This window comes from Micromonospora sp. NPDC005087 (assembly GCF_042872965.1).
GTDB lineage: Bacteria > Actinomycetota > Actinomycetes > Mycobacteriales > Micromonosporaceae > Micromonospora.
On sequence record NZ_JBIALB010000002.1, the window covers coordinates 55,969 to 112,487 of the forward strand.

Annotated in this window: 53 protein-coding genes (2 of these 53 only partly in view); 34 read left to right on the top strand and 19 right to left on the bottom strand. The window is 72.1% G+C overall.

Going from position 1 to position 56,519, the window contains the following annotated elements:
* The 6 genes from ACFYPS_RS05225 to ACFYPS_RS05250 form a co-directional block, all read right to left on the bottom strand.
* On the bottom strand, positions 1-1,010 hold the 5' portion of the coding sequence (locus tag ACFYPS_RS05225) for an NADPH:quinone reductase (RefSeq protein ID WP_354964388.1). Its footprint begins 1 nt before the window's first position; the window shows 1,010 of its 1,011 coding nt (coding positions 1-1,010); it begins with the start codon at positions 1,008-1,010; the stop codon is cut by the window's left edge — 2 of its three bases fall inside, at positions 1-2.
* Between the two features lie 159 nt (positions 1,011-1,169).
* Positions 1,170-1,826: an HAD family phosphatase gene (locus tag ACFYPS_RS05230; protein WP_354964389.1), complete on the bottom strand. Its 657-nt coding sequence runs from the start codon at positions 1,824-1,826 to the stop codon at positions 1,170-1,172.
* A gap of 31 nt (positions 1,827-1,857) precedes the next feature.
* A complete protein-coding gene (locus ACFYPS_RS05235; RefSeq protein ID WP_354964625.1) occupies positions 1,858-2,682 on the bottom strand; it encodes a hypothetical protein in 825 nt (274 codons plus the stop codon).
* A 187-nt stretch (positions 2,683-2,869) separates the two neighbouring features.
* Positions 2,870-3,583, bottom strand: coding sequence for an FKBP-type peptidyl-prolyl cis-trans isomerase (locus ACFYPS_RS05240; protein WP_354964626.1), 714 nt, complete (start codon positions 3,581-3,583; stop codon positions 2,870-2,872).
* A 111-nt stretch (positions 3,584-3,694) separates the two neighbouring features.
* On the bottom strand, positions 3,695-4,333 hold the full coding sequence (locus ACFYPS_RS05245; RefSeq protein ID WP_354964390.1) for a DUF4241 domain-containing protein: 639 nt from the start codon (positions 4,331-4,333) through the stop codon (positions 3,695-3,697).
* 73 nt (positions 4,334-4,406) lie between these two features.
* Positions 4,407-5,438 (bottom strand): Ku protein, encoded by a 1,032-nt coding sequence (locus tag ACFYPS_RS05250; RefSeq protein WP_354964391.1) that lies wholly within the window; start codon positions 5,436-5,438, stop codon positions 4,407-4,409.
* A gap of 85 nt (positions 5,439-5,523) precedes the next feature.
* On the opposite strand from ACFYPS_RS05250, the gene ligD (ACFYPS_RS05255) reads away from it, so the two are divergent.
* Genes ligD (ACFYPS_RS05255) through ACFYPS_RS05265 form a run of 3 tightly spaced genes read left to right on the top strand, consistent with a single transcriptional unit; the run spans position 5,524 to position 8,341 of the window.
* On the top strand, positions 5,524-6,465 hold the full coding sequence (gene ligD / locus ACFYPS_RS05255; protein ID WP_354964392.1) for a non-homologous end-joining DNA ligase: 942 nt from the start codon (positions 5,524-5,526) through the stop codon (positions 6,463-6,465).
* The gene (gene ligD / locus ACFYPS_RS05260) at positions 6,455-7,366 is read left to right on the top strand and encodes a non-homologous end-joining DNA ligase (protein ID WP_354964393.1); all 912 of its coding nucleotides are present in this window, start codon (positions 6,455-6,457) and stop codon (positions 7,364-7,366) included. The genes ligD (ACFYPS_RS05255) and ligD (ACFYPS_RS05260) overlap by 11 nt, the downstream gene beginning before the upstream one ends.
* 30 nt (positions 7,367-7,396) lie before the next feature.
* Positions 7,397-8,341 (top strand): inositol-3-phosphate synthase, encoded by a 945-nt coding sequence (locus tag ACFYPS_RS05265; protein ID WP_354964394.1) that lies wholly within the window; start codon positions 7,397-7,399, stop codon positions 8,339-8,341.
* A 328-nt stretch (positions 8,342-8,669) separates the two neighbouring features.
* Here ACFYPS_RS05265 and ACFYPS_RS05270 read toward each other — a convergent pair whose 3' ends face one another.
* Complete coding sequence (locus tag ACFYPS_RS05270) at positions 8,670-10,979, bottom strand: esterase-like activity of phytase family protein (RefSeq protein ID WP_354964395.1); 2,310 nt, start codon at positions 10,977-10,979, stop codon at positions 8,670-8,672.
* Positions 10,980-11,033: 54 nt separating this feature from the next.
* A complete protein-coding gene (locus ACFYPS_RS05275) occupies positions 11,034-12,083 on the bottom strand; it encodes a hypothetical protein (protein ID WP_387322870.1) in 1,050 nt (349 codons plus the stop codon).
* A 141-nt stretch (positions 12,084-12,224) separates the two neighbouring features.
* Between ACFYPS_RS05275 and ACFYPS_RS05280 the strand changes: the two genes are divergently transcribed.
* A complete protein-coding gene (locus ACFYPS_RS05280; RefSeq protein WP_354964397.1) occupies positions 12,225-12,977 on the top strand; it encodes a TIGR03089 family protein in 753 nt (250 codons plus the stop codon).
* Positions 12,978-13,004: 27 nt separating this feature from the next.
* Here ACFYPS_RS05280 and ACFYPS_RS05285 read toward each other — a convergent pair whose 3' ends face one another.
* Positions 13,005-13,490: a carboxymuconolactone decarboxylase family protein gene (locus ACFYPS_RS05285; RefSeq protein ID WP_354964398.1), complete on the bottom strand. Its 486-nt coding sequence runs from the start codon at positions 13,488-13,490 to the stop codon at positions 13,005-13,007.
* Between the two features lie 247 nt (positions 13,491-13,737).
* Between ACFYPS_RS05285 and ACFYPS_RS05290 the strand changes: the two genes are divergently transcribed.
* Both ACFYPS_RS05290 and ACFYPS_RS05295 read left to right on the top strand, forming a co-directional pair.
* The gene (locus tag ACFYPS_RS05290; RefSeq protein WP_354964399.1) at positions 13,738-14,694 is read left to right on the top strand and encodes a zinc metalloprotease; all 957 of its coding nucleotides are present in this window, start codon (positions 13,738-13,740) and stop codon (positions 14,692-14,694) included.
* A gap of 176 nt (positions 14,695-14,870) precedes the next feature.
* On the top strand, positions 14,871-15,590 hold the full coding sequence (locus ACFYPS_RS05295; protein ID WP_354964400.1) for a hypothetical protein: 720 nt from the start codon (positions 14,871-14,873) through the stop codon (positions 15,588-15,590).
* Positions 15,591-15,601: 11 nt separating this feature from the next.
* On the opposite strand, the gene ACFYPS_RS05300 is transcribed toward ACFYPS_RS05295, so the two are convergent.
* Complete coding sequence (locus ACFYPS_RS05300; protein WP_354964401.1) at positions 15,602-17,281, bottom strand: DNA repair helicase XPB; 1,680 nt, start codon at positions 17,279-17,281, stop codon at positions 15,602-15,604.
* A gap of 173 nt (positions 17,282-17,454) precedes the next feature.
* Between ACFYPS_RS05300 and ACFYPS_RS05305 the strand changes: the two genes are divergently transcribed.
* Positions 17,455-18,345, top strand: coding sequence for a L,D-transpeptidase family protein (locus tag ACFYPS_RS05305; protein ID WP_354964402.1), 891 nt, complete (start codon positions 17,455-17,457; stop codon positions 18,343-18,345).
* Between the two features lie 98 nt (positions 18,346-18,443).
* Complete coding sequence (locus ACFYPS_RS05310; RefSeq protein ID WP_354964403.1) at positions 18,444-18,680, top strand: hypothetical protein; 237 nt, start codon at positions 18,444-18,446, stop codon at positions 18,678-18,680.
* A 35-nt stretch (positions 18,681-18,715) separates the two neighbouring features.
* Here the strand turns inward: ACFYPS_RS05310 and ACFYPS_RS05315 are convergent, their stop codons facing one another.
* The gene (locus ACFYPS_RS05315) at positions 18,716-21,202 is read right to left on the bottom strand and encodes a helicase-associated domain-containing protein (RefSeq protein WP_387322874.1); all 2,487 of its coding nucleotides are present in this window, start codon (positions 21,200-21,202) and stop codon (positions 18,716-18,718) included.
* A gap of 83 nt (positions 21,203-21,285) precedes the next feature.
* Between ACFYPS_RS05315 and ACFYPS_RS05320 the strand changes: the two genes are divergently transcribed.
* Both ACFYPS_RS05320 and ACFYPS_RS05325 read left to right on the top strand, forming a co-directional pair.
* On the top strand, positions 21,286-21,909 hold the full coding sequence (locus ACFYPS_RS05320) for an HAD family hydrolase (RefSeq protein ID WP_354964405.1): 624 nt from the start codon (positions 21,286-21,288) through the stop codon (positions 21,907-21,909).
* Positions 21,910-21,936: 27 nt separating this feature from the next.
* Entirely contained in the window at positions 21,937-22,323 is a 387-nt protein-coding gene (locus ACFYPS_RS05325) for a cold-shock protein (protein WP_088986676.1), read from the top strand.
* On the opposite strand, the gene ACFYPS_RS05330 is transcribed toward ACFYPS_RS05325, so the two are convergent.
* Positions 22,284-23,132 carry a 1,4-dihydroxy-6-naphthoate synthase gene (locus ACFYPS_RS05330; RefSeq protein WP_387322876.1) on the bottom strand — a complete coding sequence of 283 codons (849 nt, stop codon included), beginning with the start codon at positions 23,130-23,132 and terminating at the stop codon, positions 22,284-22,286. The two genes, ACFYPS_RS05325 and ACFYPS_RS05330, sit on opposite strands and share 40 nt — an antisense overlap.
* A 477-nt stretch (positions 23,133-23,609) precedes the next feature.
* Between ACFYPS_RS05330 and ACFYPS_RS05335 the strand changes: the two genes are divergently transcribed.
* Positions 23,610-24,440: a GNAT family N-acetyltransferase gene (locus tag ACFYPS_RS05335; protein WP_354964407.1), complete on the top strand. Its 831-nt coding sequence runs from the start codon at positions 23,610-23,612 to the stop codon at positions 24,438-24,440.
* Between the two features lie 15 nt (positions 24,441-24,455).
* Here the strand turns inward: ACFYPS_RS05335 and ACFYPS_RS05340 are convergent, their stop codons facing one another.
* Positions 24,456-25,106: a futalosine hydrolase gene (locus tag ACFYPS_RS05340; RefSeq protein WP_354964408.1), complete on the bottom strand. Its 651-nt coding sequence runs from the start codon at positions 25,104-25,106 to the stop codon at positions 24,456-24,458.
* Positions 25,103-26,704, bottom strand: a complete 1,602-nt coding sequence (locus ACFYPS_RS05345; protein ID WP_354964409.1) for an MFS transporter — start codon at positions 26,702-26,704, stop codon at positions 25,103-25,105. Before ACFYPS_RS05345 ends, ACFYPS_RS05340 begins: the two co-directional genes overlap by 4 nt.
* A gap of 87 nt (positions 26,705-26,791) precedes the next feature.
* Between ACFYPS_RS05345 and ACFYPS_RS05350 the strand changes: the two genes are divergently transcribed.
* Positions 26,792-27,631 (top strand): DUF3027 domain-containing protein, encoded by an 840-nt coding sequence (locus tag ACFYPS_RS05350; protein ID WP_354964410.1) that lies wholly within the window; start codon positions 26,792-26,794, stop codon positions 27,629-27,631.
* A 35-nt stretch (positions 27,632-27,666) separates the two neighbouring features.
* On the opposite strand, the gene ACFYPS_RS05355 is transcribed toward ACFYPS_RS05350, so the two are convergent.
* Entirely contained in the window at positions 27,667-27,912 is a 246-nt protein-coding gene (locus ACFYPS_RS05355) for a DUF2530 domain-containing protein (protein WP_354964411.1), read from the bottom strand.
* Positions 27,913-28,000: 88 nt separating this feature from the next.
* On the opposite strand from ACFYPS_RS05355, the gene ACFYPS_RS05360 reads away from it, so the two are divergent.
* From ACFYPS_RS05360 to thpR, 5 genes are all read left to right on the top strand, one after another.
* Positions 28,001-29,479: an NCS2 family permease gene (locus ACFYPS_RS05360; RefSeq protein WP_354964627.1), complete on the top strand. Its 1,479-nt coding sequence runs from the start codon at positions 28,001-28,003 to the stop codon at positions 29,477-29,479.
* 117 nt (positions 29,480-29,596) lie between these two features.
* A complete protein-coding gene (locus tag ACFYPS_RS05365; protein WP_354964412.1) occupies positions 29,597-30,046 on the top strand; it encodes a MarR family transcriptional regulator in 450 nt (149 codons plus the stop codon).
* 72 nt (positions 30,047-30,118) lie between these two features.
* Entirely contained in the window at positions 30,119-31,402 is a 1,284-nt protein-coding gene (locus ACFYPS_RS05370) for an MFS transporter (protein WP_354964413.1), read from the top strand.
* Positions 31,403-31,549: 147 nt separating this feature from the next.
* Positions 31,550-32,059: a hypothetical protein gene (locus ACFYPS_RS05375; protein WP_354964414.1), complete on the top strand. Its 510-nt coding sequence runs from the start codon at positions 31,550-31,552 to the stop codon at positions 32,057-32,059.
* Between the two features lie 11 nt (positions 32,060-32,070).
* Positions 32,071-32,649 (top strand): RNA 2',3'-cyclic phosphodiesterase, encoded by a 579-nt coding sequence (gene thpR / locus ACFYPS_RS05380; protein ID WP_387322881.1) that lies wholly within the window; start codon positions 32,071-32,073, stop codon positions 32,647-32,649.
* Positions 32,650-32,733: 84 nt separating this feature from the next.
* Here the strand turns inward: thpR and sepH are convergent, their stop codons facing one another.
* From sepH to ACFYPS_RS05395, 3 genes are all read right to left on the bottom strand, one after another.
* A complete protein-coding gene (gene sepH / locus ACFYPS_RS05385) occupies positions 32,734-33,813 on the bottom strand; it encodes a septation protein SepH (RefSeq protein WP_387322883.1) in 1,080 nt (359 codons plus the stop codon).
* A 185-nt stretch (positions 33,814-33,998) separates the two neighbouring features.
* Entirely contained in the window at positions 33,999-35,126 is a 1,128-nt protein-coding gene (serC, locus tag ACFYPS_RS05390; protein WP_387322885.1) for a phosphoserine transaminase, read from the bottom strand.
* Between the two features lie 271 nt (positions 35,127-35,397).
* Positions 35,398-36,504: a citrate synthase 2 gene (locus tag ACFYPS_RS05395; RefSeq protein WP_387322887.1), complete on the bottom strand. Its 1,107-nt coding sequence runs from the start codon at positions 36,502-36,504 to the stop codon at positions 35,398-35,400.
* Between the two features lie 280 nt (positions 36,505-36,784).
* Between ACFYPS_RS05395 and pdxH the strand changes: the two genes are divergently transcribed.
* From pdxH to ACFYPS_RS05430, 7 genes are all read left to right on the top strand, one after another.
* Positions 36,785-37,414, top strand: coding sequence for a pyridoxamine 5'-phosphate oxidase (gene pdxH / locus ACFYPS_RS05400; protein ID WP_387323566.1), 630 nt, complete (start codon positions 36,785-36,787; stop codon positions 37,412-37,414).
* Complete coding sequence (locus ACFYPS_RS05405; protein ID WP_354964419.1) at positions 37,411-38,709, top strand: MFS transporter; 1,299 nt, start codon at positions 37,411-37,413, stop codon at positions 38,707-38,709. The genes pdxH and ACFYPS_RS05405 overlap by 4 nt, the downstream gene beginning before the upstream one ends.
* Positions 38,710-38,727: 18 nt before the next feature.
* Positions 38,728-39,657, top strand: coding sequence for an aldose 1-epimerase family protein (locus ACFYPS_RS05410; RefSeq protein ID WP_387322889.1), 930 nt, complete (start codon positions 38,728-38,730; stop codon positions 39,655-39,657).
* A 24-nt stretch (positions 39,658-39,681) separates the two neighbouring features.
* Positions 39,682-40,284 (top strand): nitroreductase family protein, encoded by a 603-nt coding sequence (locus ACFYPS_RS05415; protein ID WP_387322891.1) that lies wholly within the window; start codon positions 39,682-39,684, stop codon positions 40,282-40,284.
* A 188-nt stretch (positions 40,285-40,472) separates the two neighbouring features.
* Positions 40,473-40,778 (top strand): type II toxin-antitoxin system VapB family antitoxin, encoded by a 306-nt coding sequence (locus tag ACFYPS_RS05420; protein WP_007454850.1) that lies wholly within the window; start codon positions 40,473-40,475, stop codon positions 40,776-40,778.
* 44 nt (positions 40,779-40,822) lie between these two features.
* Positions 40,823-41,986 (top strand): acyl-CoA dehydrogenase family protein, encoded by a 1,164-nt coding sequence (locus ACFYPS_RS05425; protein WP_354964422.1) that lies wholly within the window; start codon positions 40,823-40,825, stop codon positions 41,984-41,986.
* A gap of 99 nt (positions 41,987-42,085) precedes the next feature.
* Positions 42,086-42,901, top strand: coding sequence for a DUF4230 domain-containing protein (locus ACFYPS_RS05430; protein WP_387322894.1), 816 nt, complete (start codon positions 42,086-42,088; stop codon positions 42,899-42,901).
* Positions 42,902-43,148: 247 nt separating this feature from the next.
* On the opposite strand, the gene ACFYPS_RS05435 is transcribed toward ACFYPS_RS05430, so the two are convergent.
* Positions 43,149-43,358, bottom strand: coding sequence for a PspC domain-containing protein (locus tag ACFYPS_RS05435; protein WP_354964424.1), 210 nt, complete (start codon positions 43,356-43,358; stop codon positions 43,149-43,151).
* Positions 43,359-43,929: 571 nt separating this feature from the next.
* Between ACFYPS_RS05435 and ACFYPS_RS05440 the strand changes: the two genes are divergently transcribed.
* The 10 genes from ACFYPS_RS05440 to ACFYPS_RS05485 form a co-directional block, all read left to right on the top strand.
* Positions 43,930-45,300 (top strand): L-serine ammonia-lyase, encoded by a 1,371-nt coding sequence (locus ACFYPS_RS05440; protein ID WP_354964425.1) that lies wholly within the window; start codon positions 43,930-43,932, stop codon positions 45,298-45,300.
* Positions 45,301-45,370: 70 nt separating this feature from the next.
* Positions 45,371-46,198 (top strand): ABC transporter permease, encoded by an 828-nt coding sequence (locus tag ACFYPS_RS05445; protein WP_387322897.1) that lies wholly within the window; start codon positions 45,371-45,373, stop codon positions 46,196-46,198.
* Between the two features lies 1 nt (position 46,199).
* Complete coding sequence (locus ACFYPS_RS05450; protein ID WP_074316275.1) at positions 46,200-46,946, top strand: ABC transporter ATP-binding protein; 747 nt, start codon at positions 46,200-46,202, stop codon at positions 46,944-46,946.
* A complete protein-coding gene (locus ACFYPS_RS05455; RefSeq protein WP_387322900.1) occupies positions 46,943-49,012 on the top strand; it encodes a DUF5941 domain-containing protein in 2,070 nt (689 codons plus the stop codon). The genes ACFYPS_RS05450 and ACFYPS_RS05455 overlap by 4 nt, the downstream gene beginning before the upstream one ends.
* Before the next feature lie 15 nt (positions 49,013-49,027).
* Entirely contained in the window at positions 49,028-51,238 is a 2,211-nt protein-coding gene (locus tag ACFYPS_RS05460; protein WP_387322902.1) for a CDP-glycerol glycerophosphotransferase family protein, read from the top strand.
* 74 nt (positions 51,239-51,312) lie between these two features.
* Positions 51,313-52,662, top strand: a complete 1,350-nt coding sequence (locus tag ACFYPS_RS05465) for an ABC transporter ATP-binding protein (protein ID WP_387322904.1) — start codon at positions 51,313-51,315, stop codon at positions 52,660-52,662.
* Between the two features lie 92 nt (positions 52,663-52,754).
* Positions 52,755-53,765 (top strand): hypothetical protein, encoded by a 1,011-nt coding sequence (locus tag ACFYPS_RS05470; RefSeq protein WP_387322906.1) that lies wholly within the window; start codon positions 52,755-52,757, stop codon positions 53,763-53,765.
* A gap of 62 nt (positions 53,766-53,827) precedes the next feature.
* A complete protein-coding gene (locus ACFYPS_RS05475) occupies positions 53,828-54,292 on the top strand; it encodes a DUF4442 domain-containing protein (RefSeq protein WP_354964429.1) in 465 nt (154 codons plus the stop codon).
* Between the two features lie 59 nt (positions 54,293-54,351).
* Positions 54,352-55,146, top strand: a complete 795-nt coding sequence (locus ACFYPS_RS05480; RefSeq protein ID WP_387322908.1) for an HAD family hydrolase — start codon at positions 54,352-54,354, stop codon at positions 55,144-55,146.
* Positions 55,143-56,519: the 5' portion of a glycoside hydrolase family 65 protein gene (locus tag ACFYPS_RS05485; protein WP_387322910.1), read on the top strand. It continues 996 nt past the right edge of the window; only the first 1,377 of its 2,373 coding nucleotides appear in the window; its start codon is at positions 55,143-55,145; its stop codon lies beyond the right edge, outside the window. Before ACFYPS_RS05480 ends, ACFYPS_RS05485 begins: the two co-directional genes overlap by 4 nt.

The window sequence follows — 56,519 nt, forward strand, 5'->3', positions numbered from 1 at the left end:
CAGGCGTCACTGGTGCTGATCAGCACCTTGCCCACGGCCGAGTTCTCCACCGCCTGGTGCGCCGCGGCCGTCTCGGCCAGGCGGTGGTAGTGCAGCGGCAGGCCGGCCTCCACACCGACCCGGATGCCGCCCTGGTCGGCCGCCGCGGCCACGTCCCGCACGGCATGGGCCTTGGCCACCGTCGGCTCCGTGTAGACCAGCACGAACTGCCACCGGGCGTTCCGCATCATCGACGGCCGGATCGGGACGCTCACCTCGGGCTCGTCGTCGGCATAGACGCAGACCGAGCCACCGTTCCGGAGCACCTGCACGTCCGTCGGGGCGTTGCGGGCCGGGGAGACCTCGACGATCGTGTGCACCCCGTCGGGAGCGATCTTGCGTACCTCCTCGACCACGTCCTGCTCCCGGTAGTTGATCACGACGGAGGCGCCGGCCGACGCCGCGAGCTGCGCCTTCTCCGCGCTGCTCACCGTGGTGATCACCGTGGCGTCGGCCCAACGGGCGAGCTGGATCGCCGCGTTGCCGACCGCGCCCGCCCCGCCCTGCACCAGCACGGTGTGGTCGGCCAGCGCGCCGGCCCGCAACGTGTCCGGCATGAACTCGCCGGCGGTCAGACAGCGGTGCGCGGTGAGGAACGGGATCCCCAGGCTCGCGCCCAGGTCGAACGAGGCGTCGCCGAGACGGACCACCTGCCGGACCGGCACCAGCGTGTACTCCGCCGAGGTGCCCCACGGCCGCTGCCAGGCCGCCTCCCAGATCCAGACCCGCTCGCCGATCAGGTCCGGGTCCACCCCGGCGCCGACGGCCTCCACCACGCCCGCCCCGTCCTGCCCGGGGATCTGCCAGCCGGCCGGCAGGGGGAACGACCGGCGGGCCTTCCAGTCCGTCGGGTTCACGCCGGAGACCGCCACCCGGACCAGGACCTCGCCCGCCCCCGGCTCCGGCACCGGCCGGTCGACCAACTGCAGCACCGAAGGATCACCGGTGCGCTCGTACACGATGGCTTTCATCCGTGGTCTCCTCACCCGTCCGGCGGGTGGCACCCGGGTCGAGCACCGCCGGCTGCGGTACCCCGCTCAGTCCCCGTCATGCCGGCCCCACCGGTCCCTGAAAACCGTATAACCGCACCCGAGGCGGGAGGGACCGGACAACGGGTGACGTGGCGTACATCAGTCAGCCAGCTGATCCACCAGTTCGGGGGTCAGCTCACCGATCGCGCCCAGCGTCACCGCGGCCAGCCGGGCGGCGTCCGGGTCCAGCGGGTACGAACCGTGCGGCACTGCCACCACCCGCATCCCCGCCGCCGCGGCCGAACGCACCCCGTTGGACGAATCCTCCACCGCCACGCAGCGGGCCGGGTCGACGCCCAGCCGCCCCGCGACGCTCAGGTACACGTCCGGCGCCGGTTTGCCCCGCTCGGTCTCCTCGGTGGACAGGGTGGTGGCGAACGCGTCGGTCAGACCCGTGGCGGCCAGTGCCGCCGCGATCAGCCGGGTCGGCGAGGAACTGGCCAACCCCATTTGCCACCGCGCGGCCAGCCGGCGCACCACCTGGTCGGCGTTGTCGATCAGCGGTACGTGCTCCCGGTAGCGCCGGGTCATCTCCTCGACCACCTCGTCGGCGACCTGTCCGGCGGTGCGCGCCACGCCCAGCTCACCGCTGAGATAGTGGGCCCACTCGCTGGTGCTCATGCCCATCAGCCGGCGCTGGGTGTCCGGCTGCCAGGCTCCGCCGTGCGTCGCCACGTACGCCCGCCGGACCTCCTCCCACACCGGTTCGGAATCCACGATCACGCCGTCCAGGTCGAAGACCACCGCATCCACCACGGCCCCATCCTGCCGGACCGGGGGCCGTCGGTCAGCCGGGCAGTGCGGGCAGCCCGATCGGGCTGTCGGCCGGAATCAGGGTGTGGCAGGCCCGGGCCATCGGCTCCAGAAGGTTGCGCAGCCGGTCCGTGTCGTCCGGGCCGAGCGCCCGCCACGGGTGCTCGGCGGCCCGGTCGGTGGCGTCCTCGACAGCCTGGAAAGCGGCCCGGCCGTGTTCCGTGGCCTCGCCGTCCGTGCTCAGCCAGCCCCGCCGCGCCAGCCGCTCGCGGGCAGCCCGCCACTGCTCCTCGGACCAGCCCCGGCCCAGCAGGTTCTGCGGCGACATGTCCACCGCGACCCGCCAGGCCAGCGTCTCCACCGGGTCCAGGCCGGCGGCGACCAGCGCGGCCACGTGCCCGTCTCCCCGGTGCTCGCGCAGCGTGGTGGCGGCCTGCCAGAGCCGGGACAGCGGGTACTCCCCGATCGGCAACGCCGCGTTGACCGCGCCGAGCACCCGGCCGGCGGTCTGCGTCGCCGACGCGGCCCGCTCCAGCAGATCGGCGGCCTCCGCCAGGTGCGCCTCTGGCAGCTCGTAGGTCAGCTCCGCGAGGGCCTGCACGGCACCGGTCAGCCGGGCCCGCAGGGCCTCCTGCGGGCTGGCCAACCGCCAGATCGCCGGCAGTGCCCGGCTCACCATCGGCGGCGCGAAGCTGAAGAAGGCGGCGATCACCGGGGCCGCGTCGGTGGCGCCCAGCGGCGCGGACCGGCCGGCGAAGTAACCCCGCCAGTAGCCGCGCAGCCCGACCGCCTCGTACGCCGCTCGTGCCCGGGGGTGGAAGTAGGTGACAGCGTGCACCGGCTCGAAGTGCGCCCACATCAACCGGGCGATCCGCCCGGGCTCGTCCAGCGCCGTCACGTGCACCTCCGCGTCCCGTCCGGATGCTCACCCCGGGAGGCGAGCCTCCCGGGGTGACGCCGAACCTACTGCCGGTGGGTGACGGGCCGGAAGCCCCATGTGAACAACTCCATCGCGCCCGGGCGAACACCGGGGCGATCCGGACGGGTCACTGGGCGGCGAGCACATCCACCACGAAGCGCAGCGGGCCTTCCGGCCGACCCATGGCGGCGGCGTCCTTGCCGTACGCCAGCTCGGACGGGATGTCGAGCTGCACCCGGCTGCCCACGGTCACGCCGACCAGGCCTTGGTCCCAGCCGGGGATGACCTGTTCCACGCCGATCGGGAAGGTGGCCGGCTGGCCGGCCTTCCAGGAGGAGTCGAACTCCTTGCCGTCCTTGTAGAAGACGCCCACGTAGTTCGTGGTGATGGTCTGGCCCTTCTGCACCGCCGGGCCGGTGCCCTTGATCAGGGGAGTCACCGTGAGCTTCTTCAGCTCGCCCTTGCCCGCCTCGACGGTCGGCTTGCTGCCCAGCGCCGGGTCGACGTCCGCCGGCAGCTGCGGTGCGGGAGGCGCGGCGGCCTCGTCCGGGGCCGGGGCGGACGCGGAGGCGGACGGTGTCGCGTCAGCCTGGTTCGCGGGCTTGTCGTCGCCCCCACCGACCAGCACGAAGACGGTGATCAGCACCGCCACCACGGCGATGCCGGCCAGCCCACCGGCCCACGCCTGACGGCGCCGCTTCGCCTCGGCCGCCTTCTGCGCGGCCAGCTGGGCGGCCAGCCGCCGCCCCGCCTTGGTTGCCGGACTCTGGCCCTCCGACCGGTTCTGCTTCGTGCTCTCGCTCACGTCGTCGACTCCCTGCTGCGAAGGTGTGGCCGGCACCCGGTGCCGGGGGGAAAGCCGACGCACACGGTACCCGCCTGACGGCCCACCGTGCCCACCCCGGACCGCCCGGATCGCTCTGCGGGCGCTCGCCCCGAGCCGGCGTGACGGTTATTCCGGCACCACCATGAAGTCCGTCACGAACGATGTCACCCCGCCATCGGTGGCCCGCCCGATCCAGGTGCCGTAGCAGCCGTCACCCCATCCCGTGGCGACGGTCACGACGTTGGCGCCGGTGGCCTCCTCCAGCACCGCGGTGATCAACCCCGGGACCGGTGAGGCGGGCAGCTCGGCCGGGATGAAGACCTTTTCCACCTGGTCTTCGTCCCAGGCTTCCAGGGCGGTGAGCGCCGTCGGGTCGGCGAGGGTGCCGGCGCCGGCGTCCACCCCGTACCCGAAGTAGTCGTCCGCGCCGAGGCTGGCGACGTCCTGGTCGCCGGCGACAGCCGGCTCCCAGCGCACCGTCGGCGCGTCCCGGACCACCAGCTCCAGCGCGGCCACCCGGCGGTCCACCTCGGCGTCCTCCCGGAGCACCACGGCCACCCAGGCGCGGGCGGGATGCCGCCCCGGGGGCACGGTGACCGTGAACGGCTCGGCCTCCGGGCAGACCAGCGGGTCACACCCGACCACCTGGCCGGTCGGCAGCACGATGTCGCCCACCGGGTGGGCCTCGATCACGTACGAGCCGTGCGCGTCGGTGAAGCGAGCGCCGGGCGTCAACAACCGGTCCAGATCAGGGGTGTACGGCATGGCGGCTCCTCCGGTGGCCAGCGGCCGGCGGAGCGTACCCGGTTCGGCCGACGCCTCCGTCGCTGCCGTGTGGTCAGGCGGTCTTGCGGGGTGCCGTCTTCCGGGCCGCCGTCTTCTTCGCCGGCTCCGCCTTCTTCGCGGGAGTCTTCTTGGCGGCCTTCTTCGCCGGTTCGGCCTTGGCCGCGGCCGTCTTCTTCTCGGCGGTCTTCTTCGCCGCGGTCTTCTTCGCGGGCGCCTTCGCCGCCTTCTTCTCGGCCGCCTTCTTGGCCGAGCGGGCCGACGAGATGGGCGTCGGCTCGCCGCCGCCACCACGGGCCGGCTGCTCGCCGCGGGCCGTCCGAGCCCGGTCCACCGATGCCTTCAGCGCGGCCATCAGGTCCACCGCCGCGGCCGGCGCCTCCTCCACCTCTTCCGGCTGCACGACCTCCCGACCCTCCACCTTGGCGTCGATGACCTCCTGCAACGCCGCCCGGTAGTCGTCGGTGAAGACGTCCGGCTCGAACTCACCGGTCATCGAGTCGATTAGGGAACTCGCCATCGCCAGCTCCGGCGGGCGCACCTTGAGGTCCTCGTCGAGGAAGCCGAAATCCGCCGTCCGGATCTCGTCCGGCCAGAGCATGGTGTTGAGCAGCAGCACGCCCTCGCGGACCCGGAGCGTGGCGAGCTGCTCCCGCTGGCGCAGCGCGACCTTGACGATGGCCACCCGCTCCGAGTCGAGTAGCGCGTCGCGCAGCAGCACGTACGGCTTGGTCGCCGTGCCCTCCGGCTCCAGGAAGTACGCCTTGTTGTAGAGGATCGGGTCGACCTGGTCGGCCGGGACGAACTCCAGCACGTCGATCGCGCGCGAGCTGGTCAGCGGCAGGTCGGCGAAGTCCTCGTCGGTGAGGATCACCATCTCCCCGCCGCCGATGTCGTAGCCCTTGGCGATGTCGTCGTAGGTGACCTCCTCGCCGCAGACCGAGCAGGTGCGCTTGTACCGGATCCGGCCGCCGTCCTCACGGTGCACCTGGTGGAACCGGATGTCCTTCTCCTCGGTCGCGGAGTAGAGCTTCACCCCGATCGAGACGAGCCCGAACGACACGGCTCCCTTCCAGATGGCCCGCATCCTCTGCTCCCTTCCCCGGTATCGACCATGCTCGCATCCGAAGGAACCGGACGCGAGGTGTTCGGCCTGCTACTACAGTCGGGTCGTGCCCGGCGCGCCGCTCAAGCCGATGCTCGCGATGACCGGGCCGCTCCCGGCGGGTGACGGCTGGGCGTACGAGTTCAAGTGGGACGGTGTCCGCGCGCTGGCCGACATCTCGGCCGGCGGCCAGCACCTGTACGCCCGTTCCGGCGTGGAGATCACCGCCGCGTACCCCGAACTGGCCACCCTGTCTGAGCAGGTCGACGACGCGCTGCTCGACGGTGAGGTGGTGCTGCTCGGTGAGGGTGGGCAGCCGTCGTTCACCGCGCTGGCCGAACGGATGCACGTCCGGGACCGGAACAAAGCGGCCCGGTTGGCGGCGGTCATGCCGGTGACGTACATGATCTTCGACCTGCTCCGGCTGAACGGCGACGACCTGACCGGCTGGCCGTATGAGCGCCGTCGGGAGGCTCTGGACGGGCTCGCTCTCGGCGGTGCCCGGTGGGCCGTGCCGCCGGTCTTCGCCGACGGTCCGGCCACCTACGAGGCGGCCAGCGAGCACGGACTGGAGGGGGTGATGGCCAAGCGGGTCGGCGCCGTCTACCGCCCCGGGGTGCGCTCGCCGGACTGGGTGAAGGTCAAGCTGGAGGTGACCGGCGACTTCGTCATCGGCGGCTGGCGACCGGGCGCGCGCCGGATCGGTGGGCTGCTGGTCGGGGTACCCGGGCCGGACGGCCGGTTGATCTACCGGGGCCGGGTGGGAGGTGGGATCGGCGCGGCCATCGAACGGCAGCTCCTCGCCGAGCTGGAGCCACTGCGCTCCGGCGTGTCACCGTTCGCGCCGGGTGTGCCACGCGAGGATGCCCGGGGTGCCATCTGGGTAACTCCCCGGGTGGTGGTGGAGGTGAAGTACGGCCAGCGCACCCCGGACGGCCGACTGCGCTTCCCCCGGGTGCTGCGGTTGCGCCCGGACAAGCCGCCGGAGGAGGTCGACGATGCCAGCTGACCGGTTGCGGGTGGACGTCGAGGGCCGCGCGCTGGACCTGTCCAATCTGGACAAGGTGCTCTATCCGTCGGCCGGCTTCACCAAGGGCGAGGTGATCGACTACTACACGCGGATCTCGCCGGTGCTGCTGCCGCACCTGCGGGACCGGGCACTCACCCGGATCAGGTTCCCCAACGGGGTCGACGACAAGTCGTTCTTCGAGAAGAACAAGCCGGCCGCGACGCCGGACTGGGTACGGGTGGAGACGCTGCCCGCGCCGGGGTCGACCAAGGGTCGGGAGACCATCGACTACGTGGTCGCCGACGACCTGCCGACGCTGGTCTGGCTGGCCAACCTGGCCGCGCTGGAGATGCACACGCCGCAGTGGAAGGTCGGCGAGCACCCGGACATGATGGTGGTGGACCTGGACCCGGGCCCACCGGCCGGGCTCGCCGAGTGCTGCCCGGTGGCGGTGCTGATGCGCGACCGGCTCGCTCTGGACGGGATCGAGTCGTACCCGAAGACGTCCGGCAAGAAGGGCATGCAACTCTGCTGCCCGATCGCCGGCATCCAGTCCTCCGATCTCGTTTCGGACTACGCCCGGCGGATCGCTCAGGAACTGGAGAAGGCGCACCCGAAGCTGATCGTGTCGAAGATGGCGAAGAACCTGCGCCCGGGGAAGGTCTTCATCGACTGGAGTCAGAACAACGCGGCGAAGACCACCGTGGCGCCGTACTCCCTGCGGGCACAGTCGATGCCATCGGTGTCGACGCCACTGACCTGGGACGAGGTCGAGGCCGGCGCCCGCGGCCGGAAGCCGGCCGTCCGCCAGTTCACCGCCGCCGAGGTGCTGGACCGGGTCGAGGAGTACGGCGACCTGCTCGCCCCGCTGCTCGACGGTGGCCCGGAACTGCCCGTCTGAGGCGATGCCGGCTCTCGTACCCTCGTGCCCATGGTCGAACGGGTGAGAGTTGCGGTCGCGGGAGTCGGTAACAACACGTCAGCATTGGTGCAGGGGATTGCTCTCTACCGCCAGACCGGCAGCCTGGTGGGTGTTCGTAGGCCGATGATCGACGGTCTCGGGGTGGCCGACATCGATTTCGTCGCGGCTTTCGCCACCTCCGCGGAGAAGATTGGCAAGGACCTGACCGAGGCGATCTTCGTGGCGCCCAACAACTTCCCCCGTCTCGACTGCGATCTTCCCAGGGCGGACGTGCCCGTAACCAGGGGCCTTGTCGATGCGACTGAGGTGGATCGGGTGGCAGCGGCGTTGGCCGGGGCGGAGGTGCTGCTCTACTCCGCACCGAGCGGCCGGCCGGAGACCGCCCGGGCCTACGCCGAGGCGGCCTGCAAAGCGGGTGTCGCCTTCGTCAACACCACGTCCGACGCGATAGCCCGCGACCCGATGTGGGGGGAACGGTTCCAGGAGGCCGGCCTGCCGTTGCTCGGTGACGACCTGGCCAGCCAGTTCGGCACCTCGGTGGTGCACAACGCGTTGCTGCGGTTGCTCGAGGAGCGGGGGCTCACCCTGGTGAGTTCATATCAGGTCAATCTGGGAGGTACCGAAGACTTCCGGAACCTGGTTGAGAACTCCAATACCAAGAAGCAGTCCAAGCTCAATGCGCTGTCGGCGGCTGACAAGGTCGAACTGGCTCCGCTCGGATACCTACCGCATCTGAAGTCGCAGAAGGTGGCGCATCTCAACATCGAGGCGCAGGGTTGGGGTGAGACGGCGATAAGCCTTGACGTGAAGCTGAAGGTGCATGACCCGAGCGGTGCTGCCGGCGTCAACATCGATCTGATTCGCATGGCGGCGAGCGCGCTCCGAGCTGGGCGCGGCGGTTATCTCGCCGAGGCGTCGTCGCTGCTCAAGTCCCCGCCTGGCACGGCGATCTGACCCTCAGGCCACCGTGACGGTGGGTGTCCGGATGGCGTGGCGGGTGCTCGTCACTGAGCGCGACGGGCATCGGTGCCCCCGGCCAGACCGCTCAACCCCTTTGCTCTGCTTACACGGGCGCAACACCACGTTGAGCTGCGGCTTCACGATGGCTTGCGTGGGCGGTGGCCATACCTGTGCTCGCGGAGTGTGAGTGTTGCGTATAGGTAAGCAGAGCAAAGGGTCTGGGGTGGGTGCGGCGGCCGGGGCCCGGAATCAAATCACCCTGCGTGATCGGCCCGGCGCCCCCTCGCGGTGGACGCCGGGCCGAGAGGCACGCGGTGAGGGGTCAGTCGCGGCCGAAGACCTTGCGGCTGGAGCCCAGCCGCAGGAGCACCGTCTCGCCGGTGGCGTCCTGGACCGCGTCGTTGTCGGTGATGGCGTAGACCTCGCCGTCGCCGGCCACGGTCAGGCCCTCCAGCTTCTCCTGCGTCCACCCGTTGGTGGCACGCAGCGCGGGCAGCACGTCGACGGCGAGCGTCTTCGGCAGCACCCGCAGCGGGCCGGGCGCCGCGGCCCCGCCCGGCAGCGGCACCGTGTAGATCCGCTTCACCGTGGCGGCGGGGCCGTTCAGCTTGTCCCGCTCGATGACCGCGAGCCGGTCGCCGACCACGGTGATCTCGGAGAGGCCCATCCAGTCACCCGGGACGCTGGTGGCGCCCAACCGGTAACCGAACCAGCTCCAGGTGCCGGCCGCGACGTCGTACCGGCCCAGCCGGACCACGCCGGCCGGGTCGGTGCTCAGCTCGCGCTGCACGGCCACCCAGACGATCTCCCTGCCCTGCCGGTCGGTGGTCGCGGTGACCCCCTCCAGGCCCTGCTTGGCCAGACCGGCGGCGACCTCCGTGGGCAGCGCGACGGTCTGCCGGGTGACCCCGGCGTCGTCCAGCCGGACCAGCTTGTTCTCCGGGCCCTTGGCGCCCTCGACAGCGAGCCAGAAGCCGCCCTGCGGACGGGCGAAGATGCCCTCCGCGTCGTACCCGACCGGTGCGCCGGTCGCGTCCTTCACCGGCAGCGCACCGGTGATCACGGCCGGCGTCCGCTTCGCGTCGATGGTGAGGATCCGGGTCTGGCTGTACGCCGCGTCGGTGACGCTGTAGAGCTGGTCCCGCTTGCCGGGTGCCGCGGTCAGCGCGCCGAGGGCGCCCCAACCGATCGGCGTACCCGCCCGGTCGGTGCCGGAGACGATGCTCGGGAACGCCGGAGTGCCCCGGCCCAGCTGGTAGAGCGACACCGAGGCGCGGACGCCGACCGAGGCGTCGTCCTCCTCGCTGGAGACGGCGAGCAGCCCCCGCGACGGGATGGGCAGCAGCCCCTCCGGTCCGTTGGTGGCCGGCAGCACCTGCCGGAACCGCGGGTCGGTCGGCCGGCTCAGGTCGTAGACGGCGACGAAGTTGCTGCGCTCCGAGCCGACGAACGCGTACCGCACGCCGTCGTACTCGGCGACGGCGACGCCCTCCGGCTCGGTGCCCTTCTTCGCGGCCCGGTCCTCGTTGTGCAGCCCGTACGTGACGGCGAGCCGCTCGAAGGTGTTGCCGGCGTCCCAGGCGACCCGCCCGCTGCGGCTGTCGAAGACGGACCAGCCGCGGGTGCCGCCCCGCCAGTCACCCTCGTTCGCCGTGGCGAGGTAGCGGTCGTCGATCCAGGCCACCGCGTCCGGCTCGCGCGGCACATCGGTGATGCCGCCGGTCAGGTTGATCGTGCCGTCCTTGACGGTGTCGATCCCGCTGATCGTCGCCGTGCCGGCGCTGAACACCTTGGTGACCCGGCCGGTGGGCAGGTCGACCAGGGCGACGCCGTTGTTCTCCTGAAGCGTCACCGCCAGCTGGTTAAGGCTGTTGATCGAGACGTACTCCGGCTCCGGGTCGGTCGGCGCGGCGAGGCCGGCCTGGACCAGGGCGGGCAGGGCGCTCCCGTCGGCGCCGGTCAACGGGACCGGCCGCAGCCGCCAACCGGCCGGGGTCTTGCCGGCGAGATCGACGATCTGCACGAAGCCCGCGGGTGCCTGCGGCAGGTCGCCCTCCTCGCCGCCGGGCGGGGTGGCCTCCTCGTCGCGCTCGTTCTCGATGGCGATCGCGGCGTACCGCTGGTCCTTGCTGATCGCGATCGAGTCGGGCTGGCCGCCGAGGTCGAAGCTCGCGACCCGCTTGCGGCTGACCAGCTCGATCACGTCCAGCCGGCCGGACGGCTCGGTGTAGCTGCTGCTGGTGTTCACCACCACCATTACGTACTTCCCGACCACGGCGACCGAGGTCGGCTCGTCCTCGGCGTTGCCGAGCTGCGCCAGGGAGAGGGTGCCGAGGCCGCGCGGCCGGTCGGCCCGGGAGATGTCGAGGAAGCCGATCCGTCGGGCCAGCGCGTCCGTGTGAACCAGGGTCCGGCCGTCCGGGCTGACCGCCGAGATCTCGGCGACCGTCGGGGTCGCCGGGTCCTCACCGGCCGGACGGTTCTGAAAGACCGGGTACGTGGCAACCCGATCGAAGGCGCGCGACGTGTCCGAGTGGTGGTGTCCGCCGGCCGACGCGGGGGTGACACCGGTCAGGCTGGCGGCAGCGACACCGGCCGCGGTGAGCGCGGTGAATGCTCTTCTGAATGTCAAGGACTTCCTCCGTTAGGTCGTACCCGGACGGAGGTTGACACCCGAGAAGGAGCATCAGCTTGCGCGCACATGAACAGCCGGCGAAGTGCGGCGCAGCCGCCACCAGGCGCCACCGATCAGGACCACGGTGACCACGCTGACCGCCACGTCGCCGGCCAGCGCCGCCGCCGGGCTCGCCGGGGAGTACGGCGGCACCAGGTACGCGAACGCGGCCGCGCTGACCAGGCTCCCAGAGCCGGCGACGAGCACGTGCCGCTGCCCCCAGCCGGCGCGGGACGACCAGTACGCGATCAGCCCTCCGGTGCCGGCGGCGAGCGCCAGCGCGACGGCCATTCCCGGCCAACCGGGTGTCAGGTCGGTGCCGAGGTGGACGAGAACGACCACCAGGCCCACCCAGATCGGGCCGGGCACCCGACGGGCGCGCCGCGGGTTTGGGTGGCGCCAGCGGGGCAGCAGGGCCAGCGCGACGAGCGCGAGGACCACCGCCGCGGCGAACGTCAGCTGGAGCGGGCTGGCCAGGAAGCCCTTCCGGCCGCTGTCCGAGAAGATCAGCAGGCTACCGAGCAGGTAGATCACGCCGACCACGACGAGCCCGGGCCGGCGGAGCCACGGGCGGAGCCGGCGGTTTCGGCCGAGGAACGACTCGACGATCACGATCGGCGCGCAGATGGTCAACGTGATGTGGTTGCCCACGTAGTCGAAGGCCTGTCGGACGCTGAACCCGAGTCCCGGCACCAGCGTCGCCTCGGCGGCGGCTCGGGTGTCGGCGTACTCGGTGTCGTCCAGGTAGCCCGGGTTGAACAGCGACTGGTCGACCAGGCCCGCCTGGAGCACGCCGAACGCGGCGGCGAGCAGCACGATCGCCGGCCATCCCGCGCCGAGGTGCCGGGCGGTCTCCCGGATCAGGATGGCGGCCCCGCCGTACATCGGCCCGAGGATGAGCACCACCGGGAGGAAGTCTTCGAGGGTGAAACCGCCCCAGGAGCACTCGGCGGCCCAGGGCGCGAGCAGCAGCAACGCGACCACCGGCACGAGCCGGCGGCGCAGTGGAAGACGGTCGGCGGTGACGGGCGAGTCGGCGGCGGGGTGGCACTCGGTCGGCATGGGCGCTCCTCGGCGACGTTCCGGGACCACCCGTACCCTGCGCGGGCCACCCGGACATCCACTACGGCCATCGGCCGACGACGGGCGCGACCAAAGTCGTTGAGTAGGGTGGTTCGACGCCGTCACCCGGGGAGCGTGGAGATGCAGCCAACCGCCACGGCCGACCTGTCGGTCCCGCCCGCCGACGCCGAGCGTCCACTGCTCAGCTACCGCGACGAGGCGACCGGCGAGCGGGTCGACCTGACCGCGCACCAGGTCGGCGCCTGGGCGGCGCGCAGCGCCGGTCTGCTGCGGGACGGCTGCGGGCTCGGCCCCGGCAGCCGCGTAGCGGTGCTGCTGCCGCCGCACTGGCGTACCGCTGCGGTTCTGTTGGGCGCCTGGGCCTCCGGCCTCGCGGTGTCGTTCCGGCCCCGCGCCACCGCTGGCCTGCCGGTCCTCGAACCGGGCGGCGACCGGCCGTTCGATGCCGTCTTCGTGACCCCCGAGCGGCAGGACGACTGGCTGGAGGACGTGCCGGACGCTCCACACCGCTACCTCGTCGGTACCGGTCCGGGGGCGCTGGCCGACGTGCCGCTGGGCTGGCTCGACTGGTCCGCCGAGGTGCTCCGGCACCCGGACGCCACGCCCGACCACACCGCCATTCACCCGTCCGACCCGGCCAGCGCGGACGGCACGACCTACGGCCAGTGGGGCGCGCTCGCCCAGGGCATCGCCGAGATGCTGGACCTACGTGCCGGCGACCGGCTGCTGGTCGACGCCGCCGAGCACGAGCAGCCGCTGAAGTGGCTGCTGGCCCCGCTCTCCGCTGGCGCGTCCGTGGTGATCAGCGCCAACCTCGACCCTGCTCGGCGGGACGCGGTGGTCGCCGCCGAGCAGGTCACCCGGGTTCTCTAGGGGACGTCACTCCGGCCGTCGTCCAGGTCAGTCGAACGCGGCGGCGAACATGCCGGGCTCGTAGGAACCGCCCCGCTGGTGCACGATCACGGCGAGGCGGTTGGCCGCGTTGATCAGGGCGACCAGGGCGACCAGCGCGGCGATCTGGTCGTCGTCGTAGTGCTTGCGCACCTGAGCCCAGGTTTCGTCGGACACGCCCTGGTAGGCGTCGGCGAGTCGGGTGCCCTCCTCGGCGAGCGCCAGCGCGGCCTGCTCGGCCTCCGTGAAGACGGTGGACTCGCGCCAGGCGGCCACCAGGTTGAGCCGAACCGGGCTCTCGCCGGCCGCTGCGGCGTCCTTCGTGTGCGCGTCGATGCACCAGCCGCAGCCGTTGATCTGGCTGGCCCGAAGGGACACCAACTCCTGCGTGGACTTCGGCAGCGGCGACTGCTGAATCACCATGCCGGCGTTGGCGAACCGCTTGGCGAACTTCATGGCGATCTCGTTGTCGAACATGTTGAATCGGGCGTCCATGGTTCCGTCCTTCACTTCCGGCGTTCGATCGGACGAACATGAGATGCCGGCGAGCAGAGTCCTGTGACAGAACGGCAGGGTGACAGCGATAACAGCGCTCCTCGGCCCCCTGCCGTTACACCCCCCATCAGCCCTGTACGCAGGCCTTTTGCCGCTGCCACCGACGTGATCTCATACCGGGAAGACGACGTCGTCGAGCTGATCACGACGACCCCGCGCCGTCTCCATTCCCTCGAGAGGTGCACCGATGCACAGGAGACCAATCTTCCGACTGGCAGTCCTCACCGCCACCGCCGCGACGCTCCTGGCGTCCGGTGGCGGCTACGCCGCGGTGGCGGCACCCGCTCCCGTATCCCCGGGTGTCGGCGCGTGTGAGCCGGGTGCCGAGGCGCACAGCGCGGCCCGGGTCGCCAAGGGCGCCACTGCGCAAGAGCCGAAGCTGTACTCCAACAACGAGGCGAACGCCTACGGGGTGATCAAGGACGCCCCGCGCCTCGCCAACGGCAGCGTGACCGTGCCGACGGTCTTCCACATGGTCTCCGACCAACCGCTCAGCGCGGCCGAGACGGCCAGGTGGAACACCCTGATCGCGGCGCAGATGACGGTGCTCAACGACTCGTTCGCGGGGCGCACGGCAGCGAACGCCTCCGACACGCCGTTCCGGTTCTCGCTCGTCGACACGACGTGGACGGTGAACAGCGCCTGGTACACGGTCGAGCCGGGCAAGAACGAGCGGGACATGAAGAAGGCGCTGTACACCGGCGACTCGAAAACCCTGAACGTGTACGCGGCCAACATCGGCGGCGGGCTCCTCGGCTGGGCGTACTTCCCGAAGGGTTACAACAACGGCCGGGACTACATCGACGGCGTGGTGATGCTCGACGAGTCGATGCCGGGCGGTACGGCGGGCAAGTACTCCCTCGGTGACACCCTGACCCACGAGGTGGGGCACTGGCTCATGCTGGAGCACACCTTCGCCCACGGGTGCTCCGCTGCCGGCGACTTCGTCGCGGACACTCCGCGGGAGGCGGCGCCGCAGTTCGACTGCCCGCTGGGCGCGGACACCTGCACCGCACCCGGGCTGGACCCGATCCACAACTTCATGGACTACACGCAGGACTCCTGCATGAACATGTTCACCGTCGGACAGGCGGACCGGATGAGCGACGCCTGGGTGGCGTTCCGGGCCGGCGGCGCCGGGTAGATAGCGCGTCTCGGGGTCGACGGGCCGCTGGATGGTGGCTCGTCGACCCCGTTGCTTCACCCTTCCGGTGGAGCCGACGTGTTCCACCATTTCTCACATCTCGCCCGCTCATACGCTTCGCCGAAGGCACGTGCGCTGTCGGAGCGCCGGCCGCTTTCCACACCGGCGGAGGGGACATGGCGTCGAGGCGTACACGTCGGACACTGATCTCGGCGGTCGCCGGCGGCCTGTTCGCCCTCGGTGTGCTCGCACCGGGCCCGGCCGCCGCGCCGCCGCTGCCCCGCGCGGCGCAGGCAGCCGATTCGTCCCACCCGGAAGAGCCCCGGCCCCCGCAGCTCCCGGCCGACTTCCAGGGCACCGGCCGGTACATCGTTCGCGACCTCGGGATCGACGTGCCGTTCACCTGGCAGGGCAGGGACGGCAACAGCCAGATGATCGCCGGGGGCCCGGAGCATCCGATCTGGTTCACGAACCTGATCTACGAGAACACGCTCTACACGCTCACCTACAAGTGGCCGAACATCCCACTGTTTCCGCCGCGGGCGTGCAGCAAGGTCCCGGGGTTCTTCAACCGACAGATCTTCAACGACAAGCTGAAGGCCGCGCGCTTCGTCGGACCGGAAATCCTGCAGGGGGAGAAGGACCGGCACGTCGACCACTGGCGGGTCGGTGTCGTCGGGGGTTCCTCCGTGCCGGGCGAGGTGTTCCGGTTCCCGATCGCGCTCGGCGACATCTACGTCGACCAGCGGGATCCGAGCCGGTGGTGGCAGGTGTTGCAGTTCGGCCTGCAGAACCTCTTCGACCCGGAGCTGGACGAGTGGTTCACGATGACAACGTTCGACCACCGGCCGGGCGAGGTCACGCTCCCGGACCGCTGCCCGCCCCCAACGTCGTGATTTCGCACGTGTCAGTCGACGGTCGGGAGCTTCGGGCCGAGGACGTCATCGGCGTCCACGATGGTGTACGCGTAGCCCTGCTCGGCGAGGAAGCGCTGACGGTGTGCCGCGTACTCGGTGTCGATCGTGTCCCGTGACACCACCGTGTAGAAGTGCGCCTGCCGGCCGTCGGCCTTCGGCCGCAGCACCCGGCCGAGCCGCTGCGCCTCCTCCTGGCGAGACCCGAACGTCCCCGACACCTGGATCGCCACCGCCGCCTCCGGCAGGTCGATGGAGAAGTTGCCGACCTTGGAGATGACCAGCGTGCGGATCTCCCCGGACCGGAACGCGTCGAAGAGCCGTTCGCGCTCCTTGTTGGTGGTCGAGCCCTGGATGATCGGCGCGTCCAGGTATTCGCCGAGCTGGTGCAGCTGGTCGATGTACGCGCCGATCACCAGCACCTGGTCGTCGGGGTGCCGGTCGACCAGAGCCCGGACCACCGGCAGCTTGGTGCGCGCGGTCGCCGCCATCCGGTAGCGCTCCTCGGCCTCCGCGGTCGCGTACGACATCCGCTCCGCGTCGGTCAGCGTCACCCGGACCTCGGTGCACTCGGCCGGGGCGATCCAGCCCTGGGACTCGATGTCCTTCCACGGGGCGTCGTACCGCTTCGGGCCGATCAGGCTGAACACGTCACCCTCCCGGCCGTCCTCGCGAACCAGGGTGGCGGTCAGGCCGAGCCGGCGGCGGGCCTGGAGGTCGGCGGTGAACCGGAAGATCGGCGCGGGCAGCAGGTGCACCTCGTCGTAGACGACCAGGCCCCAGTCGCGGGCCCCGAACAGGTCCAGGTGGGTGAATGCGCCGCCGCGCCGCGAGGTGAGCACCTGGTACGTGGCGATGGTGACCGGGCGGATCTCCTTGCGCTCGCCGGAGTATTCGCCGATCTCCTCCTCGGTCAGCGAGGTGCGGGCGATCAGCTCCCGCTTCCACTGCCGGCCGGCGACGGTGTTGGTGACCAGGATCAGCGTGGTGGCCTTCGCCTCGGCCATCGCGGCCGCGCCGACCAGGGTCTTGCCGGCGCCGCAGGGCAGCACGACCACGCCCGACCCGCCGGCCCAGAACGCCTCCACGGCCTCCCGCTGGTACGACCGCAGCGTCCACGGCTTGCCGCCGTCCTTGCCGGCCTCGGCCAGCTCGATCGGGTGGGCCTCGCCGTCCACGTAGCCGGCCAGGTCCTCCGCCGGCCAGCCCAGCTTGAGCAGGGCCTGCTTGAGCCGGCCGCGCTCGGACGGGTGCACCTGGATGGTGTCGTCGTCGATCTTGTTGCCGAGCATGCCGGCGAGCTTCTTGCTCTTGGCCACCTCGATCAGCACGAGCCGGTCCAGTGCGCGCAGCACCAGGCCGTACGCCGGATCGTTGGCGAGTTGGAGCCGGCCGTACCGGTCCATCGTCTCGGCCACGTCCACCAGCAGCGCGTGCGGCACCGGGTAGCGCGAGTACTTGATCAGCGAGTCGACCACGCCCTCGGCGTCGTGCCCCGCCGCGCGGGCGTTCCACAGGCCGAGTGGGGTCAGCCGGTAGGTGTGCACGTGTTCGGGAGAGCGCTCCAGCTCGGCGAAGGGTGCGATGGCAATTCGGCAGGCCTGCGCGTCCGGGTGGTCGATCTCCAGCAGCAGGGTCTTGTCCGACTGCACGATCAGTGGTCCACCGCTCACGCCAGGGTCCTCTCCTCCGGTTGGCCGTCCGGTCGTGGCGCCTGCTTACCCGCCGCTGGCCGACCATCCAGTGTTGCACGGTGCGGACTGTCGGAAGAAAGATGCTCACCGGGCGCAACCGACATGGCACTTGCAAACGTCTAGCAAAGGGACGACAGCCCAGGGGAGGTCCCATGAAGCATGTCCGGCTCACTTCCCGACTTGTCGCCCTGGTGGTGGTCACGCTGGTCGGCGCCGGTGCGTGCGCGTTCGATCCGCAGGCCGGCGGGGGTGGCGGCGGGGGAGCCGCCCCGGCAGGTGCGGCGGAACAGGTAACGGGGGCGAGCGGCACGCCCGGGCCGGACCAGCGCGGCCGGCCCGCGACGACCGCGCCGACGCGGACGCCGACACCGAAGCCCACCCGGAGTGTCACGCCGACGCCGACCAGCAGCACGCGGCCGGCACCGGCCACCAGCACCGCCAAGCCGGCCGCCGGCTGCCCGCAGGGCGAGCACCAGCGCGCCGTGGAGACCTACCTGGCCCGGTTGGGTGGGTTCGGGCCGGTGACCGTGGACGGCCGGCAGTCCGCCGCCGACTGCGCCGCGATCAAGAAGTTCCAGCGGCGGTACGGCATCCGCCCCGTCGAGGGTCGCGCCGGGCCGACCACCTACGACGTGGCAAAGCGCCTCGGCACCACCGACACGGCTCGCTGCAAGGCCGGCACGGGCACCACCTTCTGCGTGGACCTGACCCGGCAGACCGTCTGGGCGGTCCGAGGCGGCAAGGTGATCATGGCGCCGACGGTGACCCGCACCGGGATGGCCGGCTACCGCACCCCGGCCGGCACCTACAAGGTCAACTACCGCAATCCGAAGGAGTGGTCCGACCCGTACGAGGTGTGGCTGCCGTACTGGCAGCACTTCACCCAGGGGATGGGCTTCCACGAGACCACCACCTACCTGCACAACAAGTCGATCGGCTCGCACGGCTGCGTCAACCTGCTGCACGCCGACGCCGTCCGGATGTGGGAGCTGGGGAAGGTGGGCACCCGGGTGGTGCTGATCGGCCGCCGCCCCGGCACCTGAGCGACGACCCGCCCGACTCGGGGTTTTATCCCCTGTCACACCGGTCCCGGTAGTGACACCCTGGGAGTCCAGGGCCGGACCGGGCGGGGAGGCTGGGTATGACGGTCGACCGTGACGTCATAGAAGCGCACGACCAGGCTCCACCGGACGAGGTGTCCCGCGCGACCGTGGTCGCGTACGCCGTCGCGGCGGCGCTCCTCGTCGGGTGGTTTCTCTTCGGCTGGCTGGTGCTGCGGCAGGGCTTCGTCGATTCGATCGGGGAGTCCGCCGGCGCCGGCTTCGCGCTGTTGCTGATCATCTCGGTCGTCGGCACCGTACGCCGCAGCCGACGCTGACCAGCGCGCACCGACCGGCGTCGCCCGGCCTCCGGTCAGTCCGCCAGCACCGCCGCGGTGATCCGGTGCAGCGCGAAGGTGTGCAGCATCTCGGTCCGTTCGTCCTCGGCGCGTAGGTAGCCGGCGCCGATCGAGACCGGCTTGACCAGTCGGGACGCGGTCGCACCATGGGCGTCCACGTATCCCACCCAGACCAGCGCCCGATCCCGCACGGCCTGCTGAAGCACGGCCAGCGCCTCGCTGTGGGTGTGCGCCGGCACCGGGCCGCCGCCGAGGCCGACAGCCCCGCCGCGCACCACCGCCGGTGCCCGTCGGGCCGCCCGCGCCGCCGCCTCACCCCGCCGGATGTGCTCCACCACGCCCAGCAGCCGAGGCATCGGCAGCTTCGGGGCGACCAGCGGATCCAACGTCCGGATGGTCACGGGCACCCGGGCCGGGGCCCGCCGGATCCGTGGCCGGGACAGCACCGTGCCGCCGCTACCGTCCTCCTGCGCCGGGGCGTACCCGGCGTCGCGCAACGCGCTCAGCAGCCGACCGACCTGGTACGGGGTGGTCAGCACCGTCGGGGCGAGCCGGCGCAGCGTCAGCGATTCCAGCCGCCGGTCGGCAAGCACCTCGCTGAGCAGCGTCTCGTCGTCGCTGCGCAGGTACGCCCCGGCCAGGCCGACCCGCAACCCGCCGTGTTTGCGGGCCACGTCGTCCACCAGATAGGTGAGCCCCTGCGGCACCGGGGTACGCGACCGCCGCCGGAATACGTCGTGCAGGTCGTCGGCCGAGTAACCGGCGTCCAGCGCTCGCCGCACACTCGCCGTCGTGACCCGGTGCACGCTGGCCCCGCCGGCCGACTCGGGTTCGGTCATCGCCTCCAGCTCGGCGGCGAGCGCCGGCTCGGGTGGCCCGGGCACCACCACCGTCAGGTCGGCCTGCACCAGGAAGTGGTCGACCGGGGCGGGCAGTAGCGCGTCCAGCGCCCGTGCCGCGCTGGACGGGTCGCCGCTCTCGGCGTCCGCGTGCAGCCCCAGCGGGTCCTCGCCGCCCGACTCGTCGGCCGAGGTCAGGTCGGCCAGCAGCAGCCGGCCGTACGAGGTGAGCGCCCCCAGGCCGGTGACGCCGAGCTGCGCCGCCTCGGCCAGCACCTCGCGGTGGGCGGCCTCCCGGCCCCGGCTGCGTCGCGGCGCCCGCCAGTCCAGCAGGTCCTGCACCTCCTCCGGAGTGGGTGAGGTCGCCGGTTCCAGGTCGGCGAGCACCGCGAGCACCGCCCGTCGGGTGCCCGGCGCTCCGGCGCGCTCGGCCTCGGCGGAGAGCGCCGTGATCGGCCGGTCCCGGTCATCGCGCCGGCCGACCAGCCCGACCTGCCGGGTCATGGTCAGCCACGCGCGGGCCAGCTGCTCCCAGCGTTGGGCCAGCGAGGCGGCCCGCCACACCTCGTACCCGCCGGTCGGCAGCACCTGCTGATCCGCCCCGTACCGGGTGGTGGTCGCACCGGGCAGCTCCAGCTCGCCGGCGAGCCCCGCCGCGTACGCCACCTCCAGCAGCAGCGCGGTGGTCGGCTCGTCCAGCCCGGCGGTGCGGGCCAGCCGGCGCAGGTCCCGTACGCCGATGCCGCCCGAGCGCAGCACCGGCGCGGGTTCGGCGGCGAGCTGGTCCAACAGCCCTTCGGTGTGCCGGACCACCTCCATCGTCTGTCCGGCTCCGGCGGAGTCGACCGCCTTCGCCTCGCGCGGCGCGGCGGCCACGGGCGGCGGGCTGGTGCGCAGCGGCCCGAGCGGGCCGCTGTCGCGGCGCAGCAGCAGGCCGACCTCGCGGGGCAGCTCGACAGTGCCGGTGGTCGTCGACGAGCCGGTCGAGACAGGGACCAGCAGCCGGTTGTCGACCAGCCAGCGCACCGGGGAGCCGGTCGGCGCGCCGCCGTTGGTCGGGTCCGAGAGCAGGGCGTCCTCCGCGCCGAGCGGCGGTGCCTGCAACGCCCCCGGGGGCACGCTGCCCACCGGTGGTCCGGCCGCCAGCCGGTCCAGGATCGCCCGGGCCGAGGGAGGAGCGGCGAGCAGCGTCCGCCGGAGCTTCGCCGGGTCCGCGCAGAGCGCGGCCGTGCGCGGGTCCAGCTCCGCGGCCGGCCGGCCCAGCCCGGCGGGGTACGGAGCCACCTCGTCGACGGCGGGTACCACCTGGAGCGCGTGCTCCGGGCCGTACAGCAGGAAGAGCGCGCGCAGCCGGCCGACGGCGGCCCGGACGGCCGTCGGCGCCGGCGGGTGGGGCCCGGCGGTCGCCATGGCGAGCACCGCCTCGGTGGCCGTGGTGCCCTCGTCCGGGTCCCGGGTGAGCCGGGCGGCGTCCAGTATCTGGAGGGTGAACTGGTCCAGCCCGTCCAGCGCGCGGGCCACCGAGACCCGGGACTGGGCCCGGATGGCCAGGGCGGAGATGTCGGCCGGCACGGGCACGACGAGGTCCGGCCGCAGCTGGAGGAGCGCGGCCAGCGATTCGTCGGGCAGCGACCGCAGGTGGTCGGCGAGTGAGGTGGTCATCGTCTTACCACGCTAGCCCGGCACCGGGCCGTCGCGCCCCTCGGACGTCCGCCCGGCAGGGAGTCGCCTGTACGTTTCTGGGCATGCCCGCTCTGACCGTCGGATTCGACCTCGACATGACGCTGGTGGACTCCCGCCCCGGCATCGCCGCGGCCTACCGGGCGTTGACCGCCCGGACCGGCGTGCCGGTGGACGCGGACCTGGCGGTGTCCCGGCTCGGTCCGCCGCTGCGCACGGAGATCGCGCACTGGTTCCCGCCGGAGCAGGTCGAGTCGGCCGTGCACGCGTTCCGCGAGCTGTACCCGGCGTACGCGATCACCCCGACGGTGCCCCTGCCCGGCGCGCGGGAGGCGATCGACGGGATCCGCGCGCGGGGCGGACGGGTGCTGGTCGTCACGTCCAAGGTCGGCCGGTTGGCCCGCCTGCACCTGGACCACCTCGGCCTCGCGGTCGACGAGCTGGCCGGTGACCTGTTCGCCGAGGAGAAGGCGACGGCTCTGCGGGAGCACGGGGCGACCCACTACGTCGGGGATCATGTGGCGGACATGGTGGCGGCGAGGGCGGCCGGGGTGCCCGGAATCGGCGTCGCCACCGGGCCGTGCTCCCCGGATGAGCTGCGTGCCTCCGGGGCGGAAATGGTGCTGGACGACCTCACCGGATTCCCAGCGGCGCTCGACGGCATGATCCAGCTAGCCTTGGAGCAGTAGCGGCTCAAGTGAAGCAGGGGTTTTCAGGTGCCTACGGGTCGAGTGAAGTGGTACGACACGGCCAAGGGATACGGCTTCGTCACCAGTGACGAGGGCGGCGACGTGTTCCTGCCCAAGGGCGCGCTGCCGGCGGGCGTCACCGACCTCAAGGGTGGCCAGCGGGTCGACTTCAGCGTGGTCGACAGCCGCCGGGGCGCGCAGGCCATGGGAGTCAAGCTGCTGGACGCTCCGCCGTCGATGGCGGAGCTGCGGCGCCGGCCGGCTGAGGAACTGCACGGCCTCGTCGAGGACATGATCAAGGTGCTGGAGGCGAAGGTTCAGCCGGATCTGCGCCGGGGCCGGTATCCGGACAAGAAGACCGCGCAGAAGATCGCTCAGCTGGTCCACGCGGTCGCGCGCGAGCTGGAGGTCTGAGGCACCAGGCCGGCGTCGGCGGCGCGGTCGAGCAGCGCCGCGACCGCCGCGAAACCGGCCTCGCCCAGGTCGGCGGTGAACTCGTTGACGTAGAGGCCGATGTGCCGGTCCACCACGTCGAGTTCCATCTCCTGGGCGTGCGCGAGCACGTACTCCCGGCTGGCCGCCGGGTCCGCCCAGGCCTGTCGGACCGACTCGCGGACCCAGCCGGCTGCGGCCTCCGGGTCCACCACGCCGCGCTTGGCCAGGATCGCGCCGAGCGGAATGGGCAGGCCGGTGTCGGCCTCCCACCACTCGCCGAGGTCGACCAGCGCGGTTAGGCCGTGCCGGTGGTAGGTGAACCGTGCCTCGTGGATGACCAGCCCGGCGTCGTAGCGGCCGACCGCGACGCCCGGCATGATCTCGTGGAACGGGACCACCTCGATCCGGGCCGGCGGCCGGCCCGCCGACCAGAGCCGGAACAGCAGGTACGCGGTGGTCCGGTCACCCGGCACCGCCACCGTGGCGCCGGTCAGGTCGGTGCGGTCCGGCCCGCCGGTGCGGTCGCCCCGGGTGAGCACCAGCGGCCCGCACCCGCGGCCGAGGGCGCCCCCGCAGGGCAGCAGGTGGTAGTCGTCGAGCAGCCACGGCAGCGCCGCGAAGCTCACCTTCACCAGGTCGAACGCGCCCCGCTCGGCGGCCGTGTTGGTGACGTCCACGTCGGCGTACGTCACCTCGACCGGCGGTGCGCCGGGTACCCGGCCGTGAACCAGGGCGTCGAAGACGAACGTGTCGTTGGGGCAGGGCGAGATCGCCAGGGAGAGCGCCACGCCTCCACGTTAGCCCCGCCCCCGCACGCTCCCGCGCGCCCACCCGGCTCACTGTGACCTGCTTGGCCCTCCGGCGAGCCTTCACGCCCCCGGCCGCACGCCCCACGCCCCTGCCACTCCCGCCGCACGCCCTGGCACTCACTGCCAGCTGCTCGGAAGACACCGTCAGGGTATGGGGTGTCACTGTCACTCCTGTAGAGCTGCCCCATCTGTGGGGCGCCGTGACCTTGGGTGGGCGTACTGGTTGCGGCGGCTGATGGCGGCGGCGGTGGTGGGGGGTGGCGGGTAGCTGGTGGCCGTGACGGTGCCCGATCGTGGGTCTGTCCCAGCTGCCCATCGGCTCGCCCCATCAATGGGGCAGCTCTACAGGCGCCGACGAAGGGGCTACGCGCAGCGGCGGCGGCGCTGTCCACAGGCTTATCCACAGGTGGGAGAGGGCTGTTGACGGCGCGAGGCTGAGCGGAAAACCATGGACGGATGGCTGCTGGCAAGGGTGCGATCGACGTCGGGGCGGCTCTGCGGGATCTTCGTCGACGTGCCGACCTGAGCCAGCGGGAGTTGGCTGAGCGGTCCGGGGTCCCGAAAAGCACGCTGGCCCGGATTGAGGCGGGCGAGGGCGGCGAGCCGGCGTTCCGGACGGTGGAGCGTCTGGTCCGCGCGGCAGGCGGCGAGCTTGCGCTCAGGCTGCCCGGCGACCCGTGCTCCACCCCAGACGACGCCGAATCGTCGAGCGTGTCGGACGACGAACCGCGGGACGAGGCTGGGCGTCGCTACCCCGCGCACCTCGACGTCCGTCGGGTCCGGACCCTGCGGGACTGGCCGGGTGCCTGGTGGGTGCATTCGTACACGCTCCCCGAGCGGTTGTGGCCGGTGCGCGTTCCAGAGCTGACCTACGACCTGGATCGAGCGCGGCGAGACGAGCGGCGGAGGCGGGACCGGACGCGGGCCCAGGTGGGGTTTCGACGTGCCCCCGAAGGACTGCCCACCACGTCCTGGCGTTTTCTTGCCGAGGTGCCCGGGGCCGGGCCGGTCGGTGAGCTGAGGGCCCATGAGCGGAGCGTGGACCTCCTCCTCGGCGAAGATTGGGGTGACCGGCGTGAGCTGGTGTTGGAAGGCGTGGTCGTTGCTCCCGGCCTACGGACCCTGGGCATTGGGCGTCAACTGATCGGGCTGCTGGCCAAGGAGATGGCAACGGCCGGCATCCGGACCGCCCACGCGATTGCCGAGTTTGGCAACGTGGAATTTCTGCTCGCCTGCGGGTTCGAGCTGCAGGCGAATCGACCGTCGGCGCTGACCCTCGAAGTCTGAGCCGCCCTGCCGGGGTCAGCGCAGCGCCGGGGCCGCTGTGGTCAGGGCGGTGAGGGCTTCGCGTAGCCGCCAGGCGTCGCGGTCGCGGGGGCCGATCGGGTTGGAGATGGTACGCAGCTCGGCGAAGGGCACCCCGGCCTGCGCCGCGGCGACCGCCACCCCGTACCCCTCCATGGCCTCGGCGACCGCCCCCGGATGTCGGCGGCGCAGCTCCTCGGTGCTGGCGACGGTGCCGGTGACCGTGCTGACGGTGAGCACCGCGCCGGTCGTGGCGGACGGCAGAGCGGCCCGCAGCGCCGCCAGCAGCCGTGGGTGAGCTGGCACCACGCTGCCGTTGCCCAGCAGCGCGGGCGGCATGCCCAGCTCGTCGACGGGGATGAAGCCGTCCGGTGACTCGGCGCCCAGGTCGGCGGCGATGCTGGCGGTGCCGAGCACGATGTCGCCGACCTCCACCCTCCCGACGAAGCCGCCGGCCACGCCGGCGCTGACCACCGCGCGGTACGGGCGCCCGGCCGCCTCGGCCAGCGCCAACAGTCGGGCTGTGGCGGCTCCGGCCACGGCCGGGCCCACCCCGACCGGGGCCACGGTGACGGTGGCGTCGGTCAGCCCCGCGCGGACCGCGTCCGCCTCGGCGGGCACCGCGGTCACCACCAGCAGGCCGGTCACGACAGCGGCCCGGGGGACTCCCGGCGGGTCTCGTCGTCCGCGCCGCCACCCGGTCCGCCGACCGCCGAGGAGGGGCGGTAGATGTGGTAGCCCGGTGGTGCGAGCCCCGGGTCGTCGTACTGCGGCGAGCCGGCCTGGGTCGGCGCCGGAGAGGTGGGCGTTCGGTCACCGAAGTCGTCCGTCGACTCGTCGTCGGCCAGTTCGTCGTCGCCCAGCGGCCGGCCGGCCAGCTTCTCGCCGCGCAGCCGTGCGGCGACCAGCACACCCCGGGTCGCCGCCAGGACGCCCACTCCGGCGGCGACCGCGATGCCGGTGCGACCGTCGAACGGCACCAGCCCGAGCCCGCCGCCCGCCACGAAGGCCAGCATCAGCACCGTCTCCGAGTGGGCGAAGGAGCTGGCCCGCAGCCGCTCCGGGATGCGTTCCTGGATCGAGGCGTCCACGGCGAGCTTGGCCACCCCACTGACCAGCGCGGTGACCAGGCAGAGCAGGGCCACCATCGGCAGCGAGAAGCGGATGACGGTGAGTACGGCCACCCCGGCCACGATGATCATGCTGCTGGACTGGATGGCGGTCGGCCGGTGGATGCGCAGGCGGGTGCCGACGGCGGTGGCCAGGAAGCTGCCGACCGCCAGCGCGCCGCCGACCAGCCCCAGCGCCCACTCGGCGCCCAGGTCCCGACCGAACATCACCGTTGTCAGGTCGCCCTTCTTGATGGCGAAGGCGAGGAACAGCAGCAGGAAGCCGTAGACCGCGCGCAGGGTCGCGGAGCCGATCAGGGTGGCGATCACCAGACGGCCGGCGGGTCGGCCCCGCCCCAGTGGGCGGTCCCCCCGGCGACGGCCCAGCGCGCGCAGCGGCCGGGGGACCCGTTCCGGTGGCTCCGAATCCGCCTTCGGTGGCAGGCGCAGGGAGATCACCATGCCGATCAGGAAGATCACCGACGCGACCCGTAGCGGCCACTGCGGCCCGAACCAGAACGCCGCCAGCCCGATCGGGGCCACCAGTGCGCCCGCTACCGTGCCGTAGACGCTGGCCCGCGCGCCCACCTGGGAGAGGCCGAGCCCTTCCGGCAGGAGCCGGGGCACCGCCGCGGACCGGGCCACGCCGTACGCCCGGGACAGCGCGAGCACCCCGAACGCGGCCGGATACAGCCCGAAGCCGTGGATGTAGTCGGAGATCAACCAGGCCAGGAACGCCCGGCCGAGCATGGTGGCGGCCAGCGCGTACCGCCGGCCGTGCCGGAAGTGGTCCAGCAGCGGGCCCACCACGGGGGCGAGCATCGCGAACGGCACCATGGTCACCAGAAGGTAGAGCGCGACCTTGCTGCGGGCCTCGCCCAACGGCACGTTGAAGAAGATCGTCCCGGCCAGGCCGATGGCGATCAGAGTGTCTCCGGCGCAGGACACCGCGTGCAGGTCGAACAGGCGGACCATGCCGACCTCGCCGCCGGCACCCCGGGCGCGCGCCCGGCCGGCCCGGCGGGTCACCCAGCGCCCGCTGCCCACCGAACCACGCAACAGCAGCCGGATGGTGCGGATGCTGGTGCCGACGGTGCGCCCGAGGACGGATCGCCCGGAGCGGGAGTACGACGGCATGTCCACCATCCTCGCCCATCCGATCGAGGTACGCGCAGCACTGCGGCGAAAGGTTCCCCGGGAGTCCCTGTCACCCCTGTTCGACGCATGGGGAACAATGGTGAGGTGACCAGGCCCGCCTCCACCCGCGCCGCCCGTCTCGACCAGGTCTGCGCCGCTGCCGTCGAGGTGGCCCGCGCCGGCATCACAGAGGTGGACGCCGACGAAGTCGGCGACCACCTGCAGGTCGTGGCCGAGGGCGACCGGCTGGTCACCCACTATTTTGAATGCCGTCTCGCCGGCTACCGCGGTTGGCGTTGGGCGGTCACCGTCACCCGGGTGCCGCGCAGCCGCACGGTGACCATCTGCGAGACGGTGCTGCTGCCCGGCCCCGACGCGCTGCTCGCGCCCGGCTGGTTGCCCTGGCAGGAGCGGCTCAAGCCGGGTGACCTGGGCCCTGGTGACCTGCTGCCGACCGCGCCGGACGATGAGCGGTTGGCCCCCGCCTACCTGCTCTCGGACGACCCGGCGGTCGAGGAGACGGCCTGGGAACTGGGCCTCGGTCGTGCCCGTGTGCTCTCCCGGGAGGGCCGCGCCGACGCGGCGCAGCGTTGGTACGACGGCGATCACGGCCCGGCCGCGGCGATCTCCACCGCTGCCCCGGCCGCCGCCCGCTGCGGCACCTGCGGCTTCTACCTGCCGCTGGCCGGCGCGATGCGGCTGGCCTTCGGCGCGTGCGGCAACTTCTACGCTCCCGACGACGGCCGGGTGGTGAGCGCCGACCACGGCTGCGGCGCCCACTCCGAGACGCTGATCGAGGCGGCCGAGACCGCGGTGGAGGAACTGCCCACGGTCTACGACGACAGCGCGGTGGAGGCCATGTCGGTGAGCCGCGCCCCGGGTTCGGTGGAGGCCGCCGAGCCGGCGGAGCCGTACGGGCACCCCTGACGGTCCGCGCCGGGTGTGCCGGCGCTCCGGCGGGATCAGCTCGTGCGGCGGCGGCGTCGGTTGGCGTCGTGCCGCATCATCACGGCGAGGCCGGGGAAGCCCCACAGGAAACCGGCCAGGCAGGTCCAGAGCCAGTTCTCGTGATCGTGCTCGGTCAGCCAGCCCCGGAAGAAGATCAACAGGACCAGCCCGGCCACTGCCCACCCGATCAGCCCGGCGACGGCGAACGGCACCATCGGTGGGTCCAGCGGCGCGGGCCGCGGAGGCTGCTCGTTCGGCACCCGGCAAGCGTACGCGATCGACTTCCCCTGCCCGCTGGTGATCTGGGACGATGCGCGCGACAACTGGAAGATCACCTGCGAGGACCTGATGGCAGTAACGCCGCCCGAGAACGGCACACCACCCGACCCCGCTCATCCGCGTAACGGCTTCGACCGGTTCTTTGAGATCTCCGCCCGTGGCTCGACGCTGAGCCGCGAGGTACGCGGTGGTCTGGCGACCTTCTTCACGATGGCGTACATCGTGGTGCTCAACCCGCTGATCCTCGGCGGGGCCGTCGACGGCGACGGCAAGACTCTCCCGATCCCCGCGCTGGCCGCGGCGACCGCGTTGGTCGCCGGCCTGATGACGATCCTGATGGGTGTGGTGGGCCGGTTCCCGCTGGCGCTCGCCGCCGGTCTGGGCGTCAACGCGCTGGTGGCGTACGAAATCGCGCCGGAGATGACCTGGGCCGACGCGATGGGCCTGGTGGTGATCGAAGGTGTGATCATCGCGGTGCTGGTGCTGACCGGCCTGCGGACCGCGGTGTTCCGCTCGGTGCCCACCCAGATGAAGACCGCGATCGGGGTGGGCATCGGCCTGTTCCTGACGATCATCGGTCTGGTGGACGCCGGCTTCGTGCGGCGGATCCCGGACGCCGCCAACACCACCGTCCCGGTCGGCCTGGGCATCGGCGGCAAGCTGGTGAGCTGGCCGATGCTGGTCTTCGTGGTGGGTCTGCTGCTCACCCTGGTGCTGGTGGTCCGCCGGGTGAAGGGCGCGATCCTGATCGGCATCCTCGCCTCGACCGTGCTGGCGGTGATCGTGGAGGCGATCGGCAACATCGGCCCGTCCTTCGTCAACGGTCAGCCCAACCCCAAGGGTTGGTCGCTGAACGTGCCGGAGCTGCCGAAGACGGTGGTGGACCTGCCGGACCTGTCGCTGCTCGGCAAGTTCAACGTGCTCGACTCGTGGGGCCGGGCCGGCTGGCTGGTCGTGCTGATGTTCGTCTTCACGCTGCTGATCACGGACTTCTTCGACACCATGGGAACGATGGTGGCGGTGGGCCAGGAGGGCGGCCTGCTCGACGAGCGGGGCACCCCGCCGAAGGCCAAGGAGATCCTGCTGGTCGACTCGATCGCCGCGGCGGCCGGCGGCGCGGCCAGCACCTCCAGCAACACGTCGTACATCGAGAGCGCCGCCGGTGTCGCGGAGGGCGCCCGGACCGGGGCGGCCAACCTGGTCACCGGCGTGCTCTTCCTGCTGGCGATGTTCCTGGCCCCGCTGGTGGTGGTCGTGCCGTTCGAGGCGGCCTCGACGGCCCTGGTGGTGGTCGGCTTCCTGATGATGACCGCGGTGCGGACGATCGACTGGTCCGACTACGAGATCGCCATCCCGGCGTTCCTCACGATCGTGCTGATGCCGTTCACCTACTCGATCTCCAACGGGATCGGCGCCGGCCTGATCACCTTCGTGGTGGTCAAGCTGGCCAGGGGCAAGGCCCGGGAGATCCACCCGCTGCTGTACGGGGTCGCCGCGCTGTTCGTGCTGTACTTCCTGCGCGGGCCGATCGAGTCCCTGGTGCTCTGACGCACGTCCGGGCGGGGGGTCAGAATCGGAATCCCCCGCCCGGAACAGCACGAACGTCCTCGTGAGCCTGGTCATATCGGATGTCGTTAGCCAGGCTCATTAGTTAAGCTAACTATCGTGACGGAGCGGACGGTGACGGCGGAACGCGTGCCACCGGCGCAACTGGCTCCCCAGTTGCGTGATGCGATCACCCGACTCAACCGGCGGGTCCGCCAGGCCCGACCGGTCGGCGACCTCACGGTCACCCAGGTCTCCGCGCTCACCAGCCTGCGGCTGGCGGGCGCGCTGACGCCCCGGGAACTGGCCGACGTGGAGCGGGTGCAGCCACCGACGATGACCAAGATCGTCGGGAAGTTGGAGGACCGCGGCCTTGTGCAGCGGACCCCCCATCCGACCGACGGCCGGCAGGTCATCCTCGCGGCGACCGAAGGAGGGCAGGCCGTGCTCGACCAGTTCGAGCGGGCCCGCGATGAGTGGCTGGCCCACCGGCTGGCCGCGCTCGACGAGGACGAACGGGAGACCCTGCAGAGGGCCGCCCAGATTCTTCAGCAGCTCGCTCGCGCCTGAGCCGCGCCCGCGCCACCGGGCCGTGCCGTCACCTGTCGATGACGCGTACGTCCCGGAGGAGGCGCACCAAGAGTGCGGGCCAAGTTGAGCACGATGTTCCAGTCCCTGCAGGTTCGCAACTACCGGCTATTCGCATCCGGCCAGCTGATCAAGCTGATCGGCGTCTGGATGATGTTCATCGCCCAGGACTGGCTCGTCCTCGAGCTCTCCGACAACTCGGCCACCGCGCTCGGCGTGGTCACCGCGCTGCAGTTCACCCCCGTGCTGCTGCTCACGCTGCTCTCCGGCCGGCTCGCCGACCGGTACGACAAGCGGGTGCTGCTCTTCGCGGCCAACGCCTTCTGGACCGTGCTGGCGCTCGGCATGTCCCTGCTGGTCCTCACCGACCTCGTGCAGCTCTGGCACGTCTTCGCCTTCGCCGCGCTGCTCGGCACGGCCAACGCCGTGGAGACCCCGGTCCGGCAGGCGTTCGTCTCCGAACTGGTCGGCACGTCGCTGCTGCCCAACGCGCTGTCGCTGAACGCGGCCGTGTTCAACTCCGCCCGGATCGTCGGCCCGGCCGTCGCCGGCCTGGCCATCGCCGCCTTCGACGTGGGGCCGGTCTTCCTCTTCACCGCGCTCAGCTCGATCGCGCCGCTGGTCAACGTGGTGCGGATGCGGACGGCCGAACTGCACCGCGACGCCCTGCTGCCGCGGGACGAGCGGGCGTCCGCCCGGGTGGTCGACGGGCTGCGGTACGTGTGGCGCCGCCCGGACCTGCTGCTGCCGATGGCGGTGATGTCGGTGATCGGCATGTCGCTGTTCAACTTCCAGCTCACCCTGGCCGCGCTGGCCAAGACGGTCTTCCACACCGGTGCCGCCTCGTTCGGCCTGTTCAGCACCGCGCTGGCGGTCGGCGCGCTGGGTGGCGCGCTCAGCGGCACCGGCCGGCGCAGCCGACCGTCGGTCTGGCTGGTGCTCGGTGCCGCGATCGCCTGCGCCAGCTTCGGCACCCTGGTCGGCTTCGCGTCGACCTACTGGCTGGTCGTGACGCTGCTGGTGCCGACTGGCTTCTTCATGGTCTTCTTCGCCCAGGCCGCCAACCAGCGGGTCCAGCTGGGTGTGGACGCGGCCTTCCGGGGGCGGGTGATGGCCCTGTGGGTCCTGGTGTTCCTGGGCACCAACCCGGTCGGCGCGCCGCTGATCGGCTGGATCGCCGAGCACTTCGGCGCTGGCGCCAGCATCTGGATGGGCGGGTTGATCTCGCTGGCCACCGCGTTGATCGCGCTCACCTGGCAGCTGCGCCGCGCCGGCGCCCGGCTGCGCTTCCGGGTGCTGCCGATGCCCCGCTTCTACGTCACCTCCACCGACTGCTGAGGTGTGAAGGAAGGGCCCCTTGTTATCGGATTTTGCATAACAAGGGGCCCTTCCTAACCCGGGCCCGGGAGCACGTCGTGTTGAGCGCATGGCGCGGATGCGGCCAATCAGGTGGCGGGCCGGCACGATGGGGCTTAGCGTCGATACGTGGGAGTCGGACGCGCGCTGATGCTGGCCCTGGCGTTCCTCGCCGTGGCCAGCCTTCCGGCGGCGTTCGCCCTGCTCTTCTGCGCCGACGAGATCCTGGATCGGGTGGTCTGCGGCTGGTCGGAGTGGCGTGAGCGCCGACGGGAACGACGCACCATCGCCCGTCTCGACCGCGCCATCGAAGCCGACGCCCTGACTCGGGACATCGACCTCAGCGAGTTCGACCGCACCGACCGGCGGCCCCTGGAACAACTCGCCGCCGACCTGCGGCGCCTCGGCGGCCAGCGGCTCGGCGGCACCGGCCGGCCGATGGTCTGGCACGGCGCGGTGGTCCAGGCGTACGACGACCGGCTCCGACTGGCGTGCCGAGCCCTCGGCATCACCGAACACCTCGCCGAGCTGAGCGGCGTCGACCAGGAGATCGAGCGGGTCCGGGTGGAAGGCGTGCTGCACGCCGCCGGGCTGACCCTGCCGGCGGCCCGAGCCGGGCACCGGCAGCGGCACCGCTGAGCGGTCGACGGTTGCGGCTCTTCGTCGCGGTCTGTCCGCCCGCCGAAGCGGTCACCCATCTCGGCGCGCAGGTCGCCCGGCTGAGGGTCGGGGCGGCAGCGGCCGCCGGCACCAACGTACGGCTCGCCGACCCGGCCCACCTGCACCTCACCCTGGCCTTCCTCGGTGACGTCGAGACGGCCCGGCTGGTCGAGGTGGAGAGCGCGCTCGGGCTGGCCGCCGAATGGTTCCGGGACGGCCGGGACGCCTCGCCCCGGCTGAGCCTCGGCGGCGGCGGCCGGTTCGGCGGGGGGCGGTTCACCGTGCTCTGGGTGGACTGCCGGGGTGACGTCGAGGCGCTGCACGTGCTGGCGCGACTGATCCGGTCCCGGCTGCGGCACGCCCGGCTGCCGCACGACGACAAGCCGTTCCGCCCGCACCTGACCGTCGCTCGGCCCGGCGACCTGGTGGACGTGGCCGACGTTGACGCCGACCGGGCCGCCCTGGACGACTACCAGGGCCCGCCGTGGGCGGCGACCGAGTTGCTGCTGGTACGCAGCCACCTCGGCCCCCGGCCGCGCTACGACCGCCTCGCCGCCTGGCCGCTCTGACTCAGCCCGCAACCGGCCCTGCCACGGGCACTTGGCGTGCTTCGCGCTGACGGGTGGCGAACCGCCACCCGCCAACGCGAAGCGTCAGGAGGACTCACGCGCGGCCGGACCGCTGCCGAAGAGCACGTCGTCCCAGCTCGGCAGCCGCTTGCGCGGCTTGCCGTTGGCATCGGTGGACTCGCCGCCGGCAGCCGCCGCGGCGCCCGTCCGGCGGGGCCGCAGCACCGCCAGCGACGGCACGGCCGGCACCTCCTTGGGCGCGTCCGAGTCGTCGTCGAAGGCCGACCCCTGGCCGCCGCCCAGCAGTGCCGCTGCGCCGCCACCGACCGCCCGCTGCCGGGGCGCGTCGGACCCGGCGAGGGCAGCCGGGGTACGCGGCTCCAGGCCGCGGCCCGACGAGGCGCCGAGCGGGCGGTCCAGTGAGGCGAGCAGTGCGTCCCGCCCGGCTCGGATCGGGTCCCGGCCGGGACGCGGGTGCTCGGAGGCTGCCGGCAACCCGTGCCCACCGCGACTCGGCTCGCCGCGCGACGGACCGGGCAGGGCGTGCCCGCCCCGCTCCGGCGCCGGCTCCTGGCCGAGGATCGGCGTGGGCCGCTCGGCGCACAGGTACTGCGCCATGTCGTCGTGCGGGGTGACCGCCTGCCGGGTCTTGTCGAGATCCCAGATCGCCTGCGCGGTGGCCTTGCCGGAGGGCCAGGTGGCGATGATCCGCCAGGTGCCGTCGTCGCGGCGGTACGCGTCCCAGGAGATCTTCTCGGTGTCGATGCCGTGCTGGCTCAGCCGGCCGTTGACCACCTCGGCCAGCGGGGTGGGCTTCTCCGCACCCTTGAGCCGGGTGCGGCGGGCGTGCTGGGCGAGCATCGCCCGCTCCTGGAGCACCGGGCCGGCATAGCGCAGGACCCGGTCGACCGGCACACCGGCGATCCGGGCGACGTCCTCGGCGGACTCACCGGAGCGGATGCGGGCCTGAATGTCCCGGGGGGACAGTGAGGGGATCGGGTCGGCGGCGGTCGGCGCCACCGCGAGCGGCGGAGCACCCGGCTCGGCGTGCAGGGCGCCGGCGATCCGCTCGTCGATCGGCAGGGCGAGCAGCCGCCCGACCTCGTCGGCGAGAACCAGAGCATGGCCGTCCTCGGAGAGGGCGACGAAGCGTACTGGGCGCATAGCGTTGCCTCCGTCCCGCTTCGCTGGCCGCACGCCACGAGTCGGCCACCCAGGCGTCTCGGACCACCGTACGCGCATCTGTCTCGGGGTGGGGGAAGCGACACCCCGCATGTCGCGACTGAGCTGCAACGATGATCACGGTCGGTGTCCGCCGAGGTCCCGATGGACACCGACCGTGACGATCGTCAGAGACGCTCGACCACGTAGTCGATGGACGCGGTCAACGCCTCGACGTCGGCCGGCTCGATGGCCGGGAACAGCGCCACCCGCAGTTGGTTGCGACCGAGCTTGCGGTACGGCTCGGTGTCCACGATGCCGTTGGCGCGCAGTGCCTTGGCGACGGCCGTGGCGTCCACCCCGTCGACGAGGTCGATGGTGGCGACCACGTTGGACCGCAGCGCCGGGTCGCTGACGAACGGGGTGGCCACGGTGGACCGTTCCGCCCAGCCGTACACCGTCGCGGCGCTCTCCGCGGTGCGCTTCGCGGCCCAGGCCAGCCCGCCCTGCGCGTTCATCCAGTCGGTCTGCTCGGCGGCCAGGAAGATGGTGGCCAGCGCCGGGGTGTTGTAGGTCTGCTGCAGCCGCGAGTTGTCGATCGCCGTGACCAGGTCGAGAAAGGCCGGGATGTACCGCCCGGAGGCCTTGATCTCGGCGGCCCGGTCCAGCGCGGCCGGGGACATCAGGGCCAGCCAGAGACCACCGTCGGAACCAAAGCACTTCTGCGGCGCGAAGTAGTAGACGTCGGTCTCGCCGACGTTGACCTCCAGGCCGCCGGCGCCGGACGTGGCGTCGACCAGCAGGAGCGCGCCCTCGTCCGCCCCCGCCACCCGGCTGATCGGCACGGCCACGCCGGTCGAGGTCTCGTTCTGCGGGGTCGCGTAGACGTCCACGCCGGCCTCGGCGACCAGCGTCGGCGCGCTGCCCGCGTCGGCCTTGCGGATGGTCGGATCGCCCAGGAACGGGGCGTCCTTGACCGACTTGGCGAACTTGGCGCCGAACTCGCCGAAGCTGGCGAACTGCGCCCGGTCCCGGATCAGGCCGAAGGTGGCGACCTCCCAGAACGCGGTGGTGCCGCCGTTGCCGATCACCACCTCGTAGCCCTCGGGCAGCGAGAAGAACTCGGCGATACCGGAGCGCAGCCGGGCCACCTGGTCGCGGACCGTCTTCTGCCGGTGCGAGGTGCCCAGGTAGCTGGTGGCCACCTCGGCGAGGGCGGACACGGCCGCCGGACGGACCTTGGACGGGCCGCAGCCGAAGCGTCCGTCGGCGGGCTTGATCTCGTCGGGAATCCGGATGAGCGGTGCGTCAGCCACGGTCTTGAAGGTCCTTCCGCATGGGCGGGGGCGGGGCCCGGTGCGGACCGGCGGCGGGCGCGTACGCGGGGCGCACGGCGGGCCGGGATCCGTACCGGCGATCCGGCGACACTGCCGGCCCCCATCCTCGCACCCTGGCCGGGCGGTGGGTGTCGCGGTCCCGAGGGCCGGCCTGAGTCCTTCGCCACACCCGGCGCCGCCTGCCGGGCGCGTTGTTAGGAAGGGGCCCCTCCTATACACGAGGCGTTAAGAAGGGGCCCTTCCTTACCGCTCAGACGCCGTGGGGGATGGCGCCCCAGCCTTCGACGTCGCTGGGCTTGCGGCTTTCCGGGCCGACGTAGCGGGCGGACGGGCGGACGAGCCGCTGCAGGCGCTTCTGCTCCAGGATGTGCGCGCTCCAGCCGCCCATCCGGGCGCAGGTGAACATCGAGGTGAACATGTGCGCCGGCACCTCGGCGAAGTCCAGCACCACGGCCGACCAGAACTCGACGTTGGTCGCCAGTACCCGGTCCGGGCGGCGGGCCTGCAGCTCGGCCAGCGCCGCCTTCTCCAGCGACTCGGCGATCTCGAAGCGCGGCGCGCCCAGCTCCTTGGCGGTACGCCGGAGCACTCGGGCGCGGGGGTCCTCCGCGCGGTAGACCCGGTGGCCGAAGCCCATCAGCCGCTCGCCGCGGTCCAGCACGCCCTTGACGTAGCCCTCGGCGTCCCCGCTGCGCTCCACCGCCTCCAGCATGCTGAGCACCCGGGACGGGGCGCCGCCGTGCAGCGGGCCGGAGAGGGCGCCGATGCCGGAGGAGATGCAGGCCGCCGCGTCGGCCCCGGTGGAGGCGACGATGCGGGCGGTGAAGGTGGAGGCGTTCAGGCCGTGCTCGGCAGCCGAGATGAAGTAGGCGTCGACGGCCTTGACGTGCCGCGGGTCGGGCTCGCCCCGCCAGCGCTTCATGAACCGCTCGACGATGGTCTGCGCCTTGTCGATCTCCTTCTGCGGCACCGCCGGCAGGCCGAGGCCCCGGGCGGACTGTGCGACGAAGGAGAGCGCGGTCACCGAGACCCGGGCGAGGTCCTCGCGGGCCTGCTCGTCGGAGATGTCCAGCAGTTGGCTCAGACCCCAGTACGGGGCCAGCATGGCGACCGCGGACTGCACGTCCACCCGGATGTCGCCGGAGTGCACCGGCACCGGGAACGGCTCCGCCGGCGGCAGGCCCGGCCCGAACCGGCCGTCGACCAGCAGCGCCCACACGTTGCCGAACGAGACCTGGCCGATCAGATCCTCGATGTCGACCCCGCGATAGCGCAGCGCGCCACCCTCACGGTCAGGTTCAGCGATCTCGGTCTCGAAGGCGACGACGCCCTCCAGCCCGGGTTTGAAATCGGCCATGTCGCTCTCCTGGATCTGGTCGGTGCGCCCGGTGAGCTCATCCGGCCCGGTCGGCCGAGCGCCTCAGGCGACCCTCAGGGATGTGTTCGGAACATCTTGCCTGCTGAGTAACCGGATACGCGACCCGCTGCGACTGTGCTGCACACGACATCCCCGGACGCGCATTCTCCGCGCCGCTCGGCAAGACTGGGCGCTGCGGTCTGGCCAGCGCGGGAGGGCGCCGGCGGGGCCGCCGAGAAGGAGTGGGAACGTGACGGGCGACACACCCGCCCCGGCCGCGATGCGTAACGAGTACGCCGCGGACCTGGGCCTGACCGAGGCTGACCTGGCCGCCGACTGGCACACGCAGTTCGACCGCTGGTTCGCCGACGCGGTGGCCTTCGGGCTACCCGAACCCAACGCGATGGTGGTGGGCACCGCCGACGCCGCCGGCCGGCCGAGCGGGCGGACGGTGCTGCTCAAGGGGTACGACCCGGACGGCTTCGTCTTCTTCACCAACCACCTCTCGCGCAAGGGTGTCGAGGCGTCCGCCAATCCGTACGCCAGCCTGGTCTTCCCGTGGTTCCCGATGCAGCGTCAGGTGGTGGCCACCGGGCGCGTCGCCCCGGTCGACCGTTCGGTGGCCGAGGCGTACTTCGCCAGCCGCCCGCGCGGCTCCCAACTGGGCGCCTGGGCCAGCCCGCAGTCGCAGGTGGTGCCGGACCGGGCGGCTTTGGAGGAGAGCTACCGGGCGGCTGCCGAGCGGTTCGACGGCGAGCCGGTGATCCCGACCCCGCCGCACTGGGGTGGGCTGCGGGTCCGACCCGACACGGTGGAGTTCTGGCAGGGCCGGGCCGGTCGGTTGCACGACCGGCTGCGCTTCCGCCTGCTCGACGAGGGCGGCTGGACCGTCGAGCGGTTGGCACCGTGACCGGTGTGCAGGAGGCCCGGCCGCGCGGAGCGCGCCGCTGGGCGATCGATCTGCGTCCGCTTCGCGTGCCGGCGTACCGGAGGGTGTGGTTCGGCAACAGCGTGGCGATGTTCGGCTTCCAGTTCACCGCGGTGGCCGTGCCGGTGGAGATGTTCGGGCTGACCAAGGGATCGTTCTGGGTCGGCCTGCTCGGCGTGGCGGGTTTCCTGCCGCTGCTGGTGTTCGGCCTGTGGGGCGGTGCGGTCGCCGACGCCCGGGACCGGCGTCGGGTGCTGCTCGGCGGCGGCGTGCTGCTCTGGGCCTCGACGGTGGCGCTGCTGGCGCACGCCCTGCTCGGGCTGGGTAGCCCGCTGCTCCTGCTGCTGCTCGTGGCGTTGCAGTCGACCGCCTTCGCGATCACCTCACCGACCCGGAGCGCGATCCTGCCCCGGCTGGTCCCGGACGAGCTGGTGCCGGCCGCGAGCACGTTGAACTTCACCACCTTCACCGCCACCTCGGTCTTCGGACCACTCGCCGCCGGGCTGATCTTCGCCATCTGGCGGACCGATGTGGGACTGCCGATCGCGTACGCGGTGGACGCGGTGCTGTTCGGCGCCTCGTTCTGGGCGACGTGGCGGTTGCCGGCGATGCCGCCCGAACCGGACCCGGCGGCCGAGAACGGTCCGCGTCGGGCCGGCCTGAGCAGCGTCATCGACGGGTTCCGGTACCTGGCCACCACGCCGGTGCTGCTGCTCTCGTTCGGGGTGGACCTGATCGCGATGATCCTGGCCATGCCCCGGGCGCTCTTCCCGGAGATCGCCACCGAGCGGTTCGGCAATCCCGCCGCGGTCGGCTGGCTCTACAGCGCCATCGCGATCGGCTCGATGATCGGCGGGCTCACCTCCGGCTGGATCGGCCGGCTTCGCCGGCAGGGGCTCGGGCTGGTGCTGGCGGTGGTCGGCTGGGGGGTGGCGATCGCGGCGGCCGGCCTGGCCCGTCAGCTCTGGCTGATGATCGCCCTGCTGGCCGTGGCCGGTGCCGCCGACCTGGTCAGCTCGGTGCTGCGCCAGTCGATGCTGTTGATCTACGCGCCGGATCGGATGCGCGGCCGGTTGCAGGGGGTGAACACGGTCGTGGTGGCCGGCGGTCCGCGCCTGGGCGACCTGCGGGCCGGCACGATGGCCGCCGGGTTCGGCGTCGGGGTGGCCTGGGTGGCCGGCGGGCTCGCCTCGGCGGTGCTCGTGGTGGCGCTGGCGGCCGCCTTCCCGGCGCTGCTGCGCTACCGGGCGGCGGCGTCGAGCGGGGACCGGACGTGACCGGTTAGGGTCGCCGGCATGGACAGCCCCGACCAGCGCCCCTTCTCCGGCGCCCAGTGGACCATCTCCACCGCCGGCCACGAGGCCGTCATCGTGGAGGTGGGCGGCGGGCTGCGGACGTACCAGCACGACGGGGTCGACCTGGTCGACGGGTACCAGGCCGACGAGGTCTGCCCCGGCTGCGCCGGGCAGGTGCTGGCGCCCTGGCCGAACCGGATCCGCGACGGCCGCTACTCCTTCGGAGACCGGACGCACCAGCTCCCGCTGACCGAGCCGGAGCGGCACGTGGCGATCCACGGGCTGGTCAACTGGGTGCCGTGGCGGCTGCTGGAGCAGTCGGCGGACGCGGTGACGGTCAGTTACGACCTGCCGCCGCAGCCCGGTTACCCGTGGCCGCTGCGGCTGCGCAGCCGGTGGAGCGTCGGCCGGGGCGGGCTGCGCGCCGAGCACGAGGTGACCAACACCGGCGCTGCGCTGGCGCCGTTCGGCTTCTCCGTGCACCCGTACCTGCAACTGCCGGGCGTCGCGGTGGACGACCTGGTCATGCGGCTGCCGACGCGTACCCGGCTGCTGGTGGACGGGCGGCTGCTGCCGGTCGGCGCGACCCCGGTGGCGGGTACCGAGTACGACTGGACCAGCCCCCGCCGGATCGGCCGTGCCCAGCTGGACCTCTGCTTCGGTCAGGTGATCGCCGACGCCGACGGCGGCTCGTCGGTGAGCCTGGCCGCGCCGGACGGCTCGTCCGGGGTGAGCATCTGGGCGGACCAGGAGTTCGGCTGGTGGCAGGTGTTCACCGGGGACGCGCTCACGGGCGAACGGCATCGTCGTTCGGTGGCGATCGAGCCGATGACCTGCCCTCCGGACGCGTTCCGCTCGGGCAAGGATGTGCTCACGCTCAAGCCCGGCGCGACCTGGCGGGGCGCCTGGGGCATCCGCCCCGGGGCTTGAGCCGGGCCGGCGGGGGAGAACGGGATGGAGTTCGCCGAGGTCGTCCGGCGTCGGCGCATGGTGCGCAACTACGACCCGGACCGCCCGGTCCCGCCCGACGTGGTGGACCGGCTGCTCGACCACGCGGTGCGCGCCCCGTCGGCCGGGTTCGCGCAGGGCTGGGGTTTCCTGGTGCTGGAGGAGGCGGCCGACCGGGAGCGGTTCTGGGCGGCCACCACGCCGGACGGTGGTGGGCGGGAGCGGTGGCTGGCCGGGATGCGCCGGGCGCCGCTGATCGTGGTGCCGCACGCCAACGAGTCGGCCTACCTCCAGCGGTACGCGGAGCCGGACAAGGGCTGGACGGACGTGTCCACCGACCGCTGGCCGGTGCCCTACTGGTACGTGGACACCGGGTTCGCCGCGCTGCTGATGTTGCTCACCGCGGTGGACGAGGGGTTGGGCGCGTGTTTCTTCGGCATCCCGCCGCAGCGGCTGGCCGCTTACCGGGACGCGTTCGGCGTGCCGACGGACCATCGACCCGTCGGAGCCATCACAATCGGTTACCGCGCACCCGACCATAGGTCACCGTCGCTGCGCCGAGGTCGCCGTCCGCTGGACGAGGTGGTGCGGCGCGGCCGGTGGAGTTGAGTGCGGCGTCCCGTTCGTCCGGTTGGGGATCGGACGAGCGGTAGCGAAACTGACATCAGGGAGCAGAACGTGGTGTGCGCTGGGCGGCTAGGCTGGCACGCGTCATCGGTACCGCGCCGCGCGGTGCCTGCCGCGACCCGGCTCGGCGCCGCCGGTCGGCTCGGCCACGGGGAGGGGAGCGTGCCGTCGTGATCTTCAGAGCGGTCCGGGACGGGCGTCCCTATCCGGAGCACAACCTGACGCTCAAGCAGTGGGCGGAGATCCCGCCGCGACCGCTGCGCCTGGACCAGTTGATCACCACCAAGCGTGAGCTGGCGCTCGACAAGCTCCTCGCCGAGGATTCCACCTTCTACGGGGACCTCTTCCCCCACGTGGTGCAGTGGAATGGCGGGCTCTACCTGGAGGACGGCCTGCACCGGGCCCTGCGCGCCGCCCTGCAGCAGCGCAACCAGATCCACGCCCGGGTGCTGGTGCTCTCCGAGCCGATCGAATGACGCGTCCGCGCCCATCGGCCTGAGTCTTCGTTAAGGTGGCGTCCATGACCGCTCCACTGGACCTGCTCGACCTGGACCCGTCGCTCACCGAGGAGGAGCGGCAGATCCGCGACGTCGTACGTCAGCTCATCGACGATCGGGTGCGCCCGCACGTCGCCGACTGGTACGAGGAGGGCCGGGTGCCGGCCCGCGAGCTGGCCCGGGAGTTCGGCAAGCTCGGACTGCTCGGCATGCACCTGACCGGGTACGGCTGCGCCGGCGCCTCCGCGGTCGCGTACGGGCTGGCCTGCCAGGAGCTGGAGGCCGGCGACTCCGGCGTCCGTTCCCTGGTCTCCGTGCAGGGCTCCCTGGCCATGTACGCCATCTGGCGCTACGGCAGCGAGGAGCAGAAGCAGCGCTGGCTGCCGTCGATGGCGACCGGCGAGGCGATCGGCTGCTTCGGCCTGACCGAGCCGGACCACGGCTCGGACCCGGCGTCGATGGCCACCCGGGCCCGCCGCGACGGCGACGACTGGGTGCTCACCGGCGGCAAGATGTGGATCACCAACGCGCCGATCGCCGACGTCGCGGTGATCTGGGCGCGCACCGACGAGGGCGTCCGGGGTTTCGCCGTACCCATGGACACGCCCGGTGTCACGGCCCGCGAGATCCGCCGCAAGATGTCGCTGCGCGCGTCGGTTACCGGCGAGATCGTGCTGGACGACGTCCGGCTCCCGGCGGACGCCCAACTGCCCGAGGCGGTCGGGCTCAAGGCCCCACTGAGCTGCCTCACCGAAGCCCGGTACGGCATCGTCTGGGGCTCGGTCGGCGCCGCCCGGGACTGCCTGGAGACGGCCTTGGCGTACGCCACCACCCGTACCCAGTTCGGTCGTCCGCTGGCCGGTTTCCAGCTCACCCAGGCGAAGCTCGCCGACATGGCCGTCGAGCTGGTGAAGGGGCAACTGCTCGCGCTGCACCTGGGCCGGCTCGCCGACGCCGGCCGGCTGCGGCCCGAGCAGGTCAGCGTGGGCAAGCTGAACAACGTGCGGGAGGCCCTGGCCATCGCCCGGCAGTGCCGCACCATCCTCGGCGCCAACGGCGTCTCCGGCGAATACCCGGTGATGCGGCACGCGAACAACCTGGAGAGCGTGCTGACGTACGAGGGCACCTCGGAGATCCACCAGCTCGTCATCGGACAGCGGCTCACCGGGGTCTCGGCCTTCGCCTGACCTGCCCGTTTACGCTTTCCGGTCGCTCGACGCGCGGGTGTCGTACGGGGGCCGTACCGTCAATGGCAGACGACGTGTCTGACGAGGACGGTGAGCGTGATGGCCCGCGACGCTGGCATCAACGAGCCTACGAGGGAGTTCCCCGGATACCCCACGGGCGACGATCTCCGGCAACGGTCGGACACCCCGACGGAACCCGTGCCGGGCGGCCCGGCCGGCACGGGCGACTCCGGTGGCCCCGGCGGCACCAGTGGGCCGACGAGCGGCGGTGCCGGTGGTCCGGTCCGCGGTCTGCTCGTGCTTCTCGGGGCCGCCGCGCTGGCCGTGGTGGTGCTGCTCGGCGTGCAGGCGACCGGGCTCCTGCCGGAGTTCCGCAACCCGTTCGCCAAGGAGCAGACCGACCGCAGCCAGCCGCCGCTGCTGAAGTCGATCCAGGACCTCAGCCGATACGTGGCCGCCGAGGGCAACTTCCAGGTCGTGGTCGACACCCAGAACGACCGGCGCAACGTACCGGACTTCCTGCTCAACGAGCGCACCCTGTTCGTTGGGGCGGGCAGCGTCGAGGCGTACGTCGACTTCGGCAAGATCGGGGAGGGCGCTGTCGTCGAGTCCGCCGACGGCACCTCGGTCGAGATCAAGCTGCCCGCGCCGCAGCTCGGCGAGACCAACCTCGACCTGGAAAAGAGCTACGTGTTCGCCGAGCAGCGCGGTCTGATCAACCGGCTCGGCGACCTGGTCGGCAACGACCCCAACCGGCAGCAGCAGGTCTACCAGCTCGCCGAGGAACGGATCACCGCCGCCGCCCGGGACAGCGGGCTCTCCGCCCGAGCCGAGGAGAACACCCGCAAGATGCTGGAGGGGCTGCTCCGCTCCCTCGGCTACCAGCAGGTCACGGTCACCTACACCGCTCCCTGACTGCTGGACCTCGCACGTCGAAGCGCCCGCCCCGACGACCGTCAGGGCGGGCGCTTCCGTCATCGAACTCTCCGCGCCCCGCGCCGCGCCGTGCCTCGCGCTCCGTCCCGGCGCAAGATCCACGCAACTTCAGGGATGTTGGTGTTTCCGGCCGTCGTGAGGCAGCAACTTCCCAGAAGTTGCTGCCTCAGCCCGGGGCGGGCCGGGGGCGGGGGCGGTTTCGGTCGGGGTGGGATGCGGGTGAGGGTCAGTGCCGGGTGGAGGCGAGGTAGCGGTCCTCGTTCGGCATGAGGATCCAGAGGATCAGGTACACGATCACCTGGGTGCCGGGCAGCAGCAGCGACAGCAGGAACAGCAGCCGGACCATCCCGGCGGACATGCCGAACCGCTGACCGAGGCCGGCGCAGACACCGGCGATCATGCGCCCCTGGCGGGGCCGAACCAGTTTGCGACTCATCGTCGTACTCCCACTCTGCGGCGGTACGCCGCGTCTGCAATCCACGGTAGAAAGGGACGGCCAGTTCACCCTCGGTCCCGAGGAGGATCGGCAACCCGTGGACCCGTAGGTACTTACCCGTGCGGCTCAGCTGCGACGCCTCCGATGCCGCACCCGTCCCGCCCGATCCGAGGCCCGCGCTGGCGTCGGCGCCACGCGGGGATTCCGCGCCGGGCCGACGTTCCGCGACGCGCACTCCCCGAGGGAGATCGTGCTCGATCCTGGATGTAGTGCCCTCGGGCATGAGCGGAAGCCACTACATCCTGGATTGTGCGCGATCTTGCGGCGGGACGTCGCCGGGACGCGGCGGGGAGGTGGCGGTGGGACGGCGGGTGAGTGGCGGTCCGGCGATCACGTCGCGGTGGCCGGGTGGGCCGTGAACTGGGCGGGTAGGCTCGCTGGTTGGGCACCCACACCCCGGGTGGCCGGCGGCCACCCGACCGGGCGGCCACGAGCGGGGCCGCCGGACCGGTGGCCACGACCGGGCCGGATCCCGCACCACGGGACGACGGCGAGGAAGCGCAGCGCAGCCATGATCAGTGTTTTCGACCTCTTCAGCGTCGGCATCGGGCCGTCCAGCTCCCATACGGTGGGGCCGATGCGGGCCGCCCGCACCTTCGTGGCCGGGCTCAAGGCCGACGGGCTGCTCACCGACACCGCACGGGTGCAGGCCGAACTGTTCGGCTCGCTGGGCGCCACCGGGCACGGCCACGGCAGCGACCGGGCGGTGCTGCTCGGGCTGGCCGGCGAGGCACCGGAGACGGTCGACACGGACACCGTCGGCCCCCGGGTCGAGCGGATCCGGGCGGAGCGGCGGATCAGCCTGCTGGACGCGCACGAGATCGACTTCGACCCGGACCGGGACCTGACGCTGCACCGCCGCCGGTCGCTGCCGTACCACCCGAACGGGATGACCTTCGTGGCGTACGACGGGACCGGCGCCGAGGTGCGCAGCCGCACCTACTACTCGGTCGGCGGCGGCTTCGTGGTGGACGAGGCGGCGGCCGGCGCGGACCGGATCAAGCCGGACAGCACCCGGGTGCGGTACCCCTTCCTGACCGGGGCGCAGCTGCTGGAGGTGACCACCGCCACCGGTCTCTCGATCAGCGAGGTGATGCTGGCCAACGAGCGGTCCTGGCGCAGCGAGGCGGAGATCCGGGCCGACCTGCTGGAGATCTGGCGGGTGATGCGGGAGTGCGTGGAGCGTGGCTGCGAGCGGGACGGCGTACTCCCTGGTGGGTTGAAGGTCCGGCGGCGCGCGGCGGAGCTGCGGCGCAGCCTGGAGGCGGACACCGCGACCACCGATCCGCTGCGCGCGATGGACTGGGTGACGCTGTTCGCCCTGGCGGTGAACGAGGAGAACGCCGCCGGCGGCCGCGTGGTCACCGCGCCGACCAACGGCGCGGCGGGGATCATCCCGGCGGTGCTGCACTACTACACCCGGTTCGTGCCGGGTGCCTCCGACGACGGCGTGGTGCGGTTCCTGCTGGCGGCCGGCGCGATCGGCGTGCTGTTCAAGGAGAACGCCTCGATCTCCGGCGCCGAGGTCGGCTGCCAGGGCGAGGTGGGCTCGGCCTGCTCGATGGCCGCGGCGGGCCTCGCCGAGGCGCTCGGCGGCACCCCGCAGCAGGTGGAGAACGCCGCCGAGATCGGGATGGAGCACAACCTCGGGCTCACCTGCGACCCGGTGGGTGGCCTGGTGCAGATCCCCTGCATCGAGCGGAACGCGGTGGCTAGCATCAAGGCGATCACGGCCGCCCGGCTGGCGCTGCGCGGCGACGGTGTGCACGCGGTGTCGCTGGACAAGGTCATCAAGACGATGCGGGAGACGGGCGCCGACATGAAGGTCAAGTACAAGGAGACGGCGCGGGGCGGCCTGGCCGTCAACGTGATCGAGTGCTGATCTGGCCGACTCGGGGCATTCGTTCACCGACTGCTAACCTGTCGTCCGTTTCAGGAGGCGGGAGGCAGCGGTGACCTCTGGCGTCGCGGTGTTGTGGTCGCACCGCAACTCGCTGCGCATCCTGGTCAGACGGGACCTGGCGGTCAAGTACCAGCAGTCGGTGCTGGGCTATCTCTGGTCGTTGATCGAGCCGCTCGGCATGGGCGCCATCTACTGGTTCGTCTTCGGCGTGCTCTACTCGCGGGACACCGGGCGGCACCTCGGTGAGGCGGCCGGATCGTATCCGCTGTTCCTGATCACGGGGATCTTCGCCTGGATGTGGACCAGTTCGGCGCTGAGCGAGGCCACTAACGCGCTGACCGGTCAGTCCCGGCTGATCACCACGATGAACGTGCCGCGCCAGGTCTTCCCGATCGGCCGGGTCACCGGCCGGTTCGCCGAGTACGTGGCCGGTCTGCCGATCCTGATGGCCATCGCGGTGATCTACGGGGCGCACGGCCGGATCCATCCCGGCTGGTCGCTGCTCTCCCTGCCGCTCGCGGTGGCCGTCCAGGCCGTCCTGCTGATCGGGCTGGCCCTGCTGCTGTCCGCGTGGAACGTGCTGATGCGTGACGTGGAGCGGTTCATGCGGCTGATCATCCGGGTGCTCTTCTACGCCACTCCGATCATCTACCCGCTGAGTCTGGTGCGGGAATCCGGCCTGCCGGGCTGGCTGAAGGTGGCGTACGAGCTGAACCCGCTGGTCGGGATCTTCCAGCTGCACCACGCGATCTGGTACCCGGATGAGTTCCCGGACGCTCGGCTGCTCACCACCACGGTCGTCGGCAGCCTGCTGGTGCTGGCCGCCGGCTGGTGGTCGTTCCGCCGGTTGGAACCCGCCGTGCTCAAGGAACTCTGACATGGCCGCGCCGATCATCGAGGCCGACGGCCTGGGCATCCGGTTCGTCCGCAACCGCCGCCGGCAACTGCGGCTGCGGGAGTTGTTCATCCACCGGGGCGGTCGGGGTGCCCTGCCCGGCCAGTTCTGGCCGCTGCGCGACGTGTCGTTCACCGTCGAGCCGGGCGAGACGGTCGGGGTGATCGGCCGCAACGGCACCGGCAAGAGCACCCTGCTGCGGTTGATCGCCGGGGTGCTCATTCCGGACGAGGGCAGCATCCGGGTGCACGGCGCGGTGGCGCCACTGCTGGAGCTCTCTGCCGGTTTCTCCAACGACCTGACCGGGCGGGAGAACCTGCACCTGGTCGGTGGGCTGCACGGGCTGTCGACGGGCTATCTGAAGCGGCACTTCGACGAGATCGTCGAGTTCGCCGGTGAGCAGGTGGAACGGGCCATCGACACGTCGGTGCGGCACTACTCGTCGGGGATGAAGGTGCGGCTCGGCTTCGCGATCATCTCGCATCTGCCGCACCCGATCCTGCTGATGGACGAGGTGACCGCGGTCGGTGACGCGGAGTTCCGCAAGAAGTGTTACGCGACGATTGATCGTCTGCTCGGGGAGGGGCGCACGCTGGTGCTGGTGTCACACAACGAAAAGGACCTGACCCGGTTCTGCCGTCGGGGGTTGTACCTCGACGCGGGCCGGTTGATGCTCGACGGCACCATCGCCGAGGCGCTCGACGCGTACCACGCCGCGGTCCCGCGGTGACGCTCGCGATCGTGCTCGCCGCCGGGACGTCCGCGGCGGGCCTGACCACCGCGACCGGCGAGCCGCTGGCCGACCGGCTCGCCGCCCAGCTGCGGCAGGCCGGGGCGGACGAGGTGCGCTTCGCCGCCGGGTTGGACGAATTGGCCGCCCTGGCCGACCACGCCACCGGCCCGCTGCTGATCACCGGCACCGACCTGGTCGCGCACACGGCCGTGCTGAGACACCTGGCCACCAGCCCGGTGGGGCCGACGGTGGCACTGGTGCTCACCGACCCGGCGGTGCCAGGGCGGACCGCCGTGCGCGAGGAACGTGGCCAGGTGGTCGACGCCGGCGCGGTGGACGCCCTGGACGGCGAGGCCACCGGCGTGTTCGGCGGCGCGCTGCGGGTCGGCGTGGCTGACCTGCCGACCCTGGCCGCCGCCGCCCGGGCCGCCGCGATCGGCGTGCTGCCGGTCGCCACCCCCCTCGGTCCGCCCGGGGAGGTTTCCGCGTTCCGGCCCACCGAGGGCGCCGGGCCGGCCGGGCGTCTCGCGCCGGTCCCGGCCGGCGGCCCCGGGTCCGCCGTGGACCGGCTCGTCGCGGGTCTCGCCGCGCTCGGCACCCTGATCTTCGCCCAGCGGGTACGTCTGCTCGTCGCGCACCGGGTCGACGACGCGGCTGGGCTGGTCGCCGCCGAGGCGGCGGTGACCGCGGTCGACGAGGACCGGGCCGAGTTGCGGCTGGCGGTGAAGGAGAAGGACGACTTCTTCTCGACCTACTTCGTCAGCACCTGGTCGCCGTACGTGGTGCGGGTGGCGGCCCGGCTCCGGCTCACCCCGACCGGGGTGACGGTGATCTCGGTGCTCTTCGCGCTGGCCGCCGCGGTGCTGTTCGGGGTCGGCGGGCGGCCCGCGCTGGTCAGCGGCGCGGTGCTGCTCTACCTCGGGTTCGTGCTGGACTGCGTGGACGGCCAGTTGGCCCGCTACACCCGGCACTTCAGCGCCTGGGGTGGCTGGCTGGACACGATGGCCGACCGCGCCAAGGAGTACCTGGTCTACGCCGGGCTGGGTTTCGGGGTGAGCCACGCCGGGCTGGGCAACGGCTGGGCGCTGGCGATCGCCGCGATGACGTTGCAGACCGTCCGGCACATGACCGACACCTGGTACGGCGTGCTGCACGACGAGGCGGCGCGTCGGCCCCGGGCGGCGACGGGTGCCAGTGGCGGTATCGGTGACCGGTTGAACGCCGCGTCGACCCGGGTGCAGGCGGACACCGGCTCGCTGTCGTACTGGCTGAAGCGGACCGTGGTCTTTCCGATCGGCGAGCGGTGGGCGCTGATCGCGCTGACCGTGGCGCTGTTCAATCCGCTGGTCAGTCTGATCGCGGTACTGGTGTGGGGTGTGCTGGCGTTCGCGTACACCGGGGCGCTGCGTACGCTGCGGGCCCGCTGGATGTGGGTGCCGGTGCTGGACACGGTCGATGCCACGCTGCACCGCGACGACGGCCCGCTGGCCCGCCGGCTGCCGGTGGTCCGCCCGATGGGGCCGCTCACCCTGGCGGTGATCGCCGCGCTGGGTTCGGCGGCGTTGCTGGTCGCGGCGTTGCTGGGCGACGTGCCCGACGGGCTGCGCTGGGCGGTGCCGGTGGCGTTGCTGGTGCTGCTGGTCGGTGGCCTGGGCGCCGGGGCCGCGCACAACGGTCCGCTGGACTGGCTGGTGCCCGCCGCGTTGCGGGCCGCCGAGTACCTGTTCGCGATCGCGGTCGGGGTGGTCGGCGGCGCGCCGGGGTGGCTGATCTTCGGCTACGTCTTCGTGCTCACCGTGCACCACTACGACCTGACCGCCCGGCTGGAGAAGCGGCAGGCGGCGCCCCCGTTGCACCCGGCCACGCTGGGCTGGGAGGGACGTTCGGTGCTGCTGGCCCTCGCGGCGATTGCCGGAATCGTGAGTATCGGCATGGCTACACTCGGTACATACCTTCTCGTGGTTTTCGTGGCGAGCGTCGTCCTGGCCTGGTTCGTCCGGCCGGCCCGTAGCGCGCGGGCGTCGGCCGCGCCGGCGGGCGCGGGAGGTGGCGCGCCGCGCTGACGGAGGGACGGCCGGATGACCCTGATCAGTTTCGTGGTGCCGGCCTTCCGCGTGCAGGGATACCTGCGCGAGTGCCTGGACTCGATCCTCGGCCAGCCGGAGACCGACCTCGAGGTGATCGCGGTCGACGACTGCTCCCCGGATTCCAGCGGCGAGATCATCGACGAGTACGCCGCCCGCGACCAGCGGGTCCGGTCGATCCGGCTGCCGGAGAACGTCGGCCTCGGTCCGGCCCGCAACGTCGGGCTGGACCGGGCCGTCGGGGAGTACGTCTGGTTCCTCGACGGCGACGACTGGCTGGCGCCGGAGTGCCTGCCGGAGGTCGCCGAGCGGTTACGTGCCACCCGGCCGGACGTGCTGCTGGTCGACCATGTCCGGACGCACTGGAACGACACCGCCACGCGCAGCGCGATGGCGGAGGTGTTCCCGGAGTCGCCCGGCGCGGCCACCTTCCGACTGCGGGACCGGCCGGAGGCGATGCGGCTGCTGCACACCGCGTGGAACCGGCTGGTACGCCGGGAGTTCCTCGTCGATCTGGGGCTGCGCTTCGCGCCCGGCTGGTACGAGGATGTCTCGTTCAGCTACCCGGTGCTGATGGCGGCGCAGCGGATCGGCGTACTCGATCGGGTCTGCGTCAACTACCGGCAGCGCCGGGCGGGCGCGATCACCCGGACCCGGGGTGACCGGCACTTCGAGGTGTTCCCGCAGTGGCACCGGGTCTTCCACCTCATGGACACCTGGGGGCCGGCGGCGGACGCCCTGCGGCCGGCGGTCTTCGAGCGGATGATCTGGCACTACCTGACCGTGCTCGGCAACGGCCAGCGGATCGCCCCGGAGCTGCGGCCCGCCTTCTTCGCGCAGATCACCGCCGACTACGCGCGCTGGCTGCCGGACGGCGGGTACCCGGCGCCGGACGGGGTGGAAGGGATCAAGCACCGGCTGGTCGCCACCGGCCGCTGGCGGACGTTCAGCGCGTTGCGGGCGGCGAGCCGGGCCCGCGACACCGCCCGCCGGCGGGCTCGCACCACCCGGCGTCGGGTCGGGCCGGCCGCCCGGCGCGGCGCCCGACTGACCCGCGACGGCCTGCTGCGCGAGTACTACCGCGCCGAGCTGCGGCGGCCGGTGGATCCGACGCTCGCGGTGTACGCCGCCTACTGGTACCGGGGGTACGCCTGCAACCCGGCGGCGATCTACGAGGTGGCCCGCCGGCTGGCCCCCGGTGTACGCGGGGTGTGGATCGTGCGCCGGGACCGGGTGGACACCGTGCCGGCCGGGGCGGAGTACGTGGTCGCCGGCACCCCGGCCTACTACCGGGCGCTGGCCCGGGCCCGGTGGCTGGTCAACAACGTCAACTTCCCGGACTTCGTCCGCAAGCGGCCGGAGCAGGTGCACGTGCAGACCCACCACGGCACGCCCGTCAAGGTGATGGGGCTGGACCAGCAGCGCTACCCGATCGGTGCCGGCCGGATGGACTTCGCCGGGCTGCTGCGCCGGGTGGACCGCTGGGACTACAGCGTCAGCGCGAACAGCTTCTCCACCCAGATGTGGGACCGCGCGTACCCGGCCACGTACACCACTCTGGAGGTGGGCTACCCGCGTAACGACCGACTGGTCAACGCCGGCCCCGACGAGGTACGCCGGCTGCGCGCGGAGTTCGGTCTCGGCCCCGACGAGCAGGTGGTGCTGTACGCCCCGACGCACCGCGAGCACCTGCCCGGCTACCGGCCGCCGTTCGACCCGGACCGGTTCGTCGAGGCGCTGGGTGACTCCGGTCGGCTGCTGATGCGCAGCCACTACTTCCACGACCGGGATCGCAGCCCCCGCCGCGCGGTGGACCGGGAACGGGTCCGCGACGTCAGCGGCCACCAGCGGGTGGAGGACCTCTACCTGGTGGCCGACGTGCTGGTCAGCGACTACTCCTCGGCGATGTTCGACTATGCCGTGCTGGATCGGCCGATCGTGCTCTACGCCCCGGACTGGGAGGCGTACCGGCTGGCCCGGGGTGTCTACTTCGACGTCACGGCGGAGCCGCCGGGCGCGATGGCCACCACGTTCGCCGACCTGCTCGACCTGTTCCGCACCGACGCGGTGCGCTCGGACGCGGCGACCAAGGCCCGCGCCCATTTCCGGGGCCGGTTCTGCGGGCTGGACGACGGGCGCGCGGCGGAGCGGGTGGTGCGCCGGGTGTTCCTGGGTGAGCCGGACGAGAGGGCCTCGCGCTGCTGATCGCACCGGCCCGGTGTCGCTTAATGGCAGCGTCATCAGTCGAACATGAGACGTTCACCCGATGTGCTGATTCAATGATCCTGGTCACAGTCTTCTGGAGTTCGGTCGACGAGCTGGGGGAGGAGACGGTGACCACCGTCGCGCTCAAGGATGTCACCAAGTTCTTCAAGGACGGCACGCTGGCCGTCGACAGCATCAATCTGGACGTGAACGACGGCGAGTTCATGGTGTTGCTCGGCCCGTCCGGCTGCGGCAAGTCCACGGTGCTGCGGATGATCGCCGGGTTGGAGGACCCGACCCAGGGTGCGGTGCTGCTCGACGGGGAGCTCGCGAACGACCTGCCGCCGCGGGACCGGAAGATCGCCATGGTCTTCCAGGACTTCGCCCTCTATCCGCACATGACGGTGGGTGACAACATCGCCTTCCCGCTGCGCCTGGCCGGGATGGAGCCGACCCCGCGGGGTGAGCGGGTCACCGACGTCGCCAGCGCGCTGGGCATCGGCGACGTGCTCGCCCGCAAGCCGGGTCAGCTCTCGGGCGGGCAGCGGCAGCGCGTGGCGATGGGCCGCGCCATCGTCCGCCGGCCCGGGCTGTTCCTGATGGACGAACCCCTGTCCAACCTGGACAGCGGGCTGCGTGCGGAGCTGCGTGCGGAGATCTCGGGCCTCACCCGGGAGCTGGGCGTCACCACCGTCTACGTCACCCACGACCAGGCCGAGGCACTCACCATGGCCGACCGGGTGGCGATCATGCGCCGTGGGGTGCTCCAGGACGTGGGCACCCCCACCCAGGTGTATGGGCGGCCGGCGACGCTCTACGTGGCCGCCTTCCTGGGCAGCCCGCGGATGAACCTGCTCGAGGCGTCGGTCTACGTGCACCTGGACCGGTACGTCACGCTCAACCTTGGCGAGCAGTCGCTCTACCTACCCTGGGACGACATCCGCAGCCGGGCCGTGGCGCACTACCACGGCGAGCGGATCGTGGTCGGCATGCGAGCCGAGGCGCTCACCCCGGTCTCCCCGGACAGCCCCGGCGACGTGCTGCGTGGCCGGATCCGCTACCTGGAGCACCACGGGCACGAGTCGCTGGCGTTCCTCGACATCGGCGCCACCGCGATCGTGGTCGACGAGATGGGTGCGCGGCTGGACGAGCCGCCGGTGGGCCAGCGCGGCCTGCGCCGGTTCAGCTCGGTCATGCAGCGGCTGACGGGCAAGGCCGTGGAGGCGGACGACTCCGCGGGTGGCACCCGGACGAGCGTGCTCCCCGACCCCGGTCGGCACCATCGCCGCCCGGCGGAGCTGGCGGTGCGGTTGGCGCCGTACCCGGCGGTCGCCGCGGGTCACCCACTCGCCGTGGCGGTCCGGATGGACGCGCTGCACTTCTTCGACGAGCGCGGGGGCCGGATCGACGTGGGATGGCGCTGACGCCACGCCGGAGCGGGGTGGCGAAGGCGCTGCCGGTGTCCTACGGTCTGCGCACCCAGTCCACATGAAAGACCACCGAGAGGGGTGCATCCGTGTCGGGTGACCGTCCCAGCCCGCTCGTCATCGAGCGCATCCTGCGCGACCGGCAGGGCATCTGGCAGCAGATCGTTTCCGAGCGCGACCTGAACGCGTTGACCGGACGCATGCTGGCCAGCTCCGCCATCGCGCTCGCCTGCTACGGGGCGGTTCTGGGTGCCTTTCACAGTCCGTTGATGGCGCTGACCTCCGCGCTGAAGCTGCCGCTGCTGTTCCTGGTCACGCTGGCCATCTGCCTGCCCACGCTCTACCTGTTCAATCTGGTCTTCGGTGCCCGCCTCTCGGTGCGCCAGTCACTGGCACTGGTGATGGTGGCGATCACGGTCACCTCGATGCTCGCCGTGGCGTTCGCGCCGATCAGCCTCTTCTTCCTGATCACCGCGCCCGACTACGGCTTCTTCAAGCTGCTCAACGTGGCGATCCTGACCCTGTCGGCGCTGGTCGGGCTGCGCTTCCTGACCGGCGGGATGCAGGTGCTCAACGACCACGGCCTGCTCGCCCCGGCGGCGGCCCAGGCTCAGGCCCCGGCGCAGGCCGTGCCGGCCGCCGTGCCCGCCGGCGCAGTGCCGGCTGCCGCGCCGGCTGGCCAGGTCGCCGAGCCGGTCGCCGTGCCGGTTGGTGCCGCGGCGGCCGGGTCGGCCGGTACGGTCCCGAACGGCGCCACCCCCGAGGTCGGCTCGACCGCCGCGCAGGCCCCGGCGCAGGTCCCCGCCCAGTGGAGCGGGCAGCCGGCCGACGCCTCGTTCCCGCCCGGCATGCTGCCGCCCGGCTACCCGCAGCCGCACCGCCAGTGGGCCAACCAGCCGGTACGCCGTGGCGAGCCGACGCAGCGGCCAGCCAGCATGACCCTGCTCTACATCTGGATCCTGCTCTTCGGCTTCGTCGGCACCCAGCTGGCGTGGACGCTGCGTCCGTTCTTCGGCGACCCGGGTCAGGACTTCGCCTTCTTCCGCAGCATCGACGGCAACTTCTACGCGGAGATCCTGCGGACCATCGCCAACCTCTGAGCACCGACGGGACCGGGAAATCCCTGGTTGCCGGGCTGGTTACCGGCTAGTAACGTCAGCCTATGACCATCGACTCCCGCCAGGTGGCGGCCGGCATGCTGGAAGCGGTGCCGTTCGCCCGTACGCTCGGCTTCGAATTTGTCGAGGTGGCACCCGAGGCGGAAGGCGGGGTGCGGGCGGTCGTCCGTCTCCCCGACTCGCCGGCCACCCACAACCACGTCGGCGGGCCGCACGCCGGGGCCATGTTCACCCTGGGTGAGACGGCCTCCGGCGCGGTCGTGCTGGCCGCCTTCGGGCAGTTGCTGGACCGTGCCGTGCCGCTCGCCGTCCGCGCCGAGATCGCCTACCGCAAACTGGCACGGGGCCCGGTGCTGGCCACCGCGCGGCTCGGTCGGCCGGCTCTGGAGGTGATCGAGGAGCTGGAGTCCGGCAGGCGGCCGGAGTTCCCGGTCGAGGTCGAGATCACCACCGAGGACGGCACGCCCACCTCGGCGATGACCGTGGTCTGGACGCTGCGGCCGAACTGAGCGCCGTCTGGCGGCGGAAACATGGTTTGCCGACCCGGACGGATGGTTAGATTCGTAGCGTGCTGGGCCTACCTGCTCACGTGACCGCCTGTCTCTTCGACCTGGACGGTGTGCTGACGCAGACCGCCAAGGTGCACAACGCCGCGTGGAAGGAGACGTTCGACGAATTCCTGCGGCAGCGCGCCACAGCCACCGGTGAACCGTTCCAGCCGTTCGACCCCGGCCCGGACTACAACCGCTACGTCGACGGCCGACCCCGCGCCGACGGCGTCCGGTCCTTCCTGGCCTCCCGCGGGATCGTGCTGCCCGAGGGCGGCCCGGACGACCCGCCGGACGCCGACACGGTCAACGGGGTCGGCAACCGTAAGAACGTCCTGCTGCTGCAACGCCTGCGCAGCTCCGGCGTCGAGGTCTACCCGGGTTCGGTGCGCTACCTGGAGGCGGCGATCACCGCAGGGCTGCGTCGAGCCGTGGTGACCGCGAGCGCCAACGGGCGCGAGGTGGTCGCCGCCGCGGGGCTGGAACCGTTGCTGGAGGAGCGGGTCGACGGGCTGGTCGCCCGGTCCCAGGGCCTGCGCGGCAAGCCGCACCCCGACACCTTCCTCGCCGGGGCCAGGCTGCTCGGTGTCGACCGGTCGCAGGCCGCCGTCTTCGAGGACGCGCTCTCCGGGGTGGCCGCCGCTCGTGCCGGCGGCTTCGGTTACGTGGTCGGCGTCGACCGGGTCGGTCAGGCCGACGAGCTGCGCGCGCACGGCGCCGACGTCGTGGTCAGCGACCTCGCCGACCTACTCGAGGCGGGTGACGCCAGCCCGCCCGCGGCTCGCCACACGACGGCGGAGCGGGGCCCGGCGTGATCCGGGAGCGGGCCTATCCGGTCGAGCCCTGGCACGTTCGGGAGACCCGGCTCGACATGGACGTGCTGGCCCAGTCGGAGTCCGTCTTCGCGCTCTCCAACGGGCACGTCGGGCTGCGCGGCAACCTCGACGAGGGCGAGCCGCACGGCCTGCCCGGCACCTACCTCAACTCGTTCTACGAGCTGCGTCCGCTGCCGTACGCGGAGGCCGGCTACGGCTTTCCCGAGTCCGGGCAGACCATCGTCAACGTCACGAACGGCAAGCTGATCCGGCTGCTGGTCGACGACGAACCACTCGACGTGCGCTACGGCGAGCTGCTCTCCCACGAGCGGATTCTCGACATGCGTGCCGGCACCCTGCACCGGGAGCTGCACTGGCGCTCGCCGGCCGGCCACGAGGTCAAGGTCCGCAGCACCCGGCTGGTGTCGTTCACCCAGCGGTCGGTCGCCGCCATCAGCTACGAGGTGGAGCCCGTCGACGGGCCGCTCCGGCTGATCGTGCAGTCCGAGCTGGTCGCCAACGAGACGCTGCCACCGCAGAGCTCGGACCCCAGGGTCGCGGCGGTGCTGGAATCGCCGTTGCAGGCCGAGGAGGAGCTGACCACACCGGATGGTGGGCAGCTGATCCACCGCACCAAGGTCTCCGGCCTGCGGGTGGCCGCCGCGATGGAGCACGAGGTGCACGGCCCGGACCGCACCACCATCGAGTCCGAGGGGTACGAGGACTGGGTCCGCACCACGATCGCCTGCGTGCTCAAGCCCGGCGAGAAACTGCGGATCGTCAAGTATCTGACGTACGGCTGGTCGAGCCGGCGCTCGCTGCCCGCGCTGCGGGACCAGGTCGGCGCGGCGCTGGCCGGGGCCCGACTGGACGGTTGGGACGGGCTCTGCCGCGAGCAGCGCGCCTACCTCGACGCGTTCTGGGACGCCGCCGACGTACGGGTCGAGGGGGACCCGGAGGTGCAGCAGGCCGTCCGTTTCGGCCTCTTCCACGTGCTCCAGGCCGGTGCCCGGGCCGAGCGTCGGCCGATCTCGGCGAAGGGGCTGACCGGCCCCGGCTACGACGGGCACGCATTCTGGGACACCGAGATGTTCGTCCTGCCGGTGCTCACCTACACCCAGCCGAGCGCGGTGCGCAACGCGCTGCACTGGCGACACAGCACCCTGGCGCAGGCCCGGGAGCGGGCCGAGACGCTCAACTTCAAGGGCGCAGCCTTCCCCTGGCGGACCATCGAAGGTCCGGAATCATCCGGGTACTGGCCGGCCGGCACCGCGGCCTTCCACATCGCCGCCGACATCGCCGATGCGCTGCGCCGCTACGTGCTGGCCACCGGGGACACCGAGCTGGAACGGGAGATCGGGCTGGAGCTGTTG

Bases quoted from the DNA above. Each gene is read 5' to 3' on its own strand.
- ACFYPS_RS05345 (WP_354964409.1), bottom strand. From the start codon at position 26,704: ATGCCGTCGTACTCCCGCTCCGGGCGATCCGTCCTCGGGCGCACCGTC.
- ACFYPS_RS05450 (WP_074316275.1), top strand. From the start codon at position 46,200: ATGGCCGCGCCGATCATCGAGGCCGACGGCCTGGGCATCCGGTTCGTC.
- ACFYPS_RS05275 (WP_387322870.1), bottom strand. From the start codon at position 12,083: ATGCCGACCGAGTGCCACCCCGCCGCCGACTCGCCCGTCACCGCCGAC.
- ACFYPS_RS05350 (WP_354964410.1), top strand. From the start codon at position 26,792: ATGGGGAACAATGGTGAGGTGACCAGGCCCGCCTCCACCCGCGCCGCC.
- pdxH (WP_387323566.1), top strand. From the start codon at position 36,785: ATGCGTAACGAGTACGCCGCGGACCTGGGCCTGACCGAGGCTGACCTG.
- ACFYPS_RS05290 (WP_354964399.1), top strand. From the start codon at position 13,738: ATGCACAGGAGACCAATCTTCCGACTGGCAGTCCTCACCGCCACCGCC.
- sepH (WP_387322883.1), bottom strand. From the start codon at position 33,813: ATGCGCCCAGTACGCTTCGTCGCCCTCTCCGAGGACGGCCATGCTCTG.
- ACFYPS_RS05315 (WP_387322874.1), bottom strand. From the start codon at position 21,202: ATGACCACCTCACTCGCCGACCACCTGCGGTCGCTGCCCGACGAATCG.
- ACFYPS_RS05430 (WP_387322894.1), top strand. From the start codon at position 42,086: ATGGCCCGCGACGCTGGCATCAACGAGCCTACGAGGGAGTTCCCCGGA.
- ACFYPS_RS05360 (WP_354964627.1), top strand. From the start codon at position 28,001: ATGGCAGTAACGCCGCCCGAGAACGGCACACCACCCGACCCCGCTCAT.
- ACFYPS_RS05475 (WP_354964429.1), top strand. From the start codon at position 53,828: ATGACCATCGACTCCCGCCAGGTGGCGGCCGGCATGCTGGAAGCGGTG.
- ACFYPS_RS05440 (WP_354964425.1), top strand. From the start codon at position 43,930: ATGATCAGTGTTTTCGACCTCTTCAGCGTCGGCATCGGGCCGTCCAGC.
- ACFYPS_RS05460 (WP_387322902.1), top strand. From the start codon at position 49,028: ATGACCCTGATCAGTTTCGTGGTGCCGGCCTTCCGCGTGCAGGGATAC.
- ACFYPS_RS05280 (WP_354964397.1), top strand. From the start codon at position 12,225: ATGCAGCCAACCGCCACGGCCGACCTGTCGGTCCCGCCCGCCGACGCC.
- ACFYPS_RS05465 (WP_387322904.1), top strand. From the start codon at position 51,313: ATGATCCTGGTCACAGTCTTCTGGAGTTCGGTCGACGAGCTGGGGGAG.
- ligD (WP_354964393.1), top strand. From the start codon at position 6,455: ATGCCAGCTGACCGGTTGCGGGTGGACGTCGAGGGCCGCGCGCTGGAC.
- ACFYPS_RS05250 (WP_354964391.1), bottom strand. From the start codon at position 5,438: ATGCGGGCCATCTGGAAGGGAGCCGTGTCGTTCGGGCTCGTCTCGATC.
- ACFYPS_RS05410 (WP_387322889.1), top strand. From the start codon at position 38,728: ATGGACAGCCCCGACCAGCGCCCCTTCTCCGGCGCCCAGTGGACCATC.
- ACFYPS_RS05320 (WP_354964405.1), top strand. From the start codon at position 21,286: ATGCCCGCTCTGACCGTCGGATTCGACCTCGACATGACGCTGGTGGAC.
- ACFYPS_RS05435 (WP_354964424.1), bottom strand. From the start codon at position 43,358: ATGAGTCGCAAACTGGTTCGGCCCCGCCAGGGGCGCATGATCGCCGGT.
- ACFYPS_RS05235 (WP_354964625.1), bottom strand. From the start codon at position 2,682: ATGTGGGCGCACTTCGAGCCGGTGCACGCTGTCACCTACTTCCACCCC.
- ACFYPS_RS05335 (WP_354964407.1), top strand. From the start codon at position 23,610: ATGGCTGCTGGCAAGGGTGCGATCGACGTCGGGGCGGCTCTGCGGGAT.
- ACFYPS_RS05425 (WP_354964422.1), top strand. From the start codon at position 40,823: ATGACCGCTCCACTGGACCTGCTCGACCTGGACCCGTCGCTCACCGAG.
- ACFYPS_RS05395 (WP_387322887.1), bottom strand. From the start codon at position 36,504: ATGGCCGATTTCAAACCCGGGCTGGAGGGCGTCGTCGCCTTCGAGACC.
- ACFYPS_RS05305 (WP_354964402.1), top strand. From the start codon at position 17,455: ATGAAGCATGTCCGGCTCACTTCCCGACTTGTCGCCCTGGTGGTGGTC.
- ACFYPS_RS05285 (WP_354964398.1), bottom strand. From the start codon at position 13,490: ATGGACGCCCGATTCAACATGTTCGACAACGAGATCGCCATGAAGTTC.
- ACFYPS_RS05245 (WP_354964390.1), bottom strand. From the start codon at position 4,333: ATGCCGTACACCCCTGATCTGGACCGGTTGTTGACGCCCGGCGCTCGC.
- ACFYPS_RS05265 (WP_354964394.1), top strand. From the start codon at position 7,397: ATGGTCGAACGGGTGAGAGTTGCGGTCGCGGGAGTCGGTAACAACACG.
- ACFYPS_RS05310 (WP_354964403.1), top strand. From the start codon at position 18,444: ATGACGGTCGACCGTGACGTCATAGAAGCGCACGACCAGGCTCCACCG.
- ACFYPS_RS05295 (WP_354964400.1), top strand. From the start codon at position 14,871: ATGGCGTCGAGGCGTACACGTCGGACACTGATCTCGGCGGTCGCCGGC.
- ACFYPS_RS05415 (WP_387322891.1), top strand. From the start codon at position 39,682: ATGGAGTTCGCCGAGGTCGTCCGGCGTCGGCGCATGGTGCGCAACTAC.